We start from the raw sequence: 55,543 nt of genomic DNA, 5'->3' as shown, positions 1-55,543 counted from the left end.
CGACGGCTTTTCAAAGGCGCTACGCGCTTTCATTTCCCGGAACAGGCCTTCCCGCTGCATCTTTTTCTTGAGCACGCGCAGCGCCTGATCGACGTTATTATCCCTGACGAGTACCTGCAAAACGATATCCTTCCCTCAACAATTAGGCGAAATTACTTCCCAATCCCGATGATCGAAAACTTCAGCCAAGCGTCATCTCTGCTCAGCGCCCTTCGTTTCTCCGGCCGCTGGTCAATCAAGAAAAGCCAGGCTACGAAAACAAAAAGGCCGGGCTGAAACCCGACCTCTTCCCGTCACTCAGCCCGCTGCCAGTATCCATGATCAGCTCGCTGCCAGTACATCCGTGGTCAGCTCGCCGCCAATAGGTGGTCAGCGCGGGCGAATGACAAATCATGCGGCCTGAAGATTGTCGGCCGAATTCTTGCCGGACCTCTTGTCGCGCACGATATCGTAGCGAATCTTCTGACCTTCAGCGAGATCGCGCATGCCGGCGCGTTCAACCGCCGAAATATGGACAAAAACGTCCGTGGAACCATCATCGGGCTGAATGAAGCCAAAACCCTTGGTGCCATTGAACCACTTTACGACGCCTGAATTCATAACGATTTCCTTTCAATCGTTTAAGGACACCCGGGAAGGGATATCCGCGGGCAATATCGATGCTGAGAGGAGATCTGACGAAGCGCTTCAGCGCATGGACAAAGGCCACAAGCAATATTCGATACGCACCATGTAGGATGTTTATCGAATTTAGCAATGGTATTTTGAAAATAAAACTTTTCCAGGCACGGAAACGCGAAACAATTTTGCGCAGGGATAAAGCGGCGCTTTGCCTGGCAAGGCAGGGCTTGCCTGGCAAGGCGGGGCTTGCCGGAGATCGATGTGAGGCGGCCGGCTGATGGCCGCCTCGGCGACTGTTACTGCCAGACGACTATCGGCGCCTTTGTGGGAACGCGATCGTAGAGATCGATGATATCCTGGTTCAGCAGCCTGACGCAGCCCGATGAGACGGCCTTGCCGATCGAGCGCCAGTCGGGATTGCCGTGCAGACGGTAGAGCGTGTCCTCTCCATTGGAGAAGATGTAGAGCGCGCGGGCGCCGAGCGGGTTCTTCAGGCCCGGCTCCATGCCACCGTTGTCGATCGAATATTTGACGAGTTCCGGCTGGCGGGCGACCATCTCGTTCGGCGGCTTCCAGCGCGGCCATTTCTGACGCCACTGTATGACGCCTGATCCCTGCCAGGCGAAGCCCTCGCGGCCGATACCGACGCCGTAACGCATCGCCATGCCCCCATTCTCAACGAGATAGAGAAAGCGCGACGGCGTATCGACGACGATGGTGCCGGGAGGCTGGCCGGTGGGATCGACGACGCGCTGGCGATAATAGCGTGGATCGATCTGGTCATAGGGAACGGCAGGAATGAGGAAGCCGCCATCCTCGACGGGACCATAGATGACGGCAAGCTCGGCGTCGCTGGGCACGCTCGATGTTCCCATGGGCTGGAACAGGCGCATCGGCGAGCGGTAGATGATCGTCGAATCACCCGACGTCACCGTGTTGGCCGAGGAGGCGCAGCCGGTGAGCGCGGAGGCTGCGGTCAGCGCCGAAAGGGAAAGAAAGCTGCGGCGGGAAAGATGTCTATCGAAGCTCATGACGCGGGACTGAGTTCCTTTCGATGCGGGAAGCCGGAACGAAATGCCGGGTAAACCGACGATTCGTCCGATGTCGATAACGACACCTGAAAATCTATCGGCTTGCGCCAAATAAACCATAGCTTCACGCAGACGTGTCCGGCCGCGAGCGGACGATATGAGCAGCGCTGTTGCAGCGCTACATCACAACGATCTCAGCCTTGGCGGGAACGCGGTCGTAGAGATCGATGACATCCTGGTTGAGCATGCGAACACAACCCGACGAGGTGGCCTTGCCGATCGACTGCCAGTCGGGCGTGCCATGGATGCGATAAAGCGTATCCTGCCCGTCCTTGAAGATATACATGGCGCGCGCACCGAGCGGGTTCTGAAGCCCCGGATTCATGCCGCCGTTCTCAGCGGCAAAGGGGCGAACCTCCGGCTGGCGGGAAACCATCTCGACGGGCGGCGTCCAGCGCGGCCATTTCTGCTTCCACTGGATCATGCCACGGCCGGACCAGGCATAACCGTCGCGGCCGAGACCGACGCCGTAGCGCATCGCCTTGCCGTTGCCCTCGACGAAATAGAGGAAACGCGCCTTGGTATCGACGATCACCGTGCCGGGACGCTCGGCCGTCTGATAGTCGACCTCTTGACGCAGGAATTGCGGCTGCACACGACTGACCGGGATTGCCGGCAGAGTGAAATCCTCGTCGCGCAGCTCACCATACATCGCCATGTGCACCGGATTGGTGACCGGCAGGCCAAAGGTTTGATGGAACTGAGTCTGGTAGAGTTCGCGCGTCTGCGGCACCGGCTGGTCAGGGATAGGCCGCACCCGGCGCGGATCAACGCCGGGCGGCTGATAGAAGACCGGCGAGGTTTCCTGCACGAAGCGGGCCGGCAGATCGGCGGCGACATCGGGAATGAGGATGTTGCAGCCGCTCAGCGACGCAACTGCAATCACGAGCCCGGCAATCGGGAAGACCCGGCGCAGAAAATTCATGGAACCACCCTCATCAACGATCGGCAGACAGCGATATTGCCGGGAGAATGGCATTCGCGGCTGGCGCGAAGCTGGCGTTGGCGCACGCAAAACTCAATCGGGACACGGTAAACCCGCCAGCCGCGGCGGGTTTACGGATCAGCGAAACTCAGACTGCCACCCCGTGGAAGAAGCGGATGCTCTGTTCGATCTCGGCGGGCAGCGCCGAGGTGTGATTGCCAGCGACGGTTTCGGTCTCGATATGGGTGCCGGCGGCGCGGGCGCGGCGAGCAAGCAGATCGGCGCGGTCATTGAAATGGGCCTCTTCGGTGCCGTGGACGACACGGATCGGGCATTTGAAGCTATGGGCGTAGCACAGCGCCGACCGCACCTCGAATTCATGCGCGTTGCTGTCGTCGAAGCGGATGTCTTCGGGATAGCGGTTGAAGAAGCGGAAGGCATCAGGATTACCCGAAATCGGCGCGGCGGCACGGAATTTATGGGTGCTCATCGCCGTCAGCATGGTCAGTGTGCCGCCGATGCTGTGGCCGGCAATGAAGAGACGCTGAGGATCGACACCCGGCAAATGCGCCAGACGCTCGGTGGCGGCAAGGACGTCGTCGACCTCGTCATAGAAGCCGGAGAAGTTGCCCATCTGTCCGTTTTCGCCGCGCAGTGACGGCATCATCACGACGTAACCGGCGTCGATATAAGGCTTCATCAGCTGCCAGTGGCCGACACCCATGGCATTGCCACCGTGCAGGAAGAGCACGGCGGGTTTGGCGCTACGCTCGCGCTTGTATCTCGAAACCCAGGCCGCAAGCTCCAGCTCGCCGCCAGAGCCGGAACGATAGAAGATCTTGTCGGCGTCGGCAGGCGCATTCAGCGGTTCGTATTTGTCCGGCGCCGGCCCCTTTTTCAGCAGCTTCGTGCGGAAATGGTGGCGCACCTTGGCATAGTCGTGCTTGGCAAGGCGCGGCTCGTCGGGAACGTCGAAAGCGGCGGCCATTTGCGGCAGGACGAGTGCACCGGCAAGACCGGCCAGCACGGCGCGGCGCTGGCGGAAAAAGGAATTTTGTTCATGCGAGCTCATAATGCGGCACCCAAATCATCTCCCCCGGCCCAATCCAAATTAACCAGTTAGAACATGATGTCATCAGAAAACCGCTTACACCTTTCTGCATCACGCCCTGGAAAATTTGCACCGGAAGACTTTTGCCGCCAATACACGTCCTGTTGAAAATATCGCCCTGCGTCATTGTTGCGCAGGATCACTCCGGCTTGGCGTCGATCATGGCGATCAGCGTGCGCAGGCGGTCGGCCTCGTAGGAAGGCTTGTCGGGACGAAGGCGGGCGATACGGGGGAAGCGCATGGCCACGCCCGACTTGTGCCGCGTGGAGCGATTGATGCCCTCGAAGGCCACTTCGACGACGAAGCCGAAATCCTTGTCGGCGCGCACCGCGCGCACCGGACCGAAGCGCTCGGTGGTGTTGTTGCGCACGAACTTGTCGAGCAGCTCGAGCTCTGCATCGGTAAAGCCGAAATAGGCCTTGCCGACGGGCACCAGCTGTTCGCCGTCCTCGTCGTCGGCCCAGACGCCAAAGGTGAAATCGGAATAATAGCTGGAGCGCTTGCCATGGCCGCGCTGCGCATACATCAGCACCGCGTCGACATTATAAGGATTGCGCTTCCACTTGAACCAGGGGCCCTTCATGCGGCCGGCCTGGTAGATGCTGTCGCGGCGCTTGATCATCACGCCTTCGATGACGGGATCGGGCGGGGCGGCGCGCAGATTGTCGAGTTCCTCCCATGATGTGAAAGGAACGAGGGGCGAGAGATCGAAACGATCGTGGGGGGCGCGGTCGATGATCTCAGTCAGCCGGTTGCGACGATCGATATAGGTGCGGCCGCGAACATCCTCCTCCGCGTCGAAGAGCAGGTCGTATGTGCGGATGAAGGCCGGGTAGTCTGCAAGCATTTTCGCCGTGACGGTTTTGCGGTTCAGGCGTTGCTGCAGATCGGAGAAGGTGCGGGTCGGACTGTTGGAGCGCGCGGTGCCGCCGACCAGCAACTCGCCGTCGACGACACCGGAGAAATTGATCGCGTCGAGAACATCGGGAAAAGCGCCCGAAATGTCGTCGCCGGAGCGGGAATAGATCTTGCGCCTGTCGCCGGAACGCGAGAGCTGGACACGGATGCCGTCCCATTTCCATTCGGCGGCGTAGTCGGCCGGATCGAGACCATCGAGATCCCCCTCCTCGACCGCATTGGCGAGCATGACGGAATGGAAGATCGCCGGGGTCGCCAGCACCGGCTTCTCGCCGCCCGCTAGCCAGTCGAACAATGTCTCGTAAGGCGGCTGCAGGCCATGCCACAGCGTTTCGATCTCGGTGACGTCCTTGCCGCCAAGATCGGCGAGCGCCTGCTTGGCGAGACGGGCGGAAACGCCGATGCGGAGCGCGCCAGTCGCAAGCTTGATGAAGGCGAAGCGGCCGGACAGATCCAGCCGATCGAGCAGGTCGCGCACGAAGCTGCGCACCTCGGTGCGGCCGAGCGCGTTCATGCGGGTGACCACCTCCCCGAGACGCGGCTGAGCAAGAGCCGAGCGGTCGATATCCCTCTCATTGTCCCAGACGAGCGAGATGGTTTCGGCGAGATCGCCGACATAATCGTAGGAATAGCGAAACAGCACGTCGTCCATGCGCTCCAGCACCAGTTCACGCAGCATGGCGGGCTTGACGTTGCGCACTTCCAGCGTGCCGGCGATGGCGGCAAGGCCATAACCGCGGTCTGGGTCCGGCGTGTCGCTGAAATAATCGGTGAGCAGCTTCAGCTTGCCGTTGCGGCTGGGGGTCAGCACCAGGCGGTCGAGGAGGTCGGCGAAGGCTTTCATGGGTGCCTCCTGCCTCGGGGGCAAGGCCCCTCCCCAACCCCCTCCCCACAGGTGGGAGGGGCTAACCTGCGGCTGCGTCTTGCCCGAAAGCAACGGTGCTGCATGCAGGATCGTCAGAGGCGAAATGCGATGGGCGCAGCGCAGAAGCCCCTCCCCCTTGTGGGGCGGGGTTGGGGAGGGGTTTTCAGCAACGAACTCCATGCTTAATCCCCTTCATCCTCATAGCCCACCAGATGTAATGGCTTCGCCTTGATGCCCTGCAATTGGCACCAGCGCACCAGCGCCTCCTCGCGGCCATGGGTCACCCAGACCTCGGCCGGATGCAGCTCCCGGATGGTTTCCGTCAGTTCCGGCCAGTCGCAATGATCTGATATGACGAGCGGCAGTTCGACGCCAAGCTGTTTGGCGCGCTGGCGCACCATCATCCAGCCGGAGGCGAAGGCCGGCAGCGGCTCGTTGAAGCGCCTCGCCCAGCGTTCGGCGAAGGCCGATGACGGGCCGATGACGACGGCGCCCTTGAAAGCGGATTTGTCGCGGCTTTCGATCGTCGCCGGCAGTAGCTCGCCGAGATCGATGCCCTGTTCGACGTAATAGTCGCAGAGCTTCTCCATGGCGCCGTGGATATAGATCGGCTCGCCATAACCGGCGTCACGCAGCAGCCGGATGACGCGCTGGGCCTTGCCGAGCGCATAGGCGCCGACGAGATGGGTGCGCTCGGGAAATTGCCTGAGCGATGCCAGAAGCTTAGCCGTCTCGTCCATCGGATCGGGATGATGGAAGACCGGCAGGCCGAAGGTCGCCTCGGTGATGAAGACATCGCAGGGGACCGGCACATAGGCCGCGCAGGTCGGGTCAGGGCGGCGCTTGTAATCGCCGGACACAACGATGCGGGTGCCGTTCTTCTCGATGGCGATCTGAGCGGAGCCCAGCACATGGCCGGCGGGATGAAAGCTCACCTTGACGCCATTGACCACCAGCTCCTCGCCGAACACAGCGGCCTGTTCGCTGGCGCAAAAACCGTCGCCATAACGCAGGCGCATGATGTCGAGCGTCTGACGGGTGGCGAGCACGTTCACGTGGCCCGGCCGGGCATGGTCCGAATGACCGTGGGTGACGAGCGCTTGCTCGACCGGACGTACCGGATCGATATAGAATCCGCCCTCGGGGCAATAAAGCCCCTCCGGGGCTGGATAGAGCAACGCATCAGGTCTCATGAAGCTAGAGATAGCGAGAAATGGACGCGTGGCCAGAGGGCCGAAGAAAGGTGGCCACCGAAAGTGCCGGCACGACCACGACGCAAGCTCGTCGCCATCGTGATTCGGTCGAAAGTATCCTGATAGAAACGGCAATGGCCGCCTTTCCTCAAGACGGCCATGATGTTCTTCATTTGGTGCGGCAGAACCCTTGCTCAGGCGATGGGCGTCATCAGCAGGCTCGTCCTGTCGTGGCCAACCAGCATGGAGAGAGAAGTACCTGCCCGGACTTCTACCGGCTGCGGGAAGGTGTGAAGAACCTGGAGCCAGCCGCCATCATGATAGCCGTCAGGGTGGTTGTCGAAAACGACGCCCTCGATCAGGTCGACCTTCATCCACTGGACGACCCCGACCGCCGTGCCGCTTGCCTGAACCGGCACCGATATCTTGCGCAGCGCCGCGGCATGTTTGCGGGCGGTAAGGTCCACCGCGGCGATCTCGAAATCGTCCGAAAGCCTGGTCCATTCGGTCATCGTGCCATGAACGGGCAGACGCAACGGGGCGAGCGCATTGAACTGCGACATGTCGAAGCCGGAGACCTCGCCGACATGGGCATAGTTCGAGAGCGTTTCGCTGGCGACCAGGCAACCCATGGCGGCGGCGGCGCGAGGTATGACGATGGCGTCCTCGCGGATCAACCGGGCGTGGGCGTCCTCGAAGGTTTTCAGCACGTCTTCGGCCAGGAGATCGCTAGAAAGGATCTCGGAAATCAGGATGTCGGCGCGGGCTTTCATCTCCCTGCCGACGGAAAGTTCGGTCGAGGGCTTTTCGAAGAGGTCGATCTGCTCGCGATAACCATTGGCGGCGATGATCTTCTCCGCTGTCTGCGCTATGGCGGATACACTCTCACAGGTCGCAATATTGGTGGCACCGGCGCGCGCCGCCATCATCGACAGCAGGCCGCTGCCCGCGCCGATATCGAGGATCTGCGCGTCGGCTCCGCGTAGCTCTATGGCCCGGCGGATCGCCGCTTCGAACGCGTCGTTGCGTCTGGTGTCGTTCATCATGGCGATGTGCCAGAAGGGCACGATCGACGAGGAGATACGTCTTATCTGATGCCAGGCATTGATATTGTCCGGCTGGAGCCGCAGAACATGACGGAATTCGGCCAGCGCCTCCGGCTGCCGGCCGGAATCGGCCAGTGCGACGGCGAGGTTGTTGCGCACGACAGGATTTTCAGGCGACAGGCCACGTGCCATCTCATAGCAGCCGACCGCTTCCGCGGACCGGCCGAGCTGGCGCAGCAGCGCCCCCTTTTCCATGAGGGCGACGAGATGGCCGGGGTTGAGGCCGAGAAGCTTATTCCAGTAGTAGAGAGCGGTTTCGGCATCGCCTCTCTTTGCGACGACGCCCGCCAGCAGCGGCAGGATATCTATCGTGCGGTAATCCTTGTTCAGGACGCTGACATAGGCTTTCTCGGCGTTTTCGAAATCGCCCGACGCCTGAAAACTCATGGCGTCGTTCAGCGATTTGCGCGCGATCGAAATTCTCTCTTCCATGTCGATGCTGATCATTCCGGCTCCTTGGGCCTTCTCGAGACAAGCGGAGGAGCCGCGGACGAGCACACGCCTTCGGCCACGTACCTGCCCATGTACAGACTGACATGAGCGGGCGGCGACTCGAAGGTTTCCGTGAGCGAACGACAAACGAATCCTTCTGACGGGACCCTACGTTTGCCGCTCCGAAAAAGTTACTGAATTCTTAAGAAAATCCGCTGCCGCGGCTCAACGCCGCAAGCCTTCATTCTTTTGTGTTCCGATCAGGTGACCACCGCAGCGCCACAGCAACGGGCATATGGACCAACGAGATCGAGGCGGTCGGCAGGCTTGTGAAATGAGGTTCAGAGGCTGCCGGCCTTCAGCAGCACGACGATCTCCTCCGGTGAGACGGGCCTGGAGAAGCGGTAGCCTTGGGCCTCATCGCAACGGGCCTGGCGCAGGAAATCCATCTGGTCGTCGGTTTCGACACCTTCGGCGAGAACCGAAAGCTTCAGCGTCTGCGCCAGCGAAATCACGGCCGACACGATGGCGACGGCTGTCTTATCACCCGGCAGCGCCTCGACCAGCGAGCGATCCATCTTCAGGCGATCGAAGGGGAAGGTCTTGAGCGCCGCAAGGCTGGAATAGCCGGAGCCGAAATCGTCGATCGACAGGCGCACGCCAAGCCCGCGCAGCGATTCCATCATGGCGAGCGCGCGTTCGGCGTCCTGCATGACCACGCTTTCGGTCACTTCCAGTTCCAGCCAACGGGGCTGCAGGCCGTGCCGCTCGAGCGCCTCGGCAACGTGTTTTGAAAAATCCGGATCGGCAAACTGCTTGGCGGAGACGTTGACGGCGATCGTCAGCGGCGTCAGACCCATATCCTGCCAGCTGCGCGCCTGACGGCAGGCCTCGTTCAGCACCCAGAGGCCGAGGGGAACGATGAGGCCGGTCTCTTCGGCGAGCGGAATGAAATTGACGGGAGGCACCCTGCCCTTTGCCGGATGGTTCCAGCGCACCAGCGCCTCGAGCCCGGTGATGCGGCCGGTGGCGACATCGACCTGCGGCTGGTATTGCAGGAACAACTGGTCGCCGGTGATCGCCTGGTGCAGTTCCTCCTGCTCGCCGAGCGGCATTCCGACCGGCGCGCCGCCGGCATCGTGATGTTGCAACGTGTTGCGGCCGAGCTCCTTGGCCCGATACATGGCGCGATCGGCATTGGCGAGAAGCTCTTCCGAGGTCGCGCCATCGAAAGGAAAGGCAGCGACGCCGATGCTCGACGTAACGATGACCTCGCCGTCCTCGCCGCGGATCGGCCGGTTGATTGCCTTCTGCAACTCGCGAAGGCGGCGGGTGATGCCGGCATCGTGGCTCGACTGGTGGACGAGCACCACGAGGAATTCGTCGCCGCCGAGACGCACCACCATATCGGACGCCCGCACGCTGTTGGCCATGCGGGTGGCGACCTCCTTCAGCACCTCGTCGCCAGCGGCGTGGCCGCGGCCGTCGTTGATGTCCTTGAAGTTGTCGAGATCGATATAAGCGACGGTCACCTTGCGGTTATGGCGGCGCGCCTGGTCGAGGATATTGGCCAGCCGTTCCTTCAGAAAGGCGCGGTTCGGCAAGCCTGTGAGATCGTCATGATGGGCCATGAAATGGATGCGGTCATCGACACGTTTGCGCTCGATGGCGATGCCGGCAATATGGGTGGCGAGCGCCACCAGCTTCATCTCGTGCTCTGTCGGCCGGCGGACCTCCTTCGAATAGAGCGCGAAGGTGCCGAGCACGTTGTTCTGCGAGGTGGCGATCGGCGTCGACCAGCAGGAGCGGAAGCCGAAGGGGGCGACCATCACGCGAAAGTCCTCCCAAAGCGGATCACTCATGATGTCCTCGACGATCACGGGCTGGCCGCGCCAGGCGGCGGTGCCGCAGGAGCCGACCTTGGGACCGATCGTGACGCCATCGATGAGGCGACTGTAGCCGCCGGGCAGGTTGGGAGCCGCGCCGTGGTAGAGCCTCGTGCCTTCGCCGTCGAGCAGCAGCACCGAGCCGTCGATGCCGGTCAGCTGCGCCTCGATCATCAGCACCAGTGCCTCGAGGATCATCGGCAACGGCTCGTTGCGGGCGATCATTTCGAGCAGTTTTGCCTGGCCGCGATAGAGATCCTCCTGAAGCTTGCGTTCAGTGATATCACGGGAAACGCCGATCAGACCGACGATCTCGCCGCGGTCATTGCGCAGCGGTATCTTGGAAGTCAGGCGGCAGATCGGCCTGCCGCCGCCGGGAAGGACGTAGCTTTCCTCCATGTCGATGCGGGCTTGTCCCGTCGCCATGATTTGCTGCTCGGTATCGAAATGGCGACGCGCCGTCTCGAAATCGAATAGATCGAAATCACGCTTGCCGGTGAGCAGATCGGCACTTTCCAGGCCAAGGCTGCTGGCAGTGACGGCATTGGCGAAGACGAAGCGGCTGTCGCGGTCCTTGACGTAGAGAAAGTCGGGGAGCTCGTGGACAATCGTTTTGAGGCGCAGGTTCTCGATGCCCTCGGACAGATGGTGGGCGGTCGATGCCATCATTGTCTCCGTTGCGGCGACGATACGGCGCGTTTCGGCCGTCATGGCGTCGGTGGATTCCCGTCGCCTGGCACTCAATTCCGGCATGACGCCATTCTCCCCGGCGGCCGAAGGCCGTATCCGCAATAGTCATCATTGAAACTCTCTCGTGAGGGTAGTCGGCATTTCCTTCGGCTTGCTTAAATGAAAGAGTGAACAAGACGACAAAATCCGCGGCGATATCTTGCCCTCAGCTGCCGTGACACTGCAATTCCAGCTGCCTGTACCAAAACGATACATGCCAAACCGGCATGTTTCCTGCTACAGGCGCGTAATGATGAGAGATTCCGGAATGACTTCACGCCGCGACATGCTTCTGTTTCTTGCCGCCTCGGCTGTTGCGGGATGGACGGCGCCACGCGCATTCGCCGCACCGCTAGCGGCTGCGGCGGAGCCCGCTTTGCGCGGCGCGATCGACGCCGTGGATTATCGCGCCGTTCCCGAGAGCGGCGACCGCAAGACGCGAAACTTGCAGCAAATGATCGAACAGGCCGCGCGCGAGAATGTGCCGGTTTTTCTGCCGCCGGGGACCTACCGGGTCTCCAATCTCACCCTGCCCGACAATACCCGCATCACCGGCGTGCCCGGAGCGTCGCGCATCGTCTATACCGGCGAAGGCCATCTCTTTGCTGCTGAAAACGTGCGGCGTATCGAGCTTTCCAATCTCGTCATCGACGGCGGCAACCGCTGGCTCGGCGATTATGCCGGCGGGCTTTTGCAATTCACCGGCGTCGACGAGGTGCTGATCGACAATTGCGAGATCGGCGGCAGCCGCAAACATGGGCTGCAGTTGGAGCGCTGCGGCGGGCGAATCGAACGCAGCCGCATTTCGGGCGCGGCCCAATCCGGGCTCTATGCGGTGGAATCCGCCAATCTTTCCGTCACCGGAAATACGGTCTCGGATTGCGGCAATGGCGGCATCCTGGTGCATCGCTGGAAGAAAGCGGAGGACGGCACGGTTGTCTCAGGAAACCGCATCTCCAACATCCGCGCCAATGACGGCGGCACCGGCGAAAACGGCAACGGCATCAATATCTTCCGCGCCGAGGGGGTGATGGTTGCAAATAACCACATCTCCGATTGCGCCTTCACCGCGATCCGCGCAAATTCGGCCTCCGACATCCAGATCAACAGCAATCAGTGCCGGCGTTCGGGCGAGACGGCAATCTATGTCGAATTCGCCTTCGAGGGCGCCGTCGTTTCCGCCAACATGATCGACGGGGCAGCGAATGGCATTTCGATCGCCAATTTCGACGAAGGCGGCAGGCTGGCGAGCGTCACCGGCAACGTCGTGCGCAACCTGACGCTTCGCGGCCCCTACAAGCACGAAGTCGGTTTCGGCATCGGCATTGCGGCGGAGGCAGACACGCTGATTTCGGGCAATGTGATCGAAGGCGCGCCGCGCTGGGGGCTGCAGATCGGCTGGGGTCCCTATCTCAGAAACGTCGTCGTCAGCGGCAACGTGGTGCGCAAGGCCCCTGTGGGATGCGCGGTCTCGGTCGCCGAGGGCGCGGGAACGGCCGTCATTACCGATAATGTATTCCAGGAAACGGCCGAAGGAGCGGTTCTCGGTTTCCAGTGGGAGAAGAAAGTCTCCGGCGAAATGGCAAGCGGCAGTGCGCCTTATACGCAACTCACCGTCGAGCGAAACCGTGTCTCCTGACGGCCATCAAAAGCTTTCATCGTTCCATCAGCCGCAAGCACTTTTACAGGATTGATCCGGCATTTACGGTTCCCCGAACACATCGAGGGGAGACGTTCATGCTGACAATCTACGGAGTCTATCGATCGCGCGCTTCGCGGGTCTACTGGATGGCGGGGGAACTCGGGCTGGAATTCCAGTCGGTGCCGGTGCTGCAGGCAAGGCGGCTTGCAGATCCGCTGGCGCCAGAGGCGCCCCTCAACACGCACTCACCGGATTTCATCGCCGTGAACCCGATGGGGCAGATCCCCAGCATCAAGGACGGCGCCCTCGTCATGCACGAGTCGCTGGCAATCAATCTCTATCTCGCGCGCAAATATGGCGGGCCGCTTTCCGGACAAACCGTCGAAGAAGACGGATTGCTGACGATGTGGACCGTCTGGGCGGCGGCCGAAGTCGAACCGCAGACCGTGAAGATCGTGCTCACCTATGATAACGGGCTCGAAGACAGCGAAGGCGGCAAGCAAACGATCGCCGTCGCCTGCCGCTCGCTGCGCAGGCCGCTTGCCGTTCTCGAAAGCCATCTTGCCGGCCGGCAATGGATCGTCGGCGAACGCTTTACCGTCGCCGATCTCAACATCGCCGAGGTGCTGCGCTACGCCCAGAGCGAAGAGGCGCTTTTCCAGGCGCATCCGAACATCAAGGCCTGGATCGAACGCTGCCAGTCCCGCCCGGCCTACAAGACGATGCAGGAGACCCGCGGCAAGGAGCCGATCGAGGTTTGAGAACTACGGGAAAAGGGTCAAGGTTCCGGCCATTTCCTCACGGATCCAGGCCTTGAAATCCTTGACCTTCTTCGGCTCGCGCGTGCCTTCGGCCGTGACGAAGTAGTGACCGAAACCGGTTCTCGCGCGGATGCCGAAGGGTGCGGCCAGCCGGCCTTCGGCGAGTGCAAAGGCGGCAAGGGTCTGCCAGGCAAGCATGACGCCCTGCCCGGCAATGGCCGCATCGAGGCAGAGCGAGGCATCGTTGAAGACGTGGCGGGTCGCAAGCGTGGCGCCGGAAAGCCCGGCTTCGCGCATCCAGACCTCCCAGGTGAACATGGCATTGCCATCGATGATAGCAGGCAGTCCGAGGAGATCGCCAGGCTCCTTCAATTTCGCAGCCATATCGGGCGAGCAGACCGGAAAGACCTCCTGCGCAAGCAGCAGTTCGGCCTTCACATCAGGCCATTTGCCGGTGCCGACGCGGATGCCGATATCGACATCGCAAAGCGCCGGATTGACAAGATTGGTCGTCGCATCCAGCCGCAGCTTGATCTCGGGATGACGCTCGGCGAAGCGATCGAGACGGCAGACGAGCCACCGGGCGGCGAAAACCGGCGCCACGGAGATAGTCAGGATCGTGTCGTCCTTGCGGCTTGCAATCGATACCGCCGCCGACAGACGGGCAAAACCCTCGTCGAGCGCGGAAAGCACCGGCCGCCCGGCTTCGGTTACGATCATTCCCCTGGCGGTGCGCTCGAAGATCACCTGGCCGAGCTGGGCTTCCGCCTTGATGACCTGCTGGCTGACGGCGCCGACCGAGACACCAAGTTCGTCGGCGGCCGCCTGGAGCGAACCGAGACGCCCGACGGCTTCCAGCGCGCGCAGACCGTTGAGATGGACGGAGTTCAGGTTTTTCATATAGTTTTTCTATAGCACGACCGCGTCAATCTCAATTGAAAACTCGCCCCCAGGCGCCGATACTGCAGCGCAGGAAGCTTAACGACGCCGGCCATTGAGCGACCGTTATCGCAGCGAAGAAAGCGAGGCGCGCCATGTCATTGCTGAAGTTTTTCTTGAAACCCACCCTTAATTTGATCCAAGCGGACATTGCGGACGCCTCGTGGAAGGACGATCCGCTGCGGCATCCCGACGTCGAGCGCATGTCCATGCGCGAAATCGCCGACCTGCCACTCGGACGCCAAACCGGTTTTCTCGCAGCGAAGCCGCCACTGGCGAAATGCGCCTGAAAACATGATAGGTTTCGCCCCGAGAGAAGGCGCGGAGCAATGGCCGACGATGTCGATGCGGTCTTCAATCGTCTGAAGCGGCTGACGGCGGAAGCCGGCCTGCCCGACGTCGAGGAAGGTACCTCCTACGGCAATCCCGCGCTGAAGGTGGCTGGCAAGAGCTTTGTCGCGGTGAAGAATGCCGAGACAATGGTGATCTCGATTTCGCTCGACGATAAAGACCACCTGCTCGAAATGGCGCCTGACATCTATTTCCAGACCGATCACTATGTCGGCTGGCCGCATCTGCCGGTGCGTGCCGCCCTGATCGGCGACGCGGAATTGCGGCTGCGGCTGATCGGCGCCTGGCTGTTCCGGGCGCCGAAGAAGCTTGCCGCATGCTTTCAGGCCTGATCGTAGGCCAACGCCTGCTGGACGGCGGGGCGCTGCAGCATGCGGGCGCGATGATCGCTCGCCTTTTCGAAGCGCGCGGGATCGACGCCGTCAGAAGGCAGCCAACTCGTCATGGTGAAGAGATAGGGATCGGCGACCGAATAGGCGGCGCCCATGACCCATGGTCCTTCGAACATGGTCTGCTCGATCAGCGCGAAACAATCGGCCATGTTTTGCGGCACCTTCGCCTTCATCGCCTCTATAGCGGCCGGATCGTCGGCCCAGCGGGAACCGCGCGGACGATGGGCATGGTTCACATGGACGGTCGAGCAGATGTAGCTGTTGAAGGACTGCAATCTCGCAAATTCGAAGACATCGTCGAGCGGCGCCAGCTTGGCGGCAGGCGCGATCTGGGCGATATAGGCAAGGATCGCCGGCGTTTCCGTCAGCACACCGCGATCGGTGACAAGCGCCGGCACGCGACCCTTCGGGTTAATCTTCAGATAATCCGGCGAACGCTGCTCGCCGTCGCGAAGACTGATCTTCTTCGTTTCGAAATCCAGACCGGATTCTTCCAGGGCAATGAGGCTTGCGAGCGCGCAGGTTCCGGGCGCGTAGTACAATGTCAGCATGGTTCTCGACTCCCTTTCGACACGCCTTATAGCGCGGGGGTGGGCGAGCCGAAACCAGCGGGATGGAGGAGCCGGCGATTTCCGGCTCCTCCCCGCATTCAGCCGCAGCCCGGAACGTCTTCCAGCCGATGCCAGACCGGGATGCCGCGTTCTCTCGCAATGCGCACGTCATTGTCTGCCCCCTTGGAATCGCCGGGCAGGCGCAGCACGCCCTCGCAAAGCTGCAGCAGCCGACCGGCGACCGGATGGAAGATCTCTTCGTAGAGCGCGTCACCGACTGACCGGCCGCCGGCGGCATGCCAGATCGGCAGCGCCACCCACTCGCCGATCATCGGCACATGGCCGGCCGCAAACAGCGCATGCGAGGGTTCCTCCAGCCGCTTCAGGTTGGCGGCCATCTTTGCCGGGTCATCGCCCGTTCCGGACCGATAAGGGCCGGCAATCAAAATCAACATCATCCACTCCTTTGCCCGCTTGATGCGGGAATTCCCCGGCCTCATGCACGGGACCTCGTGAAAGTGCACGATATTTCTTGAATGTCGAGTCATTTCGTGCATAATTGCGACGTTTCGTAAATTTTCGTGCAGAGAGACCATGCTGACAACCCAACGCAAGACCCTGATCCTCGACATCCTGCGGCGCGACGGCCAGGCGATCGCCAAGCGCGTAGCCGAGGAGTTCGCGCTGTCGGAGGACACCATTCGCCGCGACCTCAGGGAAATGGCAGCGGAGGGGTTGCTGAAGCGCGTGCATGGCGGCGCGATGCCGCTGGCGCCGGAGTTGCCCGATTTCACTGCGCGGCGCAGCGTTTCTTCGGACGTCAAAGTGCGGCTCGGAGCGAAGGCGGTGGCGATGGTCAAGCCGGGACAGATGATCTTCCTCGACGGCGGCACGACGACGGCGGAGATCGCCAGGCAATTGCCGCGCAACATGCCGCTGACGGTCGCGACCCACAGCCCAACAATCGCCGCCGAGCTGGAGCACCATCCGACGGCGGAGGTGATCCTCACCGGCGGACGACTTTACAAACATTCGATGGTGGCGGTGGGGGCAGCGGCCGTGGCGGCGATCTCGCAACTTCGCCCCGATCTTTTCTTCCTCGGCGTCACGGCGGCGCATCCGGTGCACGGGCTTTCCACCGGCGATTTCGAGGAAGCGGCGATCAAGCGGCATATCGCGCGGTGTTCGGCCGAAACCCATGTCCTGCTGACCGAAGAGAAGTTCGACCTCGTCTCGCCCTGCCCGGTGCTCGGAATTTCCGAGGTGAGCGGACTGATCGTGCCGGCGGAGATGGCGGCCGAGCGGCTGAAACCCTATCGCGATCTCAACGGCGCAATCGCCGCAGCATGATGGAGCTGCGGGACGGCGGACGCCCTGCGGGCTGCGGCAGAAGGCTTGCGGCGAGGGCCGCGATGAACAGCGCCAGCGCGGCGAAGGCCGGCGCCATGCTGCCGGTTCCGAAGGTCAGCACCGTCTGCAGATAAGGCTGCGCCAGCGCGACGACGACGGAAAGGGCCGGCATGTCCAGCAGGCTTCCTAACAGTCGAGACAGGTCCGGCATGAAGGCTGCCGCGGCAAGCACAGCGTAGACTGCCGTCAGACGGGCCGCGAGACGCAGCGGAGCCGACGCTTCGAGCGGGCGCGCGTCGCCATCCTCGAATGGAACCATGAGATAGACGATGAAGGCGGCCAGAAACAGGAGCGGAACGGGCAGCATCGCAAGGATGACCGGCCACGCCACGGCCATATCCGCTGAGATGAAGAGAAGGAACGGCGTGGCGGCGACGAACCAGACGGTTGCGACCGGCCCCCAGAACCAGAGCAGTGACAGATAGTGAAGCCGAACCAAGGTGGCCATGAAAAGCATGCCGATGGCGATCCAGATGCAGCCGGGTTTAAGCATGCGCGATATCCACCAGATGGTCGGCTCGCAGGCGCCGGCCATCTTCTCGCAGCCTGACAGCTGGATTGTGAGCCAGGTTATATGGTCGAGACCGAGCGCAGCGAAAATGAAGATGCCGGTACCGGTCAGCACCCACCAGAGATAGCGGCCTGCAAACATGCCCTGCCCCCACGGCTTCCAGGGAACGCTCTCGCCTCCGCATCGATACGCAAACTACGTCCGACCGCAGGGCGTATCTCTTTATATTAGGTAATTCTTATTTTTTTATAACTTATATAAGCGCTTCACGTACTCATTCGGTCAGGAGGGATGTAACCCTGACATCGCCGACATGGATACCGTTCCAATTGTGCATCGAGGTCGTGGCAAAGCCCATCAGGGCAGCATGGACCCTTTCTTCCGTCTCAAAGAAGCGGGCAAGCGTGGCCGCCACCATGGCTTCGGCGGCGCGGGTCGTGCCGTCCTCGCATTTCAGCGCGATAGCGATGCCCTTTTCCGGGATCGCCGCGCAGAAGACGCCTTCGGCGCCTATCTTGACGAAGATGCGGCCGGGGGCGATCTGCATCAGCTGGGTGCAGGCGCGGCCGGAGCCCGCGACATAAAAGGGCTCGGCCATGCAAGCCTCGATCAGGCGGCGCGATGCTCTGGCGCGCAAGGGCTCCAGGCCGACGCCGGTCGCCATTTTCGCAAATCCATGGGCAAGGCCGCGCAAAGGCACAGCATAAGTCGGAATGGAGCAGCCGTCGGTACCGCAACTTTCCGCGCCGAGCACGGCGCCGGTCAGGCTTTCCATCGCCGCACGGATCTCGACCTGAAGCGGATGGTCGTAACCGACATAACCCTTCGGATCGAGGTCCTTGTGGCAGCAGGCGCAGACGAAGCCGGCATGTTTTCCGGAGCAATTGTTATGAAGCGCGGTTGGCGCGTCGAGCGTGCGGGCCTGATGGATCAGGATTTTCTGGCTCATGGACCAGTGAGCACCGCATTCCAGCACTTCGGCTCCGCGGCCGGCGCGCGTGAGCATCGAGGCGGCGAGCGCCACATGCTCTTCCTCGCCATTATGCGAGGCGCAGGCGAGCGCCAGCTCCTTATCGCCGAAGCCGTAAGCGTCGGCAGCACCGCTCTCGACCAGCGGCAGCGCCTGCATTGCCTTGCAGGAAGACCGCGGGAAGACGGCAGCCTCGATATCGCCCACAGAGAAGACAAGCTTGCCATCGCCATCGACGACGGCCACTGCGCCTCGATGGCGGCTTTCGACAAGCAGGCCTCGGGTGACTTCGACAGTGACGGGATTGGTCATGGGCTCTCATCCGGATGCTGGCAGGATGGGCAGGCATACCGCGTCAGCGCACGAAAGCCAACGGTCTTCGCACTTTGCCCACGGTCCGCCAGCCGCAATCGCATCGACCAAACATTCATCACAAAAATTGACCGAAGCGATCGACAACTATCGTTTCCCTGATGCGTCCGACGCGACTAAATGTGGTGCATCAGGAACCGCCCCATGCCATCCACTTTTTCCTTGCTCCTTCGCGACAACAGGCTCCGCATTCCAGCGGCAACGCTGGTCGCGCTCGCCTTCACCTATGCCTCGACCGTGCCGTACCAGTCGATCATCGGGATCAACGAACTCGGCATGGGCAACGGCGCCTATTCGGCGTTGGTGTTCTTCTCGGCGATCGTCAACGTCACCACAAGCCTGACGCTCGGCATCTGGTCCGACAGGCTGAAAGAACGGCGGCCGTTGGTGCTGGGGCTTTCGGTTGCCGGCATGCTCGGCTTCGGATCGATCGCGATCATTCACGGCCCTGCGGTGTTTATTTTGTCGACGCTTTTGCTGGTGCCGATGAGCAATTCCACCTATTCGCTACTTTTCGCCAGCCTGCGCGCCAGGACCAACCAGATGGACCGCGGTCGAGGGGCGGCGATCACCGCGATGGTGCGGGCGCTCTTTTCCGGTTCATGGGCGCTGGCACCGGGCTTGATCGGTCTCTATCTCGTCAATTCGCCGTCGATGACGCCGGCCTATGGGATCGCGGCGTTGGCGAGCTGCATCTGCTTCTGCCTGTATTTCTTCTTCGCGCCTGGAAATGGCAGTTCCGGTCCAGCCCCCGACCAAGCCGGCTTCCTTGCCTCGCTGAAACGGATCTTTGTGCCATATGTACTGGCACGCGTCCTCGTCATGTCGATGCTTATCGCCCTGCAGCGGCTGAATGGCATGCTCTCGCCGCTGATCATCACCCGTGCGGCGGGTGGCACGGTCGTCGATGTGGGCTTCATGGCCGGGCTGACGGCCTTTCTCGAAATGCCGTTCATGATGATGTGGGGCATGGCGCAACGGCGCTTCCGGACCGTGCATGTGCTTGCCTTCGGCGCGCTGATCTACTGCGCCTATCTGCTGATGCTCGGATTCGCATCCGCGCGCTGGCACGTCTATGCACTGCTCCTCGTCAATGCCTGCGGGGTGGCCGCGATCCTCAGCGTGCCGATCACCTATCTGCAGGACCTGATCGCGGATCGGCCGGGGCTCGGAAGCTCGCTGATCTCGCTCAACAGTTTCATCGGAGCCGGGATCAGCGCCGGGCTCTTCGCCTTCGGCACCGCGATCACCGATTATTCCGGCACCGCCTTCGTCGGCGCCGCCGCAGGCGTGGCGTCGATCGGAGCCTTGCTCTATCTCGAAAGCGGCCGACGACAGGCACAGCAACCGGCCTGAAGGCTGGCGAAGCTATTGTAACCGAACCGACCATTCGTAAGAATTTCGTCATCGCGCTCCAACAGCATTCGTTCGGCTTCCGCGGAATATTTAAGGAAGGCAAACATGTTTGACAGGCAACCGGTTCTCGATAATGAACGCGTTCATATTCGTCCGCTTACCCAAGGGGATTTTGACGCGCTTTACGCAGTCGCGTCCGATCCGCTACTTTGGGAGCTGCATCCGGCGTCAAACCGCTGGCAAAAAGACGTCTTCACTGGACTTTTCAATGCCGCCCTTGATTCAGGCGGGGCCTTGGCCGTGATAGACAAAGGTGCAAACCGGATCATTGGTTCGTCCCGCTTTAACGTGTCCGACGTGAAGTCTTCGCGGGCGGAAATCGGCTGGTCCTATCTCGCAAGAGATTATTGGGGCGGCGCTTGGAACCGCGAAATCAAGCGGATTTTGATGACACATGCATTCCGGTTCGTCGATGCTGTCTACTTCCGTATTGGGGAGGCAAACATGCGTTCTCGCCGGGCAACAGAAAAGCTCGGCACGCGCCTGCTCGAGGAGACGGAAATCATCAAAATGCCTGACGGAACGCCAGTCCTTCACGTCTTTTACGAGATCACCAAGGACGAATTTGCAGCTCAGGCGTTGCTCCCGTCCCGCTAGATCCAGTCTTTGCTCGTGAAAATAAAGACGCGAGGTTCATGCGAAAACGGGAAGTCATGATCGGCGCGGCTACTCTGGCCCTGTCCCTCGATGCATTCCGGCTTTGGCGATATCGACGGACCGGAACCACGAGAGCCCCTCATCCGCCTGCCGGCGATATCGGTCAATGCGGCGTGATGCGGTAGGCGCAGCGCCGTGCGCCGGCGAGGATGTGTTCGCTACGCTCGACCTTGGCGCCGAGAGCGGCGCGGAAGGTTTCGAGTTCGGAGCGGCAGAAGCCAGCGCAGGCAGTGGCCGCCGCGCAGATCGGGCAGTGGTTTTCGACGAGCATGAAGGAACCGTCCGCCTCCTGCCAGTGATCGGCCATATAGCCCTCGCGGGTGCGGATGGCGGCCAGCGCCTCGATGCGCGAGGCGAGATCGCCCGCATGGCCGAGTTCCTGCCGGTAGCGCGTCAGCGTCTCAGCCTCCCGGGCAGCGATGACCGTATCGAGGGCCGCAGGCCCGAGTTGCTCGACGAGCGTGCCGAGGAGATTTGCCGTCAGTTCTGCATGGCCGTCGGGAAACTGGCGGTTGCCGGCGGCGGTGAGATGCCAGAGCTGGCGCGGCCGGCCCCTACTGGCCGCGGCAACGGTGATCGGTTCCACCAACCCTTCTTCCGCCATCTTCGCCAGCTGCTGGCGCGCAGCCTCCCCCGAAATGCCGAGCGCATCGCCGATCGCCGCCGCAAGCTGCGGGCCGTCGGTCTTCATCAGGATCAATATCCGGTTGGCTGGCGACTGGCGCATATTTTCCAAGTTATTCCTTGTTTTAATCCCAGGCCTATGCAATTTTCCAATTCATAACTTGGAAAATAATCATGGGTCAGGAAAAACGCAAGGATTCATCATGTCCGAGACCGCCCTGGAACCATCAGGCTCGCCCACTTCTGTCTTTCAGCTCTTTTCTCCCACGCTTCTGCCGGCAACGCTGATGCTTGGCGGCGGAATGACGATCTCTGCAGTTGAAAGCTACATCACAGCGACGATCGCGCCGAGCATCGTGCGCGATGTCGGCGGGCTGGAACTGTTTTCGCTGGTGACGACGCTTTATATCGCCGCCACCATATTGGGTTCGATCTTCATGGCGATGCGACCGCGGAATATCGAGCTGCGCAGCGTCTATGTCATCGCGGCTGTCGTCTTCGGCGTCGGCAGCCTGATGTGTGCCGCTGCACCTTCCATGCCGATCGTGCTGATCGGCCGAACCGTGCAGGGTTTCGGTACCGGAGCACTGGCCGCTCTGTGTTACGCCTTCATCCGCTTCGTCTATCCCGAACCGCTCTGGCCGAAGGCTTCGACGCTCTATGCGGCTATCTGGGGTGTGTCGACCGTTATCGGGCCGACACTCGGTGGCTTCTTTGCGCATGGTAACAGCTGGCGCTATGCCTTTGCCGTGCTCGTTCCGCTCGCCGTGCTGATGGCGGTGCTGGCGCTACGGCTCTTACCCCGGGCCGAGGATGACCGCGAACAGACCACGATGCCTGTGCCGCAGATCTGCCTGCTGCTTGCGGCAGTGCTTCTGGTCAGTACCGCGGGGACCACCGACATGACGACGGCGAAGATTGGGCTGATTATCGTTTCGGTCGTCGCCGTCGGCGTGATGCTCGTCATGGAACGCAAGGGAGACAACCGGCTGCTGCCAACAGGCGCGGTAACGCTCAGGCAACCGATCTCGCGGGTGTACCTCACAATGCTCGGCCTCACCTTCGTCCTCGTCAGCGATATCTTCATTCCCTATTTCCTGCAGGTTCTGCACGGGGTAACGCCGCTGATTTCGGGCTATCTGGTGGCTCTTGTCGCACTCGGCTGGACGGTGGCGGCCTTTTTCAGCGGCTCCTTCTCCGGCGGGAAAGCCAACGCGGCGATCATTGCAGGCTGTGTGACGGAGGCCGTAGCAACAGCCGTGCTTGCCGTCTTCCTTGCCCACGAGAACCCTGAGGCACATCTCATCGTCCTCGGACCGGCAGCAGCAGCCATGTTCATGATGGGCTTTGGTGTCGGCCTCGGCTGGGCGCATCTCGTCGCCAAGGTGCTGAAGTTGGTCGCCGACAGCGAGCAGGATAAGGCTTCAGCCGCCATCCCGACCATGAGCTCGCTCGGCAGCGCCTTCGGGGCGGCCTTTGCCGGTGTCATCGCCAATGGCGCGGGGCTGGTCGAGCCGGGCGGCGTTGCAGGGGCAGTTTCAGCTGCAGGCTGGCTCTATCTGATCATGGCCTTGCCGGGGCTGATCGCCGTCGGCGCGGCGCTGTCGCTCAGACGAGTTTCAGCATGATCTTGCCTATGTGGTTGCTGCTTTCCATCAGCCGATGGGCAGAGGCCACGTCCTCAAAGGCAAAGGTCTGATGGATAACGGGCGCGACTGTGCCGGCCTCCAGGAGCGGCCAGACCTCGGAGAGAAGATCATCGCGGATGGCGCGTTTTTCCTCCGCCGTGCGCGGGCGCATGGTGGAACCTGTGACCGTCAGGCGCTTGACCATGATTGGGGAGAGATTGACCTTTTCGGCAAGCGCGCCGCCGAGGAAGGCGATGATCGACAGGCAGCCATCCCTCGCGAGCGAGGCGATGTTGCGCTCGAAATAGGCCGCACCGATCATATCGAGGATGATATCGACACCGCGGCCAGTCTCCGTCTTGATCACCTCGGCGAAGTCCTCGGTCCTGTAATTGATGGCACGTTTGGCGCCGAGCTTTTCGCAGGCCTCGCATTTCTCCTTCGAGCCCGCCGTCGCGTAGGCCTCGGCGCCGAAGGCGCGGGCAAGCTGGATCGCCGTCGTGCCGATGCCGCTCGCGCCGCCATGGATCAGCACCGTCTCGCCTTCCGTCAAACCCGCCATCTGGAACAGATTGGCCCAGACGGTAAAGAAGGTCTCGGGAAGGGCCGCAGCCTTCAGCGCATCGTAACCCTTCGGAAACGGCAGGATCTGGCCTGCCGGCAGCACACAATATTCGGCATAGGCACCGCCATTGGCAAGCCCGCAGACCTTGTCGCCGACGGCATGGCCGCTGATGCCGGGGCCGATCGCGACGATTTCTCCTGATAGTTCCAGGCCGAGGATAGGGCTTGCATCCCTAGGCGCGGGGTAGCTGCCCTGGCGCTGCGCAATATCGGGGCGATTGACGCCGATCGCCTCGGTGCGCACGAGGACCTCCCCCTCGCCCGGCACAGGAAGCGGGCGCCGTGCTATCGTCATGACATCAGGCCCGCCGAAGGACGGCAGATCCACGAAACGCATTTCCTGAGGCAATGGCATGACCCGGCTCCTCCCCGATCGAAAGCAACCGGAATAGATCAGCCCCTGAAGCTTGGGAAGGCAGGAAGTAGCAAAGGCGTCAATTCGCCTCGCCTAACATATGGAAGACGAGGCCTTCCTCGCTCTCCTTGGCGGCCGATTTGATGATGGCGATCTCGGCGCTGACGCGATTGATGTCGTCGATAACGAGGCCTTCCGGCAGTTCGATGACCCCGATCGAGCAGCGCATCAGCGGAAACAGGGCTTCGACGCCGGCGCGGTCGTGACCGCGGATGCGGCCGGCGGCGCGGTGCTCATCGGAATAGAGATCGCGCACGTCATCATCGAAATCGCTGATCACCCGGTCGAGGATCTCGGTCAGCTCTTCCTTGGTCCAGCCGATGACGCCGATGAAGAAATCGTCGCCCCCGACATGGCCGAGGAAATGACGCTCGGTGAAGAAATAACGGCGCATCAAGGCGGCAAAAAGCGAGATCGCATGGTCGCCGAGATGGAAACCGTAGGCATCGTTGAAAGGCTTGAAATTGTCGAAGTCGCAATAGCAGAAGTGACGGACCTCATCGCCATCGCGGCCGGACTGGCGCATGAAATCGCGGATGGCGCGGTTGCCCGGCAGGCCGGTCAGCGGATTCTGGTCCTGCGCCGTCTTCAGCTGCTTCTCGTTGATGACCTTGATCAGCGAGGCGGCGGAGACGACGCCGGCGTAACGCATATTGTCGGTCAGGATCAGGCAGTTGCTGCCTTCCATATTGGCGAAGATCGCCATCAGTTGCTCGGTGTCGCTGTCGAGACCGACGATCGGCGCCATCTCGACGAAATGCGAGATGGAACGCTCATACATCTTGTTCTTCAGGAGATCCCGGCCGAAAGGCTGATAGATATATTCCTTGAGGTGATGCTCGTGGATGATGCCGCGCGGCTCACTATTGGCATTCAAAACAGGGAAAAAGGCCTGGCGCGGGTTGCGGCGAAAGAGTTCGAACACGCTGTCGATGCTGTCGTTCTCGTAGACTGCCGGCAGCATTTCGATCTGCTTGCGGATGAGGATCTCGTCGAGCGACTGGGTGTTCCGCTTGCTCTTGCCGAGGTCCTGCAGATGGGGGAAGGAGGGCGCCAGCTCCGATATATGCGTCGTCGGGCGGGAAATGAACCAGCCCTGGACGAGATCGACGCCATATTCGCGGCAGGCGATGAATTCTGCCTCGGTCTCGATGCCTTCGGCGATAACGCGCGTGCCGAGCACATGGGCGATGTTGACGATGCTCTTCAAGAGATGGCGCTTGCGAGGGCTGCGGTCGATCTCGGCAACGAAATGGCGGTCGATCTTCAGGTAATCGACGGGATGATCGCAGAGCAGCTTGATCTCGCCGTGACCGACGCCGAAATCGTCGATCGCCAGCTTGAAACCGGCCTTGCGCAGCTTGGAAACAAGGCCGGGAAACTCCGGCACGCCGGTATTGTCGAAACGCTCGGAGAATTCGAAGCAGACGGAGGACGGCGGAATATTGGCCGTCCTGAGATGCTGAAGCAGGTTTTCGACCAGGCGTTCGCCATGCGGGATGAGCCGGACGTCGAGATTGAGGAAAAGCGTCGAAGTGGAGAAATTCGGCAGCGTGGCGAATTTGGCAAGTGCCCGGCTGGCAAGCATCTGTTCGAACTGCAACAGCTGGCCGGTCTGGTGGGCCTCGTCGAGAATGTCGACCGGCGTGTCATAGCCGATGCGTTCCTGGCCGCGCATGAGGGATTCATAGCCGAAAACAGTACCCGTGCCAGCCTCGACGATCGGCTGAAAGGCATTTTCGACCACGAGCTTGGCGAGCGTTACGATCTGATCACTGGCGTATCGGCGCAGAACACCAGGCTCGATGGTGGCAGCCAAAGACATGCCAATCTCCACTGTGATTTGTTCTTTTGTGCCAGGACCATGCCCGCAGAAGGGTCAATGAACTCTTTCGCCAGTGTGAAAGTTTTATGAAACGCGCAGGGGCCGCTGCGCGCCCAGCGTTTATTTGATTTTTCCAATGCAATCAAATTCTTGCTCAGGCGGAGCGACGGCGTTCCGCCTCATGATCGGCGAACATGTCGGCGACGCATCTGCCGCCTGAGGGACCGCCCTCCTCGTCAAGAACGTCAGCGCGGAATTCGTTGAGCTTGCGGGCGGCATCCCAGAGGCGTAGCGCCTCTCGGACAACTTCGCTGCTCGAGGCATAGCCGCCATTATCGACGGCCGCGCGGATACCCGCTGCCTGTTGCGGAGAGATGGAAACGGTAACCATCGGCATGAACTTCCTCCCTTTTTCTGATTAGGCAGAACCTGCCTCTTGGGGGACGCATGACCATTTTCGGCATTCCGGTGACAGCAGCCAGCGCCTTGGAGCATTCGCACATCGGACGATCCTGGTAATTAGGATCGACCCCTAATCCTTCAAGTCTAATCCCCTGTCATGTGCTTGTCAAAAAAACAGGGCAACACCCCTCTATGGGTTCAACTGCGGATGCCAAAGCCGAAGGCGATCATCGTCCAGCCCTGAACGATGAGATCTGCAGCCAGGAAAAGGCCAAGGATCCAGAGACTGTTGACCGGCCAGCCGAGTGCAATGACAAAGCCGGCAAGGGCGGTGATGAGACCGCTTGTGACAATCCAGCCCCAGCCCTTGAGCGGCCGCATGCGCATGCCCACCCAGAGACGGAAGATGCCGGCGACGAGCAGTGCAATGGCCAGAAACAGGGTCAAGGCTGCCGAGGTGAAGATGGGATTGATGAAAGCGCAGATACCGGCGAGCACGTAGAGCACGCCGCTCAAAGCCCAAAAGAGCACGTGATCCCAGCCGCGCACCTGGAAGGCATGGATGAGATAGATGACACCGCCTGCCAGCATGAGCATGCCGACGTAAAAGACCGAAGCGACGGTCGCCATCAACAGGTTGCTGAGAGCGATGAGGCCGCAGATGAGAAGCAGCACGCCGAGGCCGACGAACCATACCCATTTCGACCGTAGCGAGGATGCGGGCATTCCATCGAAGAGACTGGTCATAACACACCTCCTGATCAATTTCGGATATGTTGCACCGGTTCTTCCGGAAAAGATCTGCGTCAGATCAATTCAGCAAAGATTTTTATTGATTGATCAGTCAATCAAAAATAATCTGACCCGATCTCAAGGAGTTTTTCGTTTGCCGAAGGTCGGAATGGAGCCGGTGCGCCGCAAGGCGCTTGTCGATGCAGCGCTGCGGGTGATCGGCGATCACGGCTCGCTTGCCGTCACCATGTCCGATATTGCCCGGCAGGCTGGCGTCTCCCCCGCCCTCGCCCACCACTATTTCGGCAGCAAGGATCAATTGCTGATCGAGACGATCCGCTCGCTACTGAGACAGTTGCGCGGCGATGCGGTGACGGCACTCAAGGCAGCGAAGAGCCCAAGGGAACGACTTTCGGCCGTCATCCGGGTCAGTTTCCATGCCGACCAGTTCGCGCCGGACACGATCGCCGCCTGGCTTGCCTTCTATGCCGAGGCGCAGCGCTCGGAGGAGACGCGGCGCTTCCTGGTGATCTATGCCAGACGGTTGCGCTCCAACCTGCTTGCCGATCTCAAGGCGCTCCTGCCCACCGAGGCCGCAGAACGCATTGCCGAAGGCGCTGCGGCGATGATCGACGGGCTCTATATCAGGCAAAGTCTGAAATCGGCGCCGATCGGCATTGAAGCCTCGATCGCGCTGACCGAGGATTATGTGAACGCACTTCTATCCATCACCTCCCCCAAGGACAAATGACATGAAAGCCCAGCCGAAAGCCTCTCACTTCATCGACGGCGAATATGTCGAGGATACCGACGGCACCGTCATCGAGAGCATCTATCCCGCGACCGGCGAGGTGATCGCCCGGCTACATGCCGCGACGCCTGCGATCGTCGAGACGGCGATCGCAGCGGCCAAACGCGCGCAGCCGGAATGGGCGGCGATGAGCCCGATGGCGCGCGGCCGCATCCTGAAACGGGCGGCCGACATCATGCGCGAGAGAAACCGGGCGCTTTCCGAACTCGAAACGCTCGATACCGGCAAGCCGATCCAGGAGACAATCGTCGCCGACCCGACCTCGGGCGCCGATGCCTTCGAATTCTTCGGCGGCGTCGCACCAGCCGGCCTCAACGGCACCCATATCCCGCTCGGGCAGGATTTCGCCTATACCAAACGCGTGCCGCTCGGCGTCTGCGTCGGCATCGGCGCCTGGAACTACCCGCAGCAGATCACCTGCTGGAAAGCCGCGCCGGCGCTCATCTGCGGCAATGCCATGGTGTTCAAGCCGTCCGAGAACACGCCGCTCGGCGCGCTGAAGATCGCCGAAATCCTGCACGAGGCCGGACTGCCGAAGGGGCTCTTCAACGTGATCCAGGGCGACCGCGACACCGGGCCGCTGCTCGTCAACCATTCTGACGTCGCCAAGGTGTCGCTGACCGGCTCGGTGCCGACCGGGCGCAGGGTCGCTGCCGCCGCGGCCGGCAATCTGAAACACGTGACGATGGAACTCGGCGGCAAGTCGCCGCTGATCATCTTCGACGATGCCGATCTCGATTCGGCGGTCGGCGGGGCGATGCTCGGCAATTTCTATTCGACCGGACAAGTTTGCTCGAACGGCACGCGCGTCTTCGTGCAAAAGACGATCAAATCAGAATTCCTGAAACGGCTGAAGGCGCGCACCGAGGCGATGCTGATCGGCGATCCTATGGACGAGGCGACGCAGATCGGGCCGATGGTCTCCTGGGCGCAGCGCGAGAAGGTGATCTCCTACATCGAGAAGGGCAAGGCCGAGGGCGCGAGCCTGATTGCCGGCGGCGGCATTCCGAACAACGTCTCCGGTGAAGGCTATTACGTGCAGCCGACCGTCTTTGCCGATGTCACCGACGACATGAGCATCGCCCGCGAGGAGATCTTCGGGCCGGTCATGTCAGTGCTCGATTTCGACGACGAGGACGAGGTGATCGCGCGTGCCAACGCCACCGAATTCGGCCTTTCCGGCGGCGTCTTCACCGCCGACCTCACCCGCGCCCACCGCGTCGTCGACCGGCTGGAGGCCGGCACGCTCTGGATCAATACCTACAATCTCTGCCCGGTGGAAATCCCCTTCGGCGGCTCGAAGCAATCCGGCTTCGGGCGGGAGAATTCGCTGGCCGCGCTGGAGCATTATTCGGAATTGAAGACGGTCTACGTGGGCATGGGGCCGGTGGCGGCGCCTTATTGAGGGCGTGAAGAACCCCTCCCCACAAGGGGGAGGGGCTAATGCGGGGCATCGGTTTTAACCTCCATCGATCTCATCGCTTGTGGCGGTGATTTTGAACTGAGGCAGCGCCGCGAGTTAGGCCCCTTCCCCTTGTGGGGAGGGGTTGGGGGCGGGGTCTTCAGACCGTTGCACAAGAATCTAAGGGAACGTCATGCAACAAGCAGATTTCATCATCGTCGGTTCGGGCTCGGCCGGTTCCGCCCTCGCCTACCGCCTCTCCGAAGACGGCAAGAACAGCGTCCTCGTCATCGAGGCGGGCGGCAGCGATTTCGGGCCGTTCATCCAGATGCCGGCAGCGCTCGCCTGGCCGATGAGCATGAAGCGCTATAACTGGGGTTACCTTTCCGAGCCGGAGCTGAGCCTCAACAACCGGCGCATCACCGCGCCGCGCGGTAAGGTGATCGGCGGATCCTCCTCGATCAACGGCATGGTCTATGTGCGCGGACACGCGGAAGACTTCAACCGCTGGGAGGAGCTCGGGGCCAGCGGCTGGGCCTATGCAGACGTTCTCCCCTATTTCAAGCGGATGGAACATTCACATGGTGGCGAAGACGGCTGGCGCGGTACGGATGGGCCGCTGCACGTCCAGCGCGGCGGCTTTACCAATCCGCTGTTTCGCGCCTTCATCGACGCCGGCAAACAGGCCGGATTCGAGACGACGGAAGATTATAACGGCAGCAAGCAGGAAGGCTTCGGCCTGATGGAGCAGACCATCTTCGGCGGCCGCCGCTGGTCTGCCGCCAACGCCTATCTGAAACCGGCGCTGAGGCGGCAGAATGTCGGCATCGTCTACGGCTTCGCCCGCAGGATCGTGATCGAGGACGGACGCGCGACCGGCGTCGAGATCGAACGCAATGGCAAAGTCGAGGTGGTGAAGGCAAACCGCGAGGTGATCGTCTCGGCCTCCTCCTTCAACTCGCCGAAGCTGCTGATGCTCTCCGGCATCGGCCCTGGCGCACATCTGACGGAGATGGGCATCGAGGTGAAGGCCGACCGGCCAGGCGTCGGCGCCAATCTGCAGGACCATATGGAGTTCTACTTCCAGCAGGTGAGCACCAAACCGGTGTCGCTCTATTCCTGGCTTCCCTGGTTCTGGCAGGGAGTGGCCGGCGCGCAATGGCTGCTCTCCAAAGGCGGGCTCGGCGCCTCCAACCAGTTCGAGGCCTGCGCCTTCCTGCGGTCTGCGCCAGGCTTGAAACAGCCCGATATCCAGTATCACTTCCTGCCGGTGGCGATCAGCTATGACGGCAAGGCGGCGGCGAAAAGCCACGGCTTCCAGGTCCATGTCGGCTATAACCTGTCGAAATCGCGCGGCAATGTGACGCTGCGCTCCGCCGACCCCAAGGCCGATCCGGTGCTGCGCTTCAACTATATGAGCCATCCCGAGGATTGGGAGAAGTTCCGCCACTGCGTCCGGCTGACCCGCGAGATCTTCGGGCAGAAGGCCTTCGACCATTATCGCGGACCGGAGATCCAGCCGGGCGAAGGCGTCCGGAGCGACGATCAGATCGACGCCTTCCTGCGCGAACATCTGGAAAGCGCCTATCACCCGTGCGGCACCTGCAAGATGGGAGCCAAGGACGATCCGATGGCGGTGGTCGATCCGCAGACGCGGGTTATCGGCGTCGATGGCTTGCGCGTCGCCGACAGCTCGATCTTCCCCCACGTCACCTACGGCAACCTCAACGGACCGTCGATCATGACGGGGGAAAAGGCGGCGGATCATATTCTCGGCAAGCAGCCGCTGGCGCGCTCGAACCAGGAACCGTGGAGCAACCCGCGCGCGGCGGTAAGCGACAGATAGTCAGTGGTAATCTTCTTCGCGCTGGTGACGGATGGCGAGGACGATGACGGTCGATTCGTTCATCACCTGGAAAATATCCAGCCGAGCCGAAGGGGACGACGAGTTCGCGCAGTAAAGGATCATCCGCAGATGCGCGTCTCGCCATAAGCGGGAAATCCGTGAGTATCATCAGCGCTTTCTGAATGGCGCTGATGGCACGTTCCGCCAAATCCGGATCGCGTTCGATCAGAAAATCTGCGAGCCCCAGATCCTCATAGAAGGTCTGGAAAAACCGGGAACGATCAAAGAAATCCGGCCCGGATCAGGCCAGCAACCGGGTGACTTCGGCGCCGCGGACCGGTTGTGCGGCATCGGCGATGGTCGTCGAAAACAGCACCTTGCGGGTCGCGTCGGCCACCTTGGCGAAGACGTGGCGGATCTGGCAGCTCTGCTCGCCATCGCAATCGTCGCACTTCCGGTAAGCAGTGATCGAAAGACAGGGAAGCGGGGCGATCGGGCCGTCGATGATGCGCAGGATCTCGCCGAAGGTGATGGCGTGAGCCGGTTTCAGCAAGAGATAACCGCCCTGCTTGCCGCGACGGCTGACGACGATGCCGTGATGTTTCAGGTCGAGCAGGATCTGTTCGAGGAACTTCTTCGGGATCTTCTGCTGCGCCGCGATATCGGAAATCATCACCGGTTCGTCGGCATCGGCATCAGCCAAGACCGTGAGCGCCCGCAGCGCATATTTCGCCTTTTGCGTAATCATCTCAGACCATCGATACACACAGACAGCGCGAATTTCCGCGCTGCTTCAACAGTACTTTCGTCTCTATTGCACAGCCAGCATGAACGGAATTTGAACGCGCCGGAGAAAGCCTTGGGAGACAAGCGTTTTGGCCTTATTTTTCGCTCTTGGCCAACCCTCGATAATCTATGCCAAAACGCCCCCTTCTGCACTCTTTTCGGCATCAATTCAGATTTCCGATTGACAGGCTGCGTGTAACTCTACTATTTCTATAGACATTCAAGCTGCCAATGTGGATTTTGATCCGCATGCGGCTGCTTTTCTGCATTGCGGCAGCTTCGGAGAGATATTTGCTCCTCCGCCCGCAGCTTTCGAAATCCCTTTTTCTGTCCGATCCAAGATCGAACTGCGATACTCCGGCTAACAACGGACAGGATTCTCATGACTGTTACCAATCCTATTGCAGAAGCCGAGGCGCTGAACGACAGGCTGGCAGGCCTCGACCTCGCCGGACGTCTGTCGCTGGTCTCAGGCCTCGGCGGCCGCGTGGTGTTCACCACCTCTCTCGGCATCGAAGACCAGGTCATATCGGCCGAAATCGGCACGCACCGCCTGCCGATCGATATCGCGACATTGCAGACCGGCCGGCTGTTTCCCGAAACGCTTTCCCTGATCGACGAGACCGAGAGCCAGTACGGCGTTCATATCCATCGCTACGAGCCCGAGCAGGCCGATATCGATGCCTATGCGGCAAAGTACGGCCTCAACGGTTTCTACGAGAGCGTCGAGGCCCGGCATGCCTGTTGCGGCGTCCGCAAGCTGAAGCCGCTTGCGCGCGCACTCGAGGGAGCCGCGATCTGGATTACCGGCCTGCGCCGCGGACAATCGGTCAACCGCGCCGAAACGCCCTTTGCCGAGTATGATGCCGAACGCCACCTGCTGAAGGTCAATCCGCTCGCCGACTGGGACATCGACAGGATCAAGGCTTTCGTCAGCGACAACGGCGTGCCGGTCAATCCGCTGCATGCCCGCGGCTATCCGTCGATCGGCTGTGAGCCGTGCACCCGCGCCATCAAGCCGGGTGAGCCGGAACGCGCCGGCCGCTGGTGGTGGGAGCAGGACGAGAAGCGCGAATGCGGTCTGCATGTCGCCGAAGAGGCGGCCGCGATCGCCGTGCAGCAATAAGAAGTCTGGAGTTTTAAATGCCCGATACCCGTCAGGATACGGAACTGACCAATCCGCAGAGCGCCAAGCCGCCACTCGACCCGCATCTGAAAGCGCTGGAAAACGAAGCGATCCACATCTTCCGCGAAGTTGCCGCCGAATTCGAGCGTCCCGTGATGCTCTACTCGATCGGCAAGGATTCCTCCGTGCTGCTGCATCTCGCCCGCAAGGCCTTCTATCCCGGCCGCGTGCCCTTCCCGCTGCTGCACGTCAACACGGGCTGGAAATTCGCGGAAATGATCACCTTCCGCGACGAGATCGTGAAGAAGTACGATCTCGACCTGATCGAGCACATCAATCCGCGCGGTGCGGCCGAAAACATCACGCCGTTCACCTATGGCTCCGCCCGCTACACCGACATCATGAAGACCGAAGCGCTGCGCAATGCGCTCGATGCCGGCCAGTACGACGCAGCCTTCGGCGGCGCGCGGCGCGACGAGGAAGCCTCCCGCGCCAAGGAACGCATCTATTCTTTCCGCACGCCCGACCATCGCTGGGATCCGCGCAACCAGCGCCCCGAGCTCTGGAACGTCTATAACGGCCAGATCCGCAAGGGCGAAAGCGTGCGCGTCTTCCCGCTGTCGAACTGGACCGAAGTCGATATCTGGCGCTACATCCAGGCCGAAGAGATCCCGATCGTGCCGCTCTATTTCGCGGCCAAGCGCCCCTATGTCGAGCGCGACGGCATGATGATCGCGGCCTCCGATCCGCGCCTCGAGCTGCTGCCCGGCGAAGCAAAGCAGGAAGATTTCATCCGCTTCCGCACGCTCGGCTGTTTCCCGCTGACGGGCGCGATCCGCTCAACCGCCACTACCCTTGAAGAGATCATCGCGGAGCTGGAAATCGCCACGGTTTCCGAGCGCCAGGGCCGCGCCATCGACCGCGACCAGTCCGGCTCCATGGAAAAGAAGAAGCGTGAAGGATATTTCTGAGATGACCGCAGCAATTCCCGCAAACGTCGTCGCCGTGCCCGCCGCCGAGCCGCTCAAGGCCCAGCGCGACTCGCGCCCGTTGCGCCTCATCACCTGCGGCAGCGTCGATGACGGCAAGTCCACCCTCATCGGCCGCCTGCTTTGGGATACCAAGGCAGTCAAGGAAGATCAGGCGGCAACGCTTCGCCGCGATTCCACCGGCAAGCAGAACGATCTCGGCCTGCCCGATTTCGCGCTGCTACTCGATGGCCTGCAGGCCGAGCGCGAACAGGGCATCACCATCGATGTCGCCTATCGCTATTTCTCGACCGACAAGCGCTCCTTCATCGTCGCCGACACACCCGGCCATGAGCAGTACACCCGCAACATGGCAACCGGCGCTTCGACCGCCGATCTCGCCGTATTGCTGGTCGATGCCCGCGCCGGCATCCTCGAGCAGACACGCCGTCATGCGACGATCGCTTCGCTCCTCGGCATCAAGCAGTTCGTGCTCGCCGTCAACAAGATCGACCTGACGAATTACGACCGTGCCGGCTTCGACAAGATTACCCACGAATTCAAGGAATTTGCGCTCTCGCTCGGCGTCAAGCAGATCACCGCGATCCCGATGTCGGCGCTGAAGGGCGAAAACGTCGTCTATTCCGGCCAGGCTGCAATGCCTTGGTACAATGGCCCGACGCTGGTCGAAACGCTGGAGCACGCAACCGTGCGCTCCGGCCAGACCACAGGCTTCCGCCTCTCCGTCCAGCGCGTCTCGCGCCCCGGCGAAAGCTTCCGCGGCTATCAGGGCACGGTTGCCGGCGGCTCGGTCAAACCAGGCGACAGTGTCATGATCCTGCCGTCCGGCATGGTCGCCAATGTCGCGAAAATCGTTACCTTCGACCTGGTGCGCAATGCCGCCGTCGCTGGCGATGCGATCACCCTTGTGCTCGACCGTCAGGTCGACGTGGCGCGCGGCGATATGATCGTCTCGATCGACAGCCAGCCGCAGACGGGGATCGCCTTCGACGCGCAGGTCGTCGCCCTGCAGCCGGAAGGCATCGAAGCCGGCAAGCGCTACTGGCTGAAGAGCGGTTCGCGCCGCCAGCGCGTTCAGGTGGAGCCCGTCAGCCAGCTCGAGCTCAAGACCGGCACGTGGAATTCCGCCCAGCGGCTCTACATGAATGCCATCGGGAAGGTGCGTCTCGTCTTCGACGAAGCCGCGATCTTCGATCCCTACGAACAGAACCGCGCCACCGGCTCGTTCATCCTGATCGATCCGGAGACGAACAACACGATCGCCGGCGGGATGGTGACCGGCAAGCGTGCCGATGTCAGCGGTCTGCACGGCAGCGATGCCCGCGTGATCCTGTCGCTTCCGGCCGATCTCGCCGAGCAGATCATGGCAAGCGAACTGTTCGCCAACCGCCGCCACGAGGCGGAAGTGCGCCGCATGACGGCATCGGAAGCGGCCGAACTCTGGTCGAGCGCGGCAAGCGATATTTGATGAGAGATTTGAGGGCAGGTCGTGAGATCGACCTGCCCTCGTCCGCCTCCGGCACGCCTGGTGGACGGGTGACCATGAAGTTGGAGACGCCCGGCTCCATCAAGGGTTAATCGCACGAATTGCCGATGCTTATAGCTTTGAATCGGCAGTTTTCTTGCTGGTCGGCTTATCCGGGTCGATGACCTTCCTCACCTTCTGCGACAACTGTTCGAGCGTTGCCATCACTCGGTTTACCTGCGACAGCGTGGCGGCCGGATCGGATCTTGTCACGACATATTCCCTTTTGAGCGTCGCCAAGTGTGCCTCCGTTCGCTTTCGGAAGACTAAGCCGGCATCCCTAGCCCATCGCGATCGCTCGCCAATGTCGTGATGAAGGCCGCGAATCTTATTGGATTCATGCCCTTTGGCGAGCAGAAACGCATTCAGATGGAGTTCGATCGAGTGGAGAGCCAGAAACCGGCGCGGAGTGTGCGATAGCGATTTGCCCCGAGGCGAGCATTTTCCAAGCAAAATCGCAGCGGTTCGGTAATGCGATGCCAGTTCCAGAATATCGTGAACGCTTGCTTCACGCCCAGGGTATGCTGCATCCAAGACAAGAACCTCCCCTTGGTTCCAACGTATTGGTGCAGATTGGCAGGATGCAGGTCGGAGTCAATATCGCCAAAACGTGTTAAGCCGGGCTGTCTGAGCCGAGTTAAATAGGTCTGGACACATTTCAAGTAACCTAATGACTTCGCATTATAGTCCGGCGCCCAGGCAACCCGTAACCTATTGATAAAACGATGTATACACTCCGGTAACGGGTACCACGGTGGGTGCTCAACGCCCGTCCTTCGAGGTTTCGGCTTTGGCCTCGTCGCGCATACATTAGTTCGAGAGGTACTTTCGAAGGAAAGTGTGAACGCTGCGGATGGACTTTTCTGCAGCATCTGGATTGTATTTTTCTATATGTCCGAACACCTGCCGTCCCACCTTGAACTCCGGGGCATCAAAATCGTGGTAAACACCCTTGTAGATATCGAGCTCGATCGGCGGGCTATTGTCACTAAGATTGGCAAGCCTCTTCTTGCATGGATCAGCCGGGCTCCAATTGTCTCGATCGCCACTCAAAATCAGGATCGGCACTGTCGCATCGCCCTGATTTCCTGCACAGGCCGGATAATAGGCAACCGCTGCCTTGAATTTGTGGTCCATAAGCTGTTCGTTGCCTTCGACTTTTGTTCCCTCCAGCGTCGCGGTGCCGCCCACTGAAAAGCCCATCAGGGCGACGCGCTGAGCATCGACAAAGCTTTGTTTCGATAAGAAATTCAAAGCGCCATAGGCGTCGAAGACGCGATTGGGGAGCTGGCTTTGACACGTATCCTGGATGTTGCGGGTGGTGAAGCTATCGACAACCAGCACGACATAGCCCCATGACATCAGCCGTTTCGGCCAAAGGTCTTTGATGCTCAAACGCATGCCCTCGCAACCATGCATGACGACGATCGCCGCGAACGGACCACTACCTTCGGGTCGAGTCAAATATCCGAGTAACGGCGCGCCCTGCGGTTGAGGGAGAATTTCCCCCTGTTCGCTGGCCTTGCGTATGCGAAATGGGCTTAGCTTTACCGGCGCGCTTTCGAAGTGAACCACTTCGTCGGCATCAACCTGGTTTCCAGTGAAGGTGACGCCGAGAACAGCGACAAGGCCAAGAAAAAGTCTCATGGTTTTCACTGAACTTCTCCACCGTTTGATCAACAGCCTGCTGTCAGTAAAATTCCTCGCCTACCTCTCGATATATTGCCTGGACAGCAAGTTCCGCCGATGGATGGCGTCTTCCCGCCGATAAACCCGGTATTTCCGTACAATGGTGCCCATTTCCAGTGCGGCATCTGTGGCCGGGACGAAGTCGAGCCGACCTTAACGTGTCGAGCCGCGCGGGATGATGGAAAAGCCGCAATCGATCTTGCCTTCCTTGAGCGGCTCGTCGCCGATGGCGCGCAGCAGCATGTCGGCGACCCGATAACCGATATCATAGCGCGGAATATGCACGGTCGTCAGCGTCGGCTGGATGAAGGAAGAAAATTCCAGATCGTTGAAGCCGCAGATGCCGAAATCTTCCGGCACGCGGATGCCGCGCGCCTTGCATTCGATGAGAACGCCGAGCGCCAATTCATCGCTCTGGGCAAAGACGGCATCGACATCCGGCACGCTCTCCAACAGGCGGGAGAACAGCTCCCTGCCGAGGCCAATGCGGCTTGGCGCATCCCCGCCAATGATGAGATCTTGGTCGAAACGTCCGGCTTCCCGCATCGTAGCCTCATAACCCTCAATGCGGCGGCGCGAGCGGACATCGGCACCGCGGCCGATGAAACCGATCCTCTTATAGCCCTTCGACAACAGGAAGCGGGTGGGTTCGGCGCCTGCCGCATAATGATCGAGGCCGACCACCAGCGTTTGCGGCTCCTGGCTGAGATCGGTGATATGCGCGATGGGACAGGAGGCACCCCCCATCAGCGGCAGAAGATCACGATAGGATTCGGCGCCGGCGATGACGACGCCGGCGGGCTTCTGCGTCAGGAAGGATTTCAGCAGGCCGGCCTCCCCCTCTGGATGGTGCAGCGTACTGGAATATTGCACGGTGAACTCGGTGTCGCGGAAGCGATCCTCGATACCAAGCATCAGGCCGGCGAAGCCATATTGATGCAAAGCGGGCGTGATGACGCCGACGATGCCGTTGTGGCGGCCGGCGAGCGCCCTGGCGGCGAGATTGGGAATATAACCCATCTCCTCAACCGTACGCAGGATGATCTCGCGCAGATCCTCCGAAACGATTTCAGGATTGCGAAGCGCGCGGGAAATGGTGATGGAGCTGACGCCCACCTTCTTCGCCACATCGCTCAGCTTCACATGCGCCCCGCGCCTGGCCACACGGCCCGGCTCTACTGACTTCCTCATCATCCCTCGTATGCCGCCGCGAGACTCGCCCGTCCTCGATTCGCGGTTTTCACTTTCTGAAGAATAAATAATTTAGAGTCTACTAACATTTTATATTTCGCAACAAGATCTCTAAACGCAACTTTCAAGAAAGGGCAGCGAGGTCGTCTGCCGGCAAATTACGAGCGCCTGCGGGCGTCGGATCACCGTCGGCGGGATGAGGTCCGTTTATTTCCGGATGAAATCGTCAGGGGAATACGATGCGAGCCGGAACCGCGTCTGAGATTTCCCCAGCGCTGGAATAAGGCAAAATCATCGCAAATAAAGATTAAATTCTAGTAATGTCTTACAAATCAGCAATATAAACATGATCAATATTTAATTTGTAAATCCGCTGGACGAGATCATATGAATTCTCAGCGCGAATTCTTCTATTTCCTCCCGTCGCCATAGCACTTCGACGACACTGCATTCTGAACAGAGGAATAGGCGCCGATATACGCCATCCGACGCCAGGCCCATGACATGGAGCCACGACGCCATCAAAAGCCAACGCTCTCGCAAGGGACCATCACCATGTCACATATTCTCCGTAACCATCGCGCCGCAGCCCTTGTCGGGGCGGCCATCATCGCCGGCGCGGCATGTCTGCCCTTTACCGTCAACTTGTCTGACGCCTTTGCGGCATCCGCCAATACGGGCGGCATTCTGGCCTCCAGCGGCTCCTTCGCTTCGATCGTCGACGCCGACAAGCCCGCAGTCGTGACCATCACCACGACCGTGAAGGCAACCGACGTCAGTATCGACCAGCAGGAATCCCCGATGGACGAGCAGTTCCGTCAATTCTTCGAAGGTCAGGGCATCCCGCTGCCGCACCCGGCGCCGCAACAGCGAGGCTCACAGCACGCGATGGCGCTCGGCTCCGGCTTCATCATCAGCCCCGATGGCGTGATCGTCACCAACAACCATGTCATCGACAATGCCGTCGACATCAAAGTGACGCTCGACGACGGCACCGAGCTTCCGGCCAAGCTCATCGGCGCCGACCCGAAATCCGATGTCGCCGTGTTGAAGATCGCGGCGCCGCGGCCGCTTCAAACCATTGCCTGGGGCGATTCCGACAAGCTGAAGCTCGGCGACCAGATTCTTGCGATCGGCAATCCCTTCGGCATCGGCACCACGGTGACGGCAGGCATCGTCTCGGCCCGCGGCCGCGACCTTCACAGTGGCCCCTATGACGATTTCATCCAGATCGACGCGCCGATCAACCATGGCAACTCGGGCGGACCACTGGTCGACCGCGAGGGCAATGTCGTCGGCATCAACACCGCCATCTATTCACCGAACGGCGGAAGCGTCGGCGTTGGCTTCGCCATTCCCTCCGACGAGGCCAAGTCGATTGTCGCCAAGCTGCAGAAGGACGGCTCGATCGATCACGGCTATCTCGGTGTGCAGATCCAGCCAGTGACAAAGGACGTCGCCGATGCCGTCGGCCTCGCCAAAACAGGCGGCGCGCTGGTTGCCGCCGTCACCGCCGATACAGCGGCAGCGCATGCCGGCCTGAAGCCGGGCGATATCGTCACCGCCGTCGGCAGCCAAACGGTCAAGACACCGAAAGACCTGTCGCGCCTGGTGGCCGACCTTTCGCCGGGCGCCAAGGAAACTCTCAGCGTCTGGCGCGACGGCAAGACGATGGATCTCGACGTCACCGTCGGCGGCAATGAGAACAGCCAGAAACAGGCAGCGGCCGAAAGCTCCGACAGCCAGGGCCAGAGCAGCGGCCAGCCGAGCCTTGGTATCGGCCTTGCCGATCTGACGCCCGACGTTCGCCAGCAGCTCGACCTGCCGCACAGCGCCAGCGGCGCGGTGGTCGCCAGCGTCAACCCGGAGAAGTCGGCCGCTGCCGCCGGCATTCAGTCCGGCGACGTCATCGTCTCGGTGAACGATAAGCCGGTCCACAACACCCGCGACGTCAAGACCGCTATTGCCGATGCCGGCAAGGCCGGCCGCAAATCGGTGCTGTTGCTGATCGAACGCAACGGCAACAAGACTTTCGTCGCCGTGCCGTTTGCGGCGACTTGACACGGCGCTGTTTTGAAATGAAAGCCCGCGAAAGCGGGCTTTCCAACGGGTTCAGGCGTTAATACCGGGCGGCCTGCGGGAGGCTGGAGTGTCCAGACTCGGAGCAGAAAGACCACGCCTCTGTCCAGGAAAATGACAGACAAACAGAGGCTGCACTATTGCCTGACAGCCTCTGTTGAATGCCAAAGCACAATCTACGGGCGAATTAACCCTACTGGCTTACCTTAATATCAGCATCCGCTTGAATACAGCCCATCCTGTGCCATCGTAGCCTTACAACATCACTCTGGCCCCCAGGAGCGGCGCTCCCGGACCATAGCTCGACGCTTCTTTGCATGGCTCAGCGATATAAAACGGAGGGTATGCCATGAATAACGTATTGCAATTTCGTGCAAAATGCCCGCATGCCGAAACTCTCTCCAACTGTCGGGAAGCGCTCGAAGCGGCCGTCATGAACCTCGTCAGCGACGCTGTCAGCAAGGGATATTCGCCTGCGGAAGCGGCGATGGTTGTTGCCGATATCGCCGACGACTACATTCTCATGCTGTCGCGGCAACTGCGGCACTGATGCGCGTTCCGCGGCTGCGCCCACGCGCCTCCATGAGACGTCACAGGCCGCGCGGCATCCTGGGGGAGCTAGCAGCAGCACAGGAGACGAGACCTGCCGCACGATCCGGCGGCAAAAAAAGCCAAACGCAGCCGGAAGCTCCCACAGACGCCTTCTCAGTCTAACGCCACCTCGGCTGCCGCGGCGGAGCATTTGCCTGGATTTCATGAAGCGGCGCCCGATGGCCAAGCAGTTTCTTCAGATTCTTTTCCTCGGCCGGACTGATGCCGAACTTGCGGCAATGTTCCGCAACATCGTGCTCTCGCGGACCGGGAATGCGAACCTGGCGATTGTTCATGGTCTTCATGGCATTTCCTCCTTGAGAGGAAACCAGCAAGCCGCCGATTTGTTCGTTAGGAATATCTAAAATTTAAAACACGCCCGCTCCCCTCCGGCGGGCGAGAAACGCGCCGACCTGTCCGCGGCCTCGCGACGTCGGGCACACATCGACCATATCGGGAAGATCGCGCAGACATGGGAAGGAAGTGGGTTGGGCCTGGCTGACATGGGCTCATCTGCGCGATCTTGTACCACGAACCATAGTCGAGCGGATACGTTCCCGTACGTTTTCGCACCGAGACGGTGCCGACAGGGGCATTCGCTCGCGTCCAGCAGCAATATCGGCGAAAACGAAAAACCCCGCCGAAGCGGGGTTTCTAGCTGGTCGGAGTGGAGTGATTCGAACACTCGACCCCCACGTCCCGAACGTGGTGCGCTACCAGACTGCGCTACACTCCGTGACCAGCGGCGCTTCTATAGAACAGCCTATCTGGTTGCACAAGCACCTAATTCCAAAAATCCGGCGGAATTTTTGACAGAGAGGTGACAGGCCCCAGGCGACAGCTGCGGCAGCAAAAAGACACACTCGGAGCAAATCGAACTTAAGTGTGAAAGGGGCAATTTTCTTTTGCAGGGTTCCGCGCTAAAGGGCTCGACGGGACAGGCGAAACCGCCGTGAGGGCGGCTTCGCAGCCAATGCGCTTGAGATCAGGGACGACACGATGAAACTCCGCACCATGACCGCGGCCGGGCTTGCAATTGCGCTTGCCGGATGCACCACCATTCCTTCCGCCGGTAATCCGATCGAGGCCCGCTGGGTCGGCAAGTCGGCCGGTGTCTTCTTTGCGGCCTTCGGCCCGCCGATCAGCGACCGCGAAGAAGGCGCCTCCACCATCTATACTTGGCGCGGCGGCTACAAGACCGTGCGCATTCCCGCAAAATATGCCGAAGGCGCCGACGGCAAGCGCGGCAAGCAGATTTCCGCCGCTCGCACCGCCTATCTGCGCTGCCAGACCGAAATCACCACCAGCTCAGACTACACGATCCGCGACATCCGCACCGTCGCCGACATTCCTGGTGTGAACGGCCCTTCCTATTGCGCTGAGTTCCTGGCGCCCGAACAGAAGTAAGAGATGAATATCTCCAAGACATGGAAACAGGCGGCCCAGGTGCCGCCTGTTTTGTTTTAGCAGTCAATCGGTGCAGGCCATTTGGACATTCGGCCTGGCAGCCGGATGACGCCCCTCAGGCCGCCTGCTCCGCCTGCGCCGTGCCTTCCGCCAACTTGCGCGCCGCGACGAAATCGACCTTGCCCGAACCTAGCACCGGGACCTTGCCGATATTGACCTCGGCCGGCACCATCATGTCCATCGCACCCTTCGATTTGGCGAAGGCCAGGAACTCGGCGCGGGTTGCATTCGGCGCATCGGTGAGCAGCACCAGCCGCTCGCCCTTCTTGGGGTCGGGGAGCGAGGAGACGACCGAGAGCGCGCCCGCCCAGAGCTCGGCGGCCAAGGCCTCGATTGCCGCCAGCGACACCATTTCGCCGCCGATCTTGGCGAAGCGCTTGGCGCGGCCGCGGATCTTGACGAAGCCGTCCTCATCGATGGTGACGATGTCGCCGGTGTCGTGCCAGCCATCGGAAAGCGGCTCGAGCACGCCGGGTTTTTCAGCGCGGAGGTAGCCGGCCATGACGTTGGCCCCGCGCACATGCAGCCTTCCGCCCTCGTCAATGCCGGGCATCGGCTCGAGCTTCCAGTCCATGCCCGGCAGGATTTTGCCGACCGTGCCCGACTTGTTGTACATCGGGGTGTTGATCGAAATCACCGGCGCCGTCTCGGTGACGCCGTAGCCTTCGAGAATGCGCAGGCCGAATTTTTCCATATAGGTCTGGCGGGTCGAGGCCTTCACCGGCTCAGCACCCGAGAAGATGTAGCGGATCGAGCGGAAATCGTAAGGATGCGCCGTTCTGGCATAGCCATTGAGGAAGGTATCGGTGCCGAAGATGATCGTGGCGTTGGAGACATAGATCAGTTCCGGCACGATGCGGTAATGCAGCGGCGAAGGATAGAAATAGACCGGCACGCCCGAGACCAGCGGCAGCACGGTGCCGGCGGTCAGCCCGAAGGAATGGAAGACCGGCAGGATGTTGAACACCTTGTCGCCGCTATGGAAATCGATGCGGGCGGCGGCCTGGGCGGCGTTTGACAGGATATTGCGGTGGGTCAGCACCACGCCCTTCGGCGTGCCCTCGGAACCGGAGGTGAAGAGAATCACCGCCGGATCGTCCGGCCGGCGTTTGGCGAGCGGGCGCGCTTTTCTCAGCAGCCCGAGGAGCTTGTCCTTGAATGAGATTTCGGCTCTGAGATCATCGAGCCAGACGATCTTCACCTGCTTTTCCAGCTCCTCGACGACGGGGCCGAGCTTGGCCTGGGTGACGAAGGCGCGCGAGGTCAGCACGTGTTTCACCTCGGCTGCCTTGCAGGCGGAGAGAATGTTGGCGGCACCGGATGTGAAGTTCAGCATGGCCGGCACCTTGCCCGCCGTCATGACGCCGAGGATGGTGGCGGCGGCGCCATTGGCATTCGGCAGCATGACGCCGAGGTTCTGTTCCGGGAAACGGGTGCCGAACTTCGCGCCGAGCACGGCAGCACCGGTGAGCAGCTTGCCATAGGTCAGCCGGCCGGTGACCGGATCTTCGACAGCGAGCTTTTTCATCCCGAATTCGTGGCCCGCCCGGATGACGCGGTCCAAAACGGTCGAGGAGGTATCGGCGGTCTGGAACAAGAGGTTCGACATCACCTGGTAAAGAGCGGCACCCGCCGCCGTGCGGCGCTTGCGGCCTTTCAGTTCCGGCGGCACTTCGAGCTTCACCGGCTCGAGAATGGTGACCTTGACCTTCGGGAACAGCCGGCGGCGGATCTTGCCGTTGTCGAGATAGGAGAGATAGCTCTTCTCCAGCCCGTCGATCTTCACAGGCACGACCATCGAGCCCGTCTTGTCGGCGACCATGGCGGCGCCGTCATAGACCTTCATCAGCGTGCCGGTGACCGTCAGGCGACCTTCGGGGAAGATGCCGATGGGACTACCTTCCTGCACCACCTTGATCAGCGAGCGCGTCGCCATCGGCTTTGTGGGGTCGAGCGGCAGGAACTTGCACATTTTCAGGAAGGGGCGCACCCACCAGGCCTGGGCGATCTTGTAATCGACGGCGAAGACCGGCTCTTCCTCGGTGATGGCGAGCGCGAGCGCGCCGTCGAGCAGGCTGACATGGTTGAGCGCAATGATCGGCGCTCGGCCGGCCTTCTTGATATTCTCCAGCCCCTCGACCTCGAGGCGCATGAAGGCGCGGAACAGGATGGAGATGAAATCGCGGAAAGCATTGGTCGGCAGCGTCTTCAGCATCAGCCAGGCGACGGCGAAATTGACGATGCCGAGACCGATCAGGATCTGAGGAATGGAGGCGCCAAGCGCCTGGATGACGGCGACGAGGCCAAGGCCGACGGTGATGAACAGCGCCGAGAGCACGTTGGCGGCACCGATGACGCGGGCGCGGCGATCCTCATGCGCCCAGCTCTGCAGGCCGGCGAAAGTCGGCACGGCGATGAAGGCGCCCGAGATCGCCATGCCGGCGAGATCGATGGCGACGCGAATGGTATTCTGGCCGGCGAAGAAATCGAGAATGGTCGTCGCGTGGGAGGTCGAGTGCAGGCCCCAGAGGTTCCAGGCGAGATCGAGGCTGAAAAGGCCGAGCAGCGCCGTGCCGATGGGCGCGGGCAGCAGCACGATGCGGCCGGAGGACATCCAGGCGGCGATGCCCGAGCCGACGGCGACAGCGACGGCAAAGACCGTGAGATAGGCCGGCACGACCAGCTCGGAACCGCCGAGCAGCTCGGTCACCATGGTCGGCAGGATGGAGAGAATGAAGGCGCCGACCAGCCAGAACCAGCAATTCATCAGCGCCGAACGCCACAGCCGCTTGTCCTCGCGGATTTCCATGACGAGGGTGTAGCTGGAGCGGATGACATTGCGGTCGATCTGAAGATCCGGCGCCTTGGAGCCGGTCGCCGGGATCATGCGGGCGGAGACCCAGCAAAGCACCGAGAGCCCCATCATCATCGAGCCGAAGAGCAGCACATTGTCGCCGCTGGAAAAGGCGAGCGCTGCGATGATCGTGCCGCCGAGAATGGCGATGAAGGTGCCGCCTTCGATCCAGGCATTGGCCTTCGGCAGGTCGCGGCGTTCGAGATGATCGGGCAGGATGCCGTATTTGATCGGCCCGAACAGCGCCGAGATGACGCCAAAGCCGAAGAGTGCCGCCATCAGCACAAAAATGGAGGAGAAGCCGAGGCCGACAACGGCAAGCGCGGCAATGCCGATCTCGCAGCGTTTCAAGAGCTCGGCCACCTCAGCCTTGTCGTGCTTGTCGGCGATTTCGCCGCCAAGCGCCGAGAGCAGCAGGAAGGGCACGATGAGGATGACGCCGGCAAGCGTCACCAGGGCTGCCCCCTCGCTCGCCGACATCTTGAAGAGGATGAGGAATACGAGCGTATTCTTGAGGAAATTGTCGTTGAAGGCGGTCAGGAACTGTGTCCAGAACAGCGGCGCGAATTTCCTTGAGGTCATCAGATTGTGTTGCACGGCGGGACCCTCTTTCGATTGGCAGAGAAGGCCACAGAGTTGTTACGCAAAAGTTGAGTGCGACAACAACTCTGCGATGTGGTTAAGGAAGATCAATCTTCACCGTTACGATTGAACTTGACCAGCAGCTTCTCGGTGCGGGCATCCTCGACCTTGCGGATCAACTTCTCGGATTCGGCATTGTCGCGCAGCGTCTTGGTGATGTTCACCGTGGTCTGCACCAGCATAAGGATGCCCATGGCGAGATAGCCTTTCCCCCACAAATCGAGCGGCATCATATAGAGGCCGAGCGCCAGCATGAAGGCGGCGGCGCCGAAGGAGATATAGGAGAAGCTGACCCAGCTGGCGGAATGTTTCTGGAAACTGTCGTTCATATCGGTAATCCCTTGAGGTTCGATGGAATGATGGTGATGGTTAAGTTCAAGTGGCCGGGCTGACCCGGCTCTTCAGACGTGCGAGCACATCATCGGCTGACGTGTGCAGCGGCGGGCCGAAGCCGGCATTGGCAAGCTTTTCAATGATGCCGGCCGGGCGCGTGGCGCCTTCCATGTCCTTCAGCGCGGCGGCCGTCAGCTCGTTCTGGCTCTGGCGCAGACGAAGGCGGGCGAGCGTCTCCTCGGCATCGTCGAGCGTGGCGAAACCGGGGCCGGAGACCGCCACATCGAGCTTCTGCGCCTGTTCGGTGGCGCGCGCCAGCCGCTCGCCGCGCTGCAACTCCTGCAGCCGTGCTTCCGAGGCACGCACGATCGCCTTCAGCTTGTCGATTGCGCTTGCAAACTGGGCCTGTGCCTTCTCGGACGCGTCGCGCTCGGCTTCGAGAAAAGCGATCGCCTCGGCCGCTTCGCGGGCCAGCGCCTCGTTGCTCATGGAAAGGGCTGCGGTGGCGCGGACCTCGAGATCGGCGATGCGGGCGACGATCGTCGCGTGCTGGCCTTTCTCCTGCTCGTTCTGGGCGATGGCGACCGCGACGCTGCGGCGGGCCGACTGGATCGATTGAGCAGCATCGCGGATCTGCTGGGCGAGCAGCGGCACGGCGTTGCGATCGGCAAAGGCCTGTTCGGCATCATGCGCCCTGCCCCGCAATAAAATGGAAATCAGTTTGAACATTTCCTTGCTCCCGTCTATGAACGTTGTTCACGAAATGAGTTATGCCAGAATCATGAACGTCGTTCAAGATAATTTTTGAACGACGTTCAAAGAATCGAAGTGGAATGGTTAATGGCCGGCAGACGAGAAGAAAAACGCGAGGACCTGAAGGCGCGGCTGATCGAGGCGGCGCGCGAGCGGATCGCCAGAGACGGGCTTTCGAATCTCAGAGCTCGCGACATCACCCAGGATGCCGGCTGCGCGCTGGGCGGCCTCTACACCGTCTTCTCGGACCTTGCCGAGCTCGTCATCCATGTCAATTCGGGAACGCTGAAGGCGCTGGAAGCGCGGCTGACGCTTGCCGAAGCCAAGGAGAAGAGCCCGACCGATCGCCTGCGCAACCTCGCCCAGGGCTATCTGAGCTTTGCCGTCGAACACCGCAATCTCTGGAAGGCGCTGTTCGACCACTTCCCGCCGGAATCGAGCCCAACGCCGCAATGGCACCTCGACGAGCACCTCTTCCTGATGGACGTGATCGCCGAACCGCTCGCCGAACTGCAGCCCGACATGCCGGCGGAGGATCGGGCCATCCGGGCGCGCACGCTGTTCGGCGCGGTGCATGGGGTGGTCAGCATCAGCCTGGAGGGACGCTTCGTGGGCTTGCCGCTGGAGCGGCTGGCGCGGGAGGTAGACGAACTGGTGCAGACGATTGCGGCGGGGGCGGAGCGGCGACGCGAGAGTGTGTGAGGCGCGTCGGGGCGAAGTCGGAGCCGCATTGAGCCACCAACCAAAACCTGCTTGACTCCCCCCAACCCCATCAACAGCCAACGGAGACACTATGAGCCGCATCTTCATCACCGGTTCCACCGATGGCCTCGGCCTCGCCGCCGCCCGCACCCTGATCAGCGAAGGCCACGAGGTCGTGCTGCATGCGCGCTCCCGCGAGCGCGCCGCCGCCGTATCCGAGACCTCCGCCGCCGCCCTCGGCCTCGTCATCGGCGATCTCGCCAGCACCGAGGCAAACCGCTCGATCGCCGAGCAGGTCAACGCCATCGGCCGCATGGACGCCGTCATCCACAATGCCGGCATCTACCTCGAGCGCAGCCGCGGCGAGACGCCGGAAGGTCATGCCAGGACGCTCGCCGTCAACACGCTCGCTCCCTATCTCCTCACCGCCTGGATCACCCGCCCCGAGCGGCTGATCTATCTCTCGAGCGGCATGCACCGCAGCGGCGCCAGCGCGCTCGACGATATCGACTGGAAGAAGCGGCCATGGAGCGCCAGCCAGGCCTATTCGGAAAGCAAACTCTACATCGCCACCCTCGCCGCCGCCATAGCTCGCCGCTGGCCCGACGTTCTGAGCAACGCGGTGGACCCCGGCTGGGTGCCAACCAAAATGGGCGGCGCCGGCGCGCCCGACGATCTCGAGATGGGGCATCTTACGCAGACATGGCTTGCGACGAGTGATGAAGGAGCTGCGAGGGTGAGCGGCGGCTATTGGTATCACCGGCAGCAGCGGGAGGCCGCGGCGGAGGTGAACGATGCTGGGTTTCAGGATGCGTTGGTGGAGAAGCTTGCGGAGTTGACTGGCATCCGACTGTTCGAGACGGGCGGTAGGGCGCAATAGCTGGCATTTACTGGTAAATGGCTGGGGCGCCTGGATTCGAACCAGGGGATGGCGGTACCAAAAACCGCTGCCTTACCGCTTGGCTACGCCCCACCAGAGCTTGAGCGGCGAACCGCTTGCTGGAAATCGACGCCTGATTAGCAAAGCTCTTTGTCAGTCACAATGACTAAGTTCATCCTGCGGCAGATTTATGCGCGCGAAGTGGCGGGCGGCGTGCTAGCATGAGGCGATATTATCTACCTGAGATCATCGTCCCGCATGGAAAGTCCCGCATTCGACCTCGCTTTCGAGCCGGCCTACGGGCGCGCTGTGCCGGTTGCTCCTGATATCGAGCGGATCACGGCGGAAAATCCCGGGCCTTTCACCTTTTACGGCACCAACAGCTATATCGTCGGCGCTTCCTCGGTCGCGGTCATCGATCCCGGGCCGGAGGACGAGGCGCATTTTCAGGCGCTGATGGCTGTCATCGGCGGGCGGGAGGTGACGCATATCTTCGTCAGCCATACCCATCGCGATCACTCGCCGCTTTCCCGCCGGCTGAAGGCAGCGACGGGGGCGGTGACGGTGGGGCAAGGACCGCACCGGCCGGCGCGGCCGCTACGTGACGGCGAGGTCAATCCTTTTGCCGAAAGCTCGGATATGGATTTCGTGCCTGATATCGCGCTCGGCGACGGCCAGACGATTTCGGGCGATGGCTGGTCGCTGACATCAGTGCTGACGCCGGGGCATGCGGCCAATCACGTCGCCTTCGCGCTTGAAGGCCGCGAGATCCTGTTCTCCGGCGATCACGTCATGGCCTGGTCGACCTCGATCGTGGCGCCGCCGGATGGGGCGATGGCCGATTACATGGCTTCGCTCGACAAGCTGATTGCGCGCGGCGACAGGCTGCTGCTTCCCGGCCATGGCGGGCCGGTGACGGAGCCCGGCCGTTTCCTGCTGGCGCTGAAGGCACATCGGCTGGGGCGCGAGCAGGCGGTGCTGGAACGCGTCGCGGCCGGCGACAGCAACATTGCCGAGATGGTAAAGGCGATCTATCGCGATACCGATCCGAAGCTCTATGGGGCGGCCGCGCTTTCGGTGCTCGCCCATATCGAGGATCTGGTGGAGCGCGGCGAAATCGCGGCGGATGGGCCGCCCTCGCTTGCCGCCACCTACCGGCCGGCAACAGGGAGATGAGCGTGGGGAGAAATGCCGCTTACAGCTATCGCGGCGATGCCGCCGTGCCCGATTTTGCCGATGACCGGCCGCTAATCGTCTTCGATGGCGAATGCGTCTTCTGCTCCGGCTGGGTGAAATTCGCGCTGAAGCACGACAGGCGGCGGCGATACCGGTTTCTGGCGGCGCAGACGCCGCTTGGGGAAGCGCTCTACCGGCATTACGGGCTCGATGCACGCGACTATGAGACCAATATCCTCATCGACGAGGGCCGCGCCTTCTTCAAGTCGGACGGGTCGATCCGCATGGTGGCGGGGCTCGGCTTTCCCTATTCGCTGGTGAACATCTTCCGGCTGCTGCCGCGGCGCGCCGCCGATGCGCTTTATGAATTCATCGCCCGCAACAGGCTGAAGATTGCCGGACGGCAGAGCTGCATGGTGCCGACGCCAGAGCAGCGCAGCCGCTTCATCGCATGAGCGGCGAAAGCTTTTCCCTGCTGATCATCGGCGGCTACGGCGCCTTCGGCGGCCGGCTGGCCCAGCTGCTCGGCGAGGAACCGCGCCTCAGGCTGCTGATCGCCGGGCGCTCGCTCGAAAAGGCCGACGATTTCCTGGCCGATATGAGATCGCCAAAGGGCGGCGCCGGGCGCCTGGGCGGCAACGATCTCGGGGCGCGGTTACAGGCGGTGGCCTTCGATCGGGACGGCGATCTCGAGGAGCAGCTGACGCGGCTCAGGCCCGATCTCGTCGTCGATGCCTCTGGGCCGTTCCAGACCTTCAGACAGGATGCCTATAAGGTGGTGCAGGCCTGCATCGATCTCGACATCGATTATGCCGACCTCGCCGACAGCACCGGCTTCGTCGCCTCCATTGGTGAGCTCGACGCGCAAGCCAAGGCAAAAGGCGTTTTCGCTCTTTCCGGGCTCAGCAGCCTGCCGGCGCTCTCCTTCGCAGCGCTGGAGGCGATGGCGCCGCATTTCTCCCGCATCGAAAGCGTGGCGGCCGGCATCGCCCCCTCGCCGCATGTCAAGATCGGGCTCAATGTCGTCAGAGCGATCGCAAGCTATGCCGGCAAGCCGGTGGCGGTGCTGCGCGAGGGGCGACAGGCCAAGGGGCACGGGCTGATCGACGAAATGCGGGTGACGATCGCACCGCCGGGTGCCGCGCCGCTCGCCAGCCGGATCTTCCTGCTGGTGGATGCGCCCGACCTTGCACTGCTGCCGCGCCGCCTTAACGGGCTGCAATCCACCTTCACCGGCGTCGGCACCGAGCCGCAGGCGCTGCAGCGGCTGCTTTCGGCCGCCGCCCGGCTGGTGCGCTTGCGGCTTTTGCCCTCGTTGCTGCCTTTTTCTCGGCTGGTGCAGGCCGCCAGCCATCGCTTCGCCATCGGCGATCATCGCGGCGGCATGTTCGTCCGCTTGGGCGGCCTCGATCGCCAGGGAAGAAAGCTCAACTGCGGCTGGCATCTGGTTGCCGAAGGCGATGACGGGCCGTTCATTCCGGTCATCGGGGTTGAAGCGCTGGTGCGCCGGCTGCTCGAAGGCAGGCGGCCGGAAAATGGTGCCCGGCCGGCGGCCGGGGAATTGTCGCTTGCGGATTTCGAGGCGGCCTTCCGGCGTTTTTCGATCACCTCGGGCATCCGGCTGGACCGTGAGGAAGAGGCCCTGCCGCTCTACCAGCGCATCCTCGGTAGCGCCTGGGAGCGGCTGCCGCCCGCCCTTGCCGCGATCCATGCCGGCGGCGCGCGCATCGCCACCGGCCGGGCGCGGATCGAGCGCGGCGGCGGGCTGCTTGCTCGGCTCGTCGCGCGCATCTTCGGCTTTCCCCCGGCCGCCGCGGATGTGCCGGTCACGGTGCGCTTTGCCACCGACGGCGACAAAGAGGTCTGGACGCGTAGCTTCGGGAACAAGAGCTTCCAGAGCTGGCAGGCCGAGGGCAAGGCCCGCGACCGGCACCTGCTCGTCGAGGTTTTCGGCCCCTTCCGGGTGTTGCTGGCTCTGGTGCCCGAGGGCGACAGGCTGCGGCTTGTCGTGCGCGGCTGGCGCTTTTTCGGCATTCCCCTGCCGCTGTTTTTAGCGCCCGGCGGCGATACTTATGAAGAGGAGCGCGATGGGCGCTTCCACTTCCACGTCGAGATCGGCGGACGGCTGACGGGGCTGGTGGTGCGCTATACGGGCTGGTTGAGGTTGGAAGGGTGAGCGTGCCTTTTCTCGGCTCCGGTCGTCTGGGCGCGGAACGTTCTCAAACAAAGGCTCCCGATCAACGGCCGGCGAAACGCCGTCTGGCGGCGTCGGTTACCGGCGTATAGATGGCGACTCGTGTCCCCTCGGGGTCGGAAAACTGCGCTGTCCGATTGCCCCATGGCAAATCTTTGGGTGCGTGCACGACCGTGACCTGATCCTTGAGCCGCGCAAATTCCGCATCGACATCCCAAACCATGAACTCGAGAATGGCCGTCCGGTTGGCCTTTGGTTCCGCACTGCCCTCGCTAAACAGGGCCACGGTTTCCGCGCTGCCGATTGCGAGGCTCGCGCCTGATGTGACGATCTCGGCAAAGACCGGCGCAAGCCAGTCGGCGCGGCAGTCCGTCACGAGCTCATAAAAAGCCACCATGCTGTTGATATCAGAGGCGATGAGGCGGGTGGATGCGAATTTCATGATCTTCTCCTTGATGCGCGACCAGCTCTTCCTTGCTTTTCTGACACAGCCGTGCTGACAGCGTTGTGGCAGCAGGAGTCAGCAGATATGCGAAAAGCAGACCGGCTTTTTCAGATCATCCAGATTCTTCGACGGTCGAGCCGTCCAGTGACCTCGTCCGAGCTGGCGGATGAACTCGAGGTCGCGCGGCGGACCGTCTATCGCGACATCGCACATCTGATTGCCCAGCGTGTTCCGATCGAAGGCGAAGCGGGGTTCGGCTATGTCCTCGATCCGCGATACGACATGCCGCCGCTCATGCTGACGCCTGAGGAGATCGAGGCCGTCGTGCTCGGCGTTCAAATGGTGGCGAAGCTGAATGATCCGGCCATCCACAATGCTGCCAGCGATGTCATGGCCAAGATCACGTCGGTCATGCCGCAGGAGCTGCTTCCCTATATTGCCCAGCCTGCGGTCGGCATCAAACCGGATGAGGTCGGCGGCAATGTCACGGTCGATACGCGTCCGCTCAGGCTGGCGATCAGGGAAGGCCGCAAGCTTGAACTCGACTATCGCGCGGCGGATGGAGCGGTCACCAGCCGCATCGTCTGTCCAGTGCTTCTCGGCTACGACGATACGCACAGCCTCCTGATCGCGTGGTGCCAATCGAAACAGGCCTTCCGTCATTTCCGGACCGAACGTATCCTCAAAGTCGAGATTCTCGGTGAATCCATAGGCATATCCAGGAGCAAGCTGAGACAGCAATGGCAGCAGTGGCGCGATGGCGAAATGCGGAAATCTCGTGGGGTGCGGTGAGTGCTGATGTGCCGTGGGAGCAGGTTGAACCTGCCGCCCGCCTCCGGCGGCACCGGATGAGGGTTGAATTTGCCGCACCGTATCCCGGCCCTTCGCTTGGGCTCAGGGCGTTCGCCACTGCAATCGATCCACTGGATCGATTGCTGCCGCCTCCGGCGGCACCGTGGCTCACCCACCCGCGATCCCGAGCAGTTCGGCATCCAGCGCCTTCAGGTAGTCATCGGCGATTGCCGCGCTGAAGCCGAGGTCGTGCTGGCCGTAGCGCGAGGCGACGCGGATATCGACGAAGGTGGTTTCGGCCTCTTCGCGCAGGCGAATGACAATATCGAAGCGCAGGCCGAGAATGAGCGTGCGGTTGGTGCCCTGCAGCGTCACACCATTGGCGCCGCGGATAAGCTTGGCGACATCGTCGTCATAGGGGCGCGGCGTCGGCACCGGGATGATATCGGGCGCATCGGCCACCGCATCGTCGCCCGGCTGCGGCTTTAGCGGCTTGTCCTCGGGATCGCGCCCCGGCTCGGTATCGCCGCTGCTCCGCGTGATCGTGAAGCCGCTCTGCTTGGCGACCTTGCGCACCGCTTCCAGCACGCGGTCGAGCGCGCCCTCATAGCGCCGGCCGGTCAGCTCGGGATAGGCCGCCAGCTGCTTTTCGCGATCCTCGGGCGTCACCTGAAGATTACGCTTCAACCAGATCTGGTCTGATTTCGGGGTGGAAAGCCAGTCGGGCGCGGAGACGGGATCGGTGGAGACGTCGTAGATATCAGGCAGCGTGAGGTAACGCTCGGCGGCGAGCGCGCCGATCGCCAGCGGAAAGGCGGCGTAGATCAGCGCCGCGAGCGCCGCCAATCCGCCTTCCGCCCCGGTCATCCAGAGGCTGCGCAGCCCGATTGCGGCTAGGAGGGCGGCAAGAAGCGCACAGCCGGCGGCGGCAATCAGCAGCAGCACCAGATAGGGGGTGGCGAGTCCGCCGAAGCGATGGGCGATCAGCACAGCCAGCGCCAGTACCAGCGAAAACGCCCCAATCAGCCGCGAAGAGCGGGCGGCACTGGAAACGGGACGGTCGAAGCGGATGGCCATCAAACTTACCGGTTGCTCGTCAGCGCCGCGTCCTCAACCACGCAAATCGCCATCACCTTGTTTAGTGCAAGATTCGGCCAAATTGAAACTCTTGTCTGAAGCATATCGGGCGGAATCCACGGCGAAGGCGCAGTCCATTTCATAAGCCCTTGCTGATATGTCAAAAAAAGGTCATTCTGGCGCGGTTTCATCTCCTTTGGTGAGAACAGGAGAGACGGATGATTTTACCCGACATAGCAGCAAGGCCGCAGGCATCTGCGCTTGGCGGGATCGATCAGTCCGACCCGATGCTGCCGCTGGAGTTGCTTGAGCTCGAACTTTCGCTCGAAGGCTATGCCGGCGGCGATGCCGGCTTCTGCGAAGCGGTGCGCAGGGCGGCCGACCGTTCCGGCGGCGAGTTGCTGTTCGATCTTCCCGCCGGCGGCCTGATCGAAGATTGCCGCCGCATCGCCGTGCTGCGCATTCCCGATGACGGCAACAGGATGCGTGTCGTGCTGGCGCTGCTCGACGGCCACGGCACGGAAATTCGCATGCAGGCGCCCGATGACGAGACCGCGCCTCTGGTGCGTTTTGCCGACGCCTTCATCGAAGTGCTGGAGCGGATCTGACGTTCACTGTGAGTTTTAACGCCCGTCGGCCGCGGCTTCCGCAAGGCTGCGGAACGGAAACTTGCGCCCGCATTCGCATTTGAGCATGAAGTTTTCCTGGTGGTTGGAAGCGCGCTGCACGCCGAAGCCGCGCGGCAGATGATCGACCGTGAAATCAGGGTGCTTGCGGCCGGGATCGTCGATCTCGGAGGCTTCGGCAAAGCCGGTATTGCCGCATTGCGGACAGGTGATCTTTTTCGAGAATCGGTCGCGGATGGCCATGCTCGTTCCAGTGTTTTGTCGCCTCCTCATACAGAGGAATGCCCGACGGCGAAAGTGGAACCATCTGCCGGGCGTGCCGTTCCTTTCCTTGAAAAGGAGGCGATCATGCCCAACAGAGATCCGATACCAAATGCCGATACGCCGCGCGGGCCGACCCCGACGCCCGGCATTCCCGACCGCATCCAGGAAAAACCGCCGCTGACGCCGGCTCAGGACCCGGCGGAT

At 61.6% G+C, this 55,543-nt stretch carries 54 protein-coding genes, 2 tRNA genes and 2 pseudogenes (2 of these 58 running past the window's edge); 25 read left to right on the top strand and 33 right to left on the bottom strand.

What is annotated here, in order from left to right:
* The 9 genes from rpsU to NE852_RS05970 form a co-directional block, all read right to left on the bottom strand.
* A protein-coding gene (rpsU, locus tag NE852_RS06010; protein WP_003569533.1) for a 30S ribosomal protein S21 crosses the window boundary here: on the bottom strand, window positions 1-120 show its 5' portion. It extends 117 nt beyond the left edge of the window; only the first 120 of its 237 coding nucleotides appear in the window; its start codon is at window positions 118-120; its stop codon lies off the left edge, out of view.
* A gap of 270 nt (window positions 121-390) precedes the next feature.
* Window positions 391-600, bottom strand: coding sequence for a cold-shock protein (locus NE852_RS06005; RefSeq protein WP_008529019.1), 210 nt, complete (start codon window positions 598-600; stop codon window positions 391-393).
* A gap of 317 nt (window positions 601-917) precedes the next feature.
* Entirely contained in the window at window positions 918-1,652 is a 735-nt protein-coding gene (locus tag NE852_RS06000; RefSeq protein ID WP_008529020.1) for a L,D-transpeptidase, read from the bottom strand.
* Between the two features lie 178 nt (window positions 1,653-1,830).
* The gene (locus NE852_RS05995; protein WP_258156294.1) at window positions 1,831-2,637 is read right to left on the bottom strand and encodes a L,D-transpeptidase; all 807 of its coding nucleotides are present in this window, start codon (window positions 2,635-2,637) and stop codon (window positions 1,831-1,833) included.
* Window positions 2,638-2,785: 148 nt separating this feature from the next.
* A complete protein-coding gene (locus NE852_RS05990; protein ID WP_258156293.1) occupies window positions 2,786-3,709 on the bottom strand; it encodes a S9 family peptidase in 924 nt (307 codons plus the stop codon).
* Window positions 3,710-3,887: 178 nt separating this feature from the next.
* On the bottom strand, window positions 3,888-5,510 hold the full coding sequence (locus NE852_RS05985) for a cisplatin damage response ATP-dependent DNA ligase (RefSeq protein WP_258156292.1): 1,623 nt from the start codon (window positions 5,508-5,510) through the stop codon (window positions 3,888-3,890).
* 203 nt (window positions 5,511-5,713) lie between these two features.
* Window positions 5,714-6,724, bottom strand: coding sequence for a ligase-associated DNA damage response exonuclease (locus NE852_RS05980; RefSeq protein WP_008529040.1), 1,011 nt, complete (start codon window positions 6,722-6,724; stop codon window positions 5,714-5,716).
* Between the two features lie 194 nt (window positions 6,725-6,918).
* Window positions 6,919-8,277: a protein arginine N-methyltransferase gene (locus tag NE852_RS05975; RefSeq protein WP_258156291.1), complete on the bottom strand. Its 1,359-nt coding sequence runs from the start codon at window positions 8,275-8,277 to the stop codon at window positions 6,919-6,921.
* Window positions 8,278-8,603: 326 nt separating this feature from the next.
* The gene (locus NE852_RS05970; protein ID WP_258156290.1) at window positions 8,604-10,901 is read right to left on the bottom strand and encodes a bifunctional diguanylate cyclase/phosphodiesterase; all 2,298 of its coding nucleotides are present in this window, start codon (window positions 10,899-10,901) and stop codon (window positions 8,604-8,606) included.
* A gap of 244 nt (window positions 10,902-11,145) precedes the next feature.
* Here NE852_RS05970 and NE852_RS05965 point away from each other — a divergent pair, with 244 nt between their 5' ends.
* Both NE852_RS05965 and NE852_RS05960 read left to right on the top strand, forming a co-directional pair.
* Window positions 11,146-12,516, top strand: a complete 1,371-nt coding sequence (locus tag NE852_RS05965; RefSeq protein WP_008529048.1) for a TIGR03808 family TAT-translocated repetitive protein — start codon at window positions 11,146-11,148, stop codon at window positions 12,514-12,516.
* A gap of 98 nt (window positions 12,517-12,614) precedes the next feature.
* Window positions 12,615-13,280: a glutathione S-transferase family protein gene (locus tag NE852_RS05960; protein ID WP_008529050.1), complete on the top strand. Its 666-nt coding sequence runs from the start codon at window positions 12,615-12,617 to the stop codon at window positions 13,278-13,280.
* Between the two features lie 3 nt (window positions 13,281-13,283).
* Here the strand turns inward: NE852_RS05960 and NE852_RS05955 are convergent, their stop codons facing one another.
* The gene (locus NE852_RS05955) at window positions 13,284-14,180 is read right to left on the bottom strand and encodes a LysR substrate-binding domain-containing protein (RefSeq protein ID WP_008529052.1); all 897 of its coding nucleotides are present in this window, start codon (window positions 14,178-14,180) and stop codon (window positions 13,284-13,286) included.
* 134 nt (window positions 14,181-14,314) lie between these two features.
* Between NE852_RS05955 and NE852_RS05950 the strand changes: the two genes are divergently transcribed.
* Together NE852_RS05950 and NE852_RS05945 are read left to right on the top strand one after the other, a co-directional pair.
* Window positions 14,315-14,509: a hypothetical protein gene (locus NE852_RS05950; RefSeq protein ID WP_008529053.1), complete on the top strand. Its 195-nt coding sequence runs from the start codon at window positions 14,315-14,317 to the stop codon at window positions 14,507-14,509.
* A gap of 39 nt (window positions 14,510-14,548) precedes the next feature.
* Window positions 14,549-14,902, top strand: a complete 354-nt coding sequence (locus tag NE852_RS05945; RefSeq protein ID WP_008529054.1) for an MmcQ/YjbR family DNA-binding protein — start codon at window positions 14,549-14,551, stop codon at window positions 14,900-14,902.
* Here NE852_RS05945 and NE852_RS05940 read toward each other — a convergent pair.
* A complete protein-coding gene (locus NE852_RS05940; protein WP_008529055.1) occupies window positions 14,893-15,513 on the bottom strand; it encodes a glutathione S-transferase family protein in 621 nt (206 codons plus the stop codon). The genes NE852_RS05945 and NE852_RS05940 overlap by 10 nt on opposite strands.
* Window positions 15,514-15,611: 98 nt before the next feature.
* Window positions 15,612-15,968 carry a hypothetical protein gene (locus NE852_RS05935; RefSeq protein ID WP_008529056.1) on the bottom strand — a complete coding sequence of 119 codons (357 nt, stop codon included), beginning with the start codon at window positions 15,966-15,968 and terminating at the stop codon, window positions 15,612-15,614.
* Between the two features lie 139 nt (window positions 15,969-16,107).
* Between NE852_RS05935 and NE852_RS05930 the strand changes: the two genes are divergently transcribed.
* The gene (locus NE852_RS05930; protein WP_258156289.1) at window positions 16,108-16,863 is read left to right on the top strand and encodes a DeoR/GlpR family DNA-binding transcription regulator; all 756 of its coding nucleotides are present in this window, start codon (window positions 16,108-16,110) and stop codon (window positions 16,861-16,863) included.
* On the opposite strand, the gene NE852_RS05925 is transcribed toward NE852_RS05930, so the two are convergent.
* Window positions 16,838-17,575: a hypothetical protein gene (locus NE852_RS05925; RefSeq protein WP_008529064.1), complete on the bottom strand. Its 738-nt coding sequence runs from the start codon at window positions 17,573-17,575 to the stop codon at window positions 16,838-16,840. The two genes, NE852_RS05930 and NE852_RS05925, sit on opposite strands and share 26 nt — an antisense overlap.
* Window positions 17,576-17,708: 133 nt before the next feature.
* Window positions 17,709-18,716 (bottom strand): asparaginase, encoded by a 1,008-nt coding sequence (locus tag NE852_RS05920; protein WP_008529066.1) that lies wholly within the window; start codon window positions 18,714-18,716, stop codon window positions 17,709-17,711.
* A 204-nt stretch (window positions 18,717-18,920) separates the two neighbouring features.
* On the opposite strand from NE852_RS05920, the gene NE852_RS05915 reads away from it, so the two are divergent.
* A complete protein-coding gene (locus NE852_RS05915) occupies window positions 18,921-20,132 on the top strand; it encodes an MFS transporter (protein WP_008529071.1) in 1,212 nt (403 codons plus the stop codon).
* Window positions 20,133-20,237: 105 nt separating this feature from the next.
* The gene (locus NE852_RS05910; RefSeq protein WP_008529072.1) at window positions 20,238-20,789 is read left to right on the top strand and encodes a GNAT family N-acetyltransferase; all 552 of its coding nucleotides are present in this window, start codon (window positions 20,238-20,240) and stop codon (window positions 20,787-20,789) included.
* A 163-nt stretch (window positions 20,790-20,952) separates the two neighbouring features.
* On the opposite strand, the gene NE852_RS05905 is transcribed toward NE852_RS05910, so the two are convergent.
* Entirely contained in the window at window positions 20,953-21,576 is a 624-nt protein-coding gene (locus NE852_RS05905) for a metalloregulator ArsR/SmtB family transcription factor (RefSeq protein ID WP_008529073.1), read from the bottom strand.
* A gap of 100 nt (window positions 21,577-21,676) precedes the next feature.
* Between NE852_RS05905 and NE852_RS05900 the strand changes: the two genes are divergently transcribed.
* Window positions 21,677-23,101: an MFS transporter gene (locus NE852_RS05900; RefSeq protein ID WP_008529074.1), complete on the top strand. Its 1,425-nt coding sequence runs from the start codon at window positions 21,677-21,679 to the stop codon at window positions 23,099-23,101.
* Here the strand turns inward: NE852_RS05900 and NE852_RS05895 are convergent.
* The 4 genes and pseudogenes from NE852_RS05895 to NE852_RS05880 form a co-directional block, all read right to left on the bottom strand.
* A complete protein-coding gene (locus NE852_RS05895) occupies window positions 23,082-24,080 on the bottom strand; it encodes an NAD(P)H-quinone oxidoreductase (protein WP_008529077.1) in 999 nt (332 codons plus the stop codon). The two genes, NE852_RS05900 and NE852_RS05895, sit on opposite strands and share 20 nt — an antisense overlap.
* A 79-nt stretch (window positions 24,081-24,159) precedes the next feature.
* Window positions 24,160-26,006 (bottom strand): annotated as a pseudogene (locus tag NE852_RS05890) (GGDEF domain-containing protein).
* Window positions 26,007-26,119: 113 nt separating this feature from the next.
* Complete coding sequence (locus NE852_RS05885; protein WP_008529081.1) at window positions 26,120-26,362, bottom strand: type II toxin-antitoxin system ParD family antitoxin; 243 nt, start codon at window positions 26,360-26,362, stop codon at window positions 26,120-26,122.
* Window positions 26,363-26,565: 203 nt separating this feature from the next.
* Window positions 26,566-27,114, bottom strand: coding sequence for an HdeD family acid-resistance protein (locus NE852_RS05880; protein ID WP_008529083.1), 549 nt, complete (start codon window positions 27,112-27,114; stop codon window positions 26,566-26,568).
* A 139-nt stretch (window positions 27,115-27,253) separates the two neighbouring features.
* Here NE852_RS05880 and betI point away from each other — a divergent pair, with 139 nt between their 5' ends.
* The 3 genes from betI (at window position 27,254) to betA (ending at window position 31,158) form a co-directional block, all read left to right on the top strand.
* Entirely contained in the window at window positions 27,254-27,850 is a 597-nt protein-coding gene (gene betI, locus NE852_RS05875; RefSeq protein ID WP_128623561.1) for a transcriptional regulator BetI, read from the top strand.
* 1 nt (window position 27,851) lies between these two features.
* Entirely contained in the window at window positions 27,852-29,315 is a 1,464-nt protein-coding gene (gene betB, locus NE852_RS05870; protein ID WP_008529087.1) for a betaine-aldehyde dehydrogenase, read from the top strand.
* Window positions 29,316-29,505: 190 nt separating this feature from the next.
* Entirely contained in the window at window positions 29,506-31,158 is a 1,653-nt protein-coding gene (gene betA, locus NE852_RS05865) for a choline dehydrogenase (RefSeq protein ID WP_258156287.1), read from the top strand.
* Here betA and NE852_RS32610 read toward each other — a convergent pair.
* Window positions 31,159-31,405: pseudogene (locus NE852_RS32610) on the bottom strand (type II toxin-antitoxin system RelE/ParE family toxin). It lies immediately after the preceding gene.
* A 54-nt stretch (window positions 31,406-31,459) separates the two neighbouring features.
* Complete coding sequence (locus tag NE852_RS05860) at window positions 31,460-31,906, bottom strand: Rrf2 family transcriptional regulator (RefSeq protein ID WP_008529096.1); 447 nt, start codon at window positions 31,904-31,906, stop codon at window positions 31,460-31,462.
* 420 nt (window positions 31,907-32,326) lie between these two features.
* Here NE852_RS05860 and NE852_RS05855 point away from each other — a divergent pair, with 420 nt between their 5' ends.
* From NE852_RS05855 to cysN, 3 genes are read left to right on the top strand one after another with little or no spacing between them, the layout of a single operon-like run.
* Window positions 32,327-33,070, top strand: a complete 744-nt coding sequence (locus NE852_RS05855) for a phosphoadenylyl-sulfate reductase (protein WP_008529097.1) — start codon at window positions 32,327-32,329, stop codon at window positions 33,068-33,070.
* A gap of 17 nt (window positions 33,071-33,087) precedes the next feature.
* A complete protein-coding gene (cysD, locus tag NE852_RS05850) occupies window positions 33,088-34,041 on the top strand; it encodes a sulfate adenylyltransferase subunit CysD (protein ID WP_008529098.1) in 954 nt (317 codons plus the stop codon).
* A 1-nt stretch (window position 34,042) separates the two neighbouring features.
* Window positions 34,043-35,527 carry a sulfate adenylyltransferase subunit CysN gene (gene cysN / locus NE852_RS05845; protein WP_037172187.1) on the top strand — a complete coding sequence of 495 codons (1,485 nt, stop codon included), beginning with the start codon at window positions 34,043-34,045 and terminating at the stop codon, window positions 35,525-35,527.
* Window positions 35,528-35,656: 129 nt separating this feature from the next.
* Here the strand turns inward: cysN and NE852_RS05840 are convergent, their stop codons facing one another.
* From NE852_RS05840 to NE852_RS05830, 3 genes are all read right to left on the bottom strand, one after another.
* Complete coding sequence (locus tag NE852_RS05840; RefSeq protein ID WP_052034557.1) at window positions 35,657-36,118, bottom strand: hypothetical protein; 462 nt, start codon at window positions 36,116-36,118, stop codon at window positions 35,657-35,659.
* A gap of 276 nt (window positions 36,119-36,394) precedes the next feature.
* Window positions 36,395-37,240, bottom strand: coding sequence for a dienelactone hydrolase family protein (locus tag NE852_RS05835; protein WP_258156286.1), 846 nt, complete (start codon window positions 37,238-37,240; stop codon window positions 36,395-36,397).
* 186 nt (window positions 37,241-37,426) lie between these two features.
* Window positions 37,427-38,464, bottom strand: a complete 1,038-nt coding sequence (locus NE852_RS05830) for a LacI family DNA-binding transcriptional regulator (RefSeq protein ID WP_037172190.1) — start codon at window positions 38,462-38,464, stop codon at window positions 37,427-37,429.
* A 555-nt stretch (window positions 38,465-39,019) separates the two neighbouring features.
* Here NE852_RS05830 and NE852_RS05825 point away from each other — a divergent pair.
* A complete protein-coding gene (locus NE852_RS05825) occupies window positions 39,020-40,525 on the top strand; it encodes a DegQ family serine endoprotease (protein WP_258156285.1) in 1,506 nt (501 codons plus the stop codon).
* A gap of 367 nt (window positions 40,526-40,892) precedes the next feature.
* Window positions 40,893-41,093, top strand: coding sequence for a hypothetical protein (locus tag NE852_RS05820; RefSeq protein WP_008529115.1), 201 nt, complete (start codon window positions 40,893-40,895; stop codon window positions 41,091-41,093).
* A 160-nt stretch (window positions 41,094-41,253) separates the two neighbouring features.
* Here NE852_RS05820 and NE852_RS05815 read toward each other — a convergent pair whose 3' ends face one another.
* On the bottom strand, window positions 41,254-41,439 hold the full coding sequence (locus tag NE852_RS05815; protein WP_008529116.1) for a hypothetical protein: 186 nt from the start codon (window positions 41,437-41,439) through the stop codon (window positions 41,254-41,256).
* A gap of 354 nt (window positions 41,440-41,793) precedes the next feature.
* Window positions 41,794-41,870: transfer RNA gene (locus tag NE852_RS05810), tRNA-Pro, on the bottom strand.
* A gap of 263 nt (window positions 41,871-42,133) precedes the next feature.
* Here NE852_RS05810 and NE852_RS05805 point away from each other — a divergent pair.
* The gene (locus NE852_RS05805) at window positions 42,134-42,541 is read left to right on the top strand and encodes a hypothetical protein (RefSeq protein WP_008529117.1); all 408 of its coding nucleotides are present in this window, start codon (window positions 42,134-42,136) and stop codon (window positions 42,539-42,541) included.
* 115 nt (window positions 42,542-42,656) lie between these two features.
* Here NE852_RS05805 and NE852_RS05800 read toward each other — a convergent pair whose 3' ends face one another.
* From NE852_RS05800 to NE852_RS05790, 3 genes are all read right to left on the bottom strand, one after another.
* Window positions 42,657-46,052 (bottom strand): acyl-[ACP]--phospholipid O-acyltransferase, encoded by a 3,396-nt coding sequence (locus NE852_RS05800; protein WP_258156284.1) that lies wholly within the window; start codon window positions 46,050-46,052, stop codon window positions 42,657-42,659.
* 92 nt (window positions 46,053-46,144) lie between these two features.
* Window positions 46,145-46,426 (bottom strand): YiaA/YiaB family inner membrane protein, encoded by a 282-nt coding sequence (locus tag NE852_RS05795; protein WP_008529123.1) that lies wholly within the window; start codon window positions 46,424-46,426, stop codon window positions 46,145-46,147.
* Window positions 46,427-46,472: 46 nt separating this feature from the next.
* Complete coding sequence (locus NE852_RS05790) at window positions 46,473-47,159, bottom strand: PspA/IM30 family protein (protein ID WP_258156283.1); 687 nt, start codon at window positions 47,157-47,159, stop codon at window positions 46,473-46,475.
* Window positions 47,160-47,270: 111 nt separating this feature from the next.
* Here NE852_RS05790 and NE852_RS05785 point away from each other — a divergent pair, with 111 nt between their 5' ends.
* Together NE852_RS05785 and NE852_RS05780 are read left to right on the top strand one after the other, a co-directional pair.
* Complete coding sequence (locus tag NE852_RS05785; RefSeq protein ID WP_008529125.1) at window positions 47,271-47,885, top strand: TetR/AcrR family transcriptional regulator; 615 nt, start codon at window positions 47,271-47,273, stop codon at window positions 47,883-47,885.
* Between the two features lie 91 nt (window positions 47,886-47,976).
* Window positions 47,977-48,765 carry an SDR family NAD(P)-dependent oxidoreductase gene (locus NE852_RS05780; protein ID WP_258156281.1) on the top strand — a complete coding sequence of 263 codons (789 nt, stop codon included), beginning with the start codon at window positions 47,977-47,979 and terminating at the stop codon, window positions 48,763-48,765.
* A gap of 18 nt (window positions 48,766-48,783) precedes the next feature.
* On the opposite strand, the gene NE852_RS05775 is transcribed toward NE852_RS05780, so the two are convergent.
* A tRNA-Gln gene (locus tag NE852_RS05775) sits at window positions 48,784-48,858 on the bottom strand.
* Window positions 48,859-49,023: 165 nt separating this feature from the next.
* On the opposite strand from NE852_RS05775, the gene NE852_RS05770 reads away from it, so the two are divergent.
* Genes NE852_RS05770 through NE852_RS05760 form a run of 3 tightly spaced genes read left to right on the top strand, consistent with a single transcriptional unit; the run spans window position 49,024 to window position 52,117 of the window.
* Entirely contained in the window at window positions 49,024-49,941 is a 918-nt protein-coding gene (locus NE852_RS05770) for an MBL fold metallo-hydrolase (RefSeq protein WP_008529138.1), read from the top strand.
* Window positions 49,938-50,396, top strand: a complete 459-nt coding sequence (locus tag NE852_RS05765; protein ID WP_008529139.1) for a thiol-disulfide oxidoreductase DCC family protein — start codon at window positions 49,938-49,940, stop codon at window positions 50,394-50,396. The genes NE852_RS05770 and NE852_RS05765 overlap by 4 nt, the downstream gene beginning before the upstream one ends.
* Complete coding sequence (locus NE852_RS05760) at window positions 50,393-52,117, top strand: SDR family oxidoreductase (RefSeq protein WP_258156280.1); 1,725 nt, start codon at window positions 50,393-50,395, stop codon at window positions 52,115-52,117. Before NE852_RS05765 ends, NE852_RS05760 begins: the two co-directional genes overlap by 4 nt.
* Window positions 52,118-52,178: 61 nt before the next feature.
* Here the strand turns inward: NE852_RS05760 and NE852_RS05755 are convergent, their stop codons facing one another.
* Window positions 52,179-52,577 (bottom strand): VOC family protein, encoded by a 399-nt coding sequence (locus NE852_RS05755; protein WP_008529141.1) that lies wholly within the window; start codon window positions 52,575-52,577, stop codon window positions 52,179-52,181.
* A gap of 87 nt (window positions 52,578-52,664) precedes the next feature.
* Here NE852_RS05755 and NE852_RS05750 point away from each other — a divergent pair, with 87 nt between their 5' ends.
* Window positions 52,665-53,372: a YafY family protein gene (locus NE852_RS05750; RefSeq protein ID WP_008529142.1), complete on the top strand. Its 708-nt coding sequence runs from the start codon at window positions 52,665-52,667 to the stop codon at window positions 53,370-53,372.
* Between the two features lie 168 nt (window positions 53,373-53,540).
* Here NE852_RS05750 and NE852_RS05745 read toward each other — a convergent pair whose 3' ends face one another.
* Window positions 53,541-54,449, bottom strand: coding sequence for a DUF1499 domain-containing protein (locus tag NE852_RS05745; RefSeq protein WP_258156279.1), 909 nt, complete (start codon window positions 54,447-54,449; stop codon window positions 53,541-53,543).
* Between the two features lie 218 nt (window positions 54,450-54,667).
* Here NE852_RS05745 and NE852_RS05740 point away from each other — a divergent pair, with 218 nt between their 5' ends.
* The gene (locus NE852_RS05740; protein WP_008529147.1) at window positions 54,668-55,057 is read left to right on the top strand and encodes a hypothetical protein; all 390 of its coding nucleotides are present in this window, start codon (window positions 54,668-54,670) and stop codon (window positions 55,055-55,057) included.
* Between the two features lie 15 nt (window positions 55,058-55,072).
* On the opposite strand, the gene NE852_RS05735 is transcribed toward NE852_RS05740, so the two are convergent.
* Entirely contained in the window at window positions 55,073-55,318 is a 246-nt protein-coding gene (locus tag NE852_RS05735) for a hypothetical protein (protein ID WP_008529148.1), read from the bottom strand.
* A gap of 105 nt (window positions 55,319-55,423) precedes the next feature.
* Here NE852_RS05735 and NE852_RS05730 point away from each other — a divergent pair, with 105 nt between their 5' ends.
* A protein-coding gene (locus tag NE852_RS05730; protein ID WP_037172207.1) for a hypothetical protein crosses the window boundary here: on the top strand, window positions 55,424-55,543 show its 5' portion. Its footprint extends 72 nt past the window's final position; only the first 120 of its 192 coding nucleotides appear in the window; its start codon is at window positions 55,424-55,426; the stop codon falls past the right edge of the window.

Source organism: Rhizobium sp. Pop5 (assembly GCF_024721175.1).
GTDB lineage: Bacteria > Pseudomonadota > Alphaproteobacteria > Rhizobiales > Rhizobiaceae > Rhizobium.
The sequence above is the reverse complement of the archived record's forward strand: the minus strand, read 5'-3'. Positions and strand labels throughout refer to the sequence as shown.

Bases quoted from the DNA above. Each gene is read 5' to 3' on its own strand.
- NE852_RS05990 (WP_258156293.1), bottom strand. From the start codon at position 3,709: ATGAGCTCGCATGAACAAAATTCCTTTTTCCGCCAGCGCCGCGCCGTG.
- NE852_RS05820 (WP_008529115.1), top strand. From the start codon at position 40,893: ATGAATAACGTATTGCAATTTCGTGCAAAATGCCCGCATGCCGAAACT.
- NE852_RS05945 (WP_008529054.1), top strand. From the start codon at position 14,549: ATGGCCGACGATGTCGATGCGGTCTTCAATCGTCTGAAGCGGCTGACG.
- NE852_RS05855 (WP_008529097.1), top strand. From the start codon at position 32,327: ATGACTGTTACCAATCCTATTGCAGAAGCCGAGGCGCTGAACGACAGG.
- betA (WP_258156287.1), top strand. From the start codon at position 29,506: ATGCAACAAGCAGATTTCATCATCGTCGGTTCGGGCTCGGCCGGTTCC.
- NE852_RS05830 (WP_037172190.1), bottom strand. From the start codon at position 38,464: ATGAGGAAGTCAGTAGAGCCGGGCCGTGTGGCCAGGCGCGGGGCGCAT.
- NE852_RS05745 (WP_258156279.1), bottom strand. From the start codon at position 54,449: ATGGCCATCCGCTTCGACCGTCCCGTTTCCAGTGCCGCCCGCTCTTCG.
- NE852_RS05915 (WP_008529071.1), top strand. From the start codon at position 18,921: ATGCCATCCACTTTTTCCTTGCTCCTTCGCGACAACAGGCTCCGCATT.
- NE852_RS05975 (WP_258156291.1), bottom strand. From the start codon at position 8,277: ATGATCAGCATCGACATGGAAGAGAGAATTTCGATCGCGCGCAAATCG.
- NE852_RS05750 (WP_008529142.1), top strand. From the start codon at position 52,665: ATGCGAAAAGCAGACCGGCTTTTTCAGATCATCCAGATTCTTCGACGG.
- NE852_RS05795 (WP_008529123.1), bottom strand. From the start codon at position 46,426: ATGAACGACAGTTTCCAGAAACATTCCGCCAGCTGGGTCAGCTTCTCC.
- NE852_RS05980 (WP_008529040.1), bottom strand. From the start codon at position 6,724: ATGAGACCTGATGCGTTGCTCTATCCAGCCCCGGAGGGGCTTTATTGC.
- NE852_RS05805 (WP_008529117.1), top strand. From the start codon at position 42,134: ATGAAACTCCGCACCATGACCGCGGCCGGGCTTGCAATTGCGCTTGCC.
- NE852_RS05860 (WP_008529096.1), bottom strand. From the start codon at position 31,906: ATGATTACGCAAAAGGCGAAATATGCGCTGCGGGCGCTCACGGTCTTG.
- NE852_RS05765 (WP_008529139.1), top strand. From the start codon at position 49,938: ATGAGCGTGGGGAGAAATGCCGCTTACAGCTATCGCGGCGATGCCGCC.
- NE852_RS05920 (WP_008529066.1), bottom strand. From the start codon at position 18,716: ATGACCAATCCCGTCACTGTCGAAGTCACCCGAGGCCTGCTTGTCGAA.
- NE852_RS05825 (WP_258156285.1), top strand. From the start codon at position 39,020: ATGTCACATATTCTCCGTAACCATCGCGCCGCAGCCCTTGTCGGGGCG.
- NE852_RS05900 (WP_008529074.1), top strand. From the start codon at position 21,677: ATGTCCGAGACCGCCCTGGAACCATCAGGCTCGCCCACTTCTGTCTTT.
- NE852_RS05950 (WP_008529053.1), top strand. From the start codon at position 14,315: ATGTCATTGCTGAAGTTTTTCTTGAAACCCACCCTTAATTTGATCCAA.
- NE852_RS05935 (WP_008529056.1), bottom strand. From the start codon at position 15,968: ATGTTGATTTTGATTGCCGGCCCTTATCGGTCCGGAACGGGCGATGAC.
- cysN (WP_037172187.1), top strand. From the start codon at position 34,043: ATGACCGCAGCAATTCCCGCAAACGTCGTCGCCGTGCCCGCCGCCGAG.
- NE852_RS05790 (WP_258156283.1), bottom strand. From the start codon at position 47,159: ATGTTCAAACTGATTTCCATTTTATTGCGGGGCAGGGCGCATGATGCC.
- NE852_RS05925 (WP_008529064.1), bottom strand. From the start codon at position 17,575: ATGTTTGCAGGCCGCTATCTCTGGTGGGTGCTGACCGGTACCGGCATC.
- NE852_RS05740 (WP_008529147.1), top strand. From the start codon at position 54,668: ATGATTTTACCCGACATAGCAGCAAGGCCGCAGGCATCTGCGCTTGGC.
- NE852_RS05885 (WP_008529081.1), bottom strand. From the start codon at position 26,362: ATGCCGATGGTTACCGTTTCCATCTCTCCGCAACAGGCAGCGGGTATC.
- betB (WP_008529087.1), top strand. From the start codon at position 27,852: ATGAAAGCCCAGCCGAAAGCCTCTCACTTCATCGACGGCGAATATGTC.
- NE852_RS05985 (WP_258156292.1), bottom strand. From the start codon at position 5,510: ATGAAAGCCTTCGCCGACCTCCTCGACCGCCTGGTGCTGACCCCCAGC.
- NE852_RS05735 (WP_008529148.1), bottom strand. From the start codon at position 55,318: ATGGCCATCCGCGACCGATTCTCGAAAAAGATCACCTGTCCGCAATGC.
- NE852_RS05960 (WP_008529050.1), top strand. From the start codon at position 12,615: ATGCTGACAATCTACGGAGTCTATCGATCGCGCGCTTCGCGGGTCTAC.
- NE852_RS05905 (WP_008529073.1), bottom strand. From the start codon at position 21,576: ATGCGCCAGTCGCCAGCCAACCGGATATTGATCCTGATGAAGACCGAC.
- NE852_RS06000 (WP_008529020.1), bottom strand. From the start codon at position 1,652: ATGAGCTTCGATAGACATCTTTCCCGCCGCAGCTTTCTTTCCCTTTCG.
- NE852_RS05970 (WP_258156290.1), bottom strand. From the start codon at position 10,901: ATGCCGGAATTGAGTGCCAGGCGACGGGAATCCACCGACGCCATGACG.
- NE852_RS05955 (WP_008529052.1), bottom strand. From the start codon at position 14,180: ATGAAAAACCTGAACTCCGTCCATCTCAACGGTCTGCGCGCGCTGGAA.
- NE852_RS05755 (WP_008529141.1), bottom strand. From the start codon at position 52,577: ATGAAATTCGCATCCACCCGCCTCATCGCCTCTGATATCAACAGCATG.
- NE852_RS05930 (WP_258156289.1), top strand. From the start codon at position 16,108: ATGCTGACAACCCAACGCAAGACCCTGATCCTCGACATCCTGCGGCGC.
- NE852_RS05760 (WP_258156280.1), top strand. From the start codon at position 50,393: ATGAGCGGCGAAAGCTTTTCCCTGCTGATCATCGGCGGCTACGGCGCC.
- NE852_RS05910 (WP_008529072.1), top strand. From the start codon at position 20,238: ATGTTTGACAGGCAACCGGTTCTCGATAATGAACGCGTTCATATTCGT.
- NE852_RS05780 (WP_258156281.1), top strand. From the start codon at position 47,977: ATGAGCCGCATCTTCATCACCGGTTCCACCGATGGCCTCGGCCTCGCC.
- NE852_RS05940 (WP_008529055.1), bottom strand. From the start codon at position 15,513: ATGCTGACATTGTACTACGCGCCCGGAACCTGCGCGCTCGCAAGCCTC.
- cysD (WP_008529098.1), top strand. From the start codon at position 33,088: ATGCCCGATACCCGTCAGGATACGGAACTGACCAATCCGCAGAGCGCC.
- NE852_RS05815 (WP_008529116.1), bottom strand. From the start codon at position 41,439: ATGAAGACCATGAACAATCGCCAGGTTCGCATTCCCGGTCCGCGAGAG.
- NE852_RS06005 (WP_008529019.1), bottom strand. From the start codon at position 600: ATGAATTCAGGCGTCGTAAAGTGGTTCAATGGCACCAAGGGTTTTGGC.
- NE852_RS05880 (WP_008529083.1), bottom strand. From the start codon at position 27,114: ATGACCAGTCTCTTCGATGGAATGCCCGCATCCTCGCTACGGTCGAAA.
- NE852_RS05965 (WP_008529048.1), top strand. From the start codon at position 11,146: ATGACTTCACGCCGCGACATGCTTCTGTTTCTTGCCGCCTCGGCTGTT.
- NE852_RS05895 (WP_008529077.1), bottom strand. From the start codon at position 24,080: ATGCCATTGCCTCAGGAAATGCGTTTCGTGGATCTGCCGTCCTTCGGC.
- NE852_RS05995 (WP_258156294.1), bottom strand. From the start codon at position 2,637: ATGAATTTTCTGCGCCGGGTCTTCCCGATTGCCGGGCTCGTGATTGCA.
- NE852_RS05785 (WP_008529125.1), top strand. From the start codon at position 47,271: ATGGCCGGCAGACGAGAAGAAAAACGCGAGGACCTGAAGGCGCGGCTG.
- NE852_RS05770 (WP_008529138.1), top strand. From the start codon at position 49,024: ATGGAAAGTCCCGCATTCGACCTCGCTTTCGAGCCGGCCTACGGGCGC.